This window comes from Microbispora sp. NPDC004025 (genome assembly GCF_053604425.1).
Window position 1 is genome coordinate 609778 of the sequence record NZ_JBSGHN010000001.1, and the last position, 50249, is coordinate 660026.

General features: G+C 72.6%; 41 protein-coding genes (1 of these 41 running past the window's edge). 23 read left to right on the forward strand and 18 right to left on the reverse strand.

The annotated features are described in order from the left end of the window. A protein-coding gene (locus ACWEQG_RS03030) for a PucR family transcriptional regulator (RefSeq protein WP_452281238.1) crosses the window boundary here: on the forward strand, positions 1 to 24 show its final stretch. 1500 nt of this gene lie to the left of the window's left edge; 24 of the gene's 1524 nt are visible here — the last part of the coding sequence; its start codon lies beyond the left edge, outside the window; its stop codon occupies positions 22 to 24. 32 nt (positions 25 to 56) lie between these two features. Here ACWEQG_RS03030 and ACWEQG_RS03035 read toward each other — a convergent pair whose 3' ends face one another. Both ACWEQG_RS03035 and ACWEQG_RS03040 read right to left on the reverse strand, forming a co-directional pair. After that, positions 57 to 2939: a BTAD domain-containing putative transcriptional regulator gene (locus tag ACWEQG_RS03035; RefSeq protein ID WP_452281240.1), complete on the reverse strand. Its 2883-nt coding sequence runs from the start codon at positions 2937 to 2939 to the stop codon at positions 57 to 59. Between the two features lie 27 nt (positions 2940 to 2966). Next, on the reverse strand, positions 2967 to 5879 hold the full coding sequence (locus ACWEQG_RS03040; RefSeq protein WP_452281242.1) for a BTAD domain-containing putative transcriptional regulator: 2913 nt from the start codon (positions 5877 to 5879) through the stop codon (positions 2967 to 2969). A gap of 1338 nt (positions 5880 to 7217) precedes the next feature. On the opposite strand from ACWEQG_RS03040, the gene ACWEQG_RS03045 reads away from it, so the two are divergent. The 3 genes from ACWEQG_RS03045 to ACWEQG_RS03055 all read left to right on the forward strand — a co-directional run bounded on the left by ACWEQG_RS03045 (position 7218) and on the right by ACWEQG_RS03055 (position 11252). Then, positions 7218 to 8510 carry a helix-turn-helix domain-containing protein gene (locus ACWEQG_RS03045; RefSeq protein WP_452281244.1) on the forward strand — a complete coding sequence of 431 codons (1293 nt, stop codon included), beginning with the start codon at positions 7218 to 7220 and terminating at the stop codon, positions 8508 to 8510. Positions 8511 to 8694: 184 nt separating this feature from the next. Further along, a complete protein-coding gene (locus ACWEQG_RS03050) occupies positions 8695 to 9261 on the forward strand; it encodes a copper resistance CopC family protein (RefSeq protein ID WP_452281246.1) in 567 nt (188 codons plus the stop codon). Beyond that, positions 9258 to 11252 carry a cytochrome c oxidase assembly protein gene (locus ACWEQG_RS03055; RefSeq protein WP_452281248.1) on the forward strand — a complete coding sequence of 665 codons (1995 nt, stop codon included), beginning with the start codon at positions 9258 to 9260 and terminating at the stop codon, positions 11250 to 11252. The genes ACWEQG_RS03050 and ACWEQG_RS03055 overlap by 4 nt, the downstream gene beginning before the upstream one ends. 93 nt (positions 11253 to 11345) lie before the next feature. On the opposite strand, the gene map is transcribed toward ACWEQG_RS03055, so the two are convergent. Further along, on the reverse strand, positions 11346 to 12194 hold the full coding sequence (map, locus tag ACWEQG_RS03060) for a type I methionyl aminopeptidase (RefSeq protein WP_452281250.1): 849 nt from the start codon (positions 12192 to 12194) through the stop codon (positions 11346 to 11348). A gap of 43 nt (positions 12195 to 12237) precedes the next feature. Between map and ACWEQG_RS03065 the strand changes: the two genes are divergently transcribed. Then, positions 12238 to 12414 carry a hypothetical protein gene (locus ACWEQG_RS03065; protein ID WP_363471022.1) on the forward strand — a complete coding sequence of 59 codons (177 nt, stop codon included), beginning with the start codon at positions 12238 to 12240 and terminating at the stop codon, positions 12412 to 12414. A 114-nt stretch (positions 12415 to 12528) separates the two neighbouring features. Here the strand turns inward: ACWEQG_RS03065 and ACWEQG_RS03070 are convergent, their stop codons facing one another. Beyond that, on the reverse strand, positions 12529 to 12810 hold the full coding sequence (locus ACWEQG_RS03070) for a CBU_0592 family membrane protein (RefSeq protein WP_452281252.1): 282 nt from the start codon (positions 12808 to 12810) through the stop codon (positions 12529 to 12531). A 104-nt stretch (positions 12811 to 12914) separates the two neighbouring features. Here ACWEQG_RS03070 and ACWEQG_RS03075 point away from each other — a divergent pair, with 104 nt between their 5' ends. After that, a complete protein-coding gene (locus ACWEQG_RS03075; protein ID WP_452281254.1) occupies positions 12915 to 13874 on the forward strand; it encodes a LysR family transcriptional regulator in 960 nt (319 codons plus the stop codon). Between the two features lie 49 nt (positions 13875 to 13923). Here ACWEQG_RS03075 and ACWEQG_RS03080 read toward each other — a convergent pair whose 3' ends face one another. After that, complete coding sequence (locus ACWEQG_RS03080; RefSeq protein WP_363471031.1) at positions 13924 to 14502, reverse strand: hypothetical protein; 579 nt, start codon at positions 14500 to 14502, stop codon at positions 13924 to 13926. A 131-nt stretch (positions 14503 to 14633) separates the two neighbouring features. Between ACWEQG_RS03080 and ACWEQG_RS03085 the strand changes: the two genes are divergently transcribed. After that, positions 14634 to 15782, forward strand: a complete 1149-nt coding sequence (locus ACWEQG_RS03085; RefSeq protein WP_452281256.1) for a lipase family protein — start codon at positions 14634 to 14636, stop codon at positions 15780 to 15782. A 74-nt stretch (positions 15783 to 15856) separates the two neighbouring features. Here the strand turns inward: ACWEQG_RS03085 and ACWEQG_RS03090 are convergent, their stop codons facing one another. Continuing rightward, the gene (locus ACWEQG_RS03090; RefSeq protein WP_452281258.1) at positions 15857 to 16531 is read right to left on the reverse strand and encodes a response regulator; all 675 of its coding nucleotides are present in this window, start codon (positions 16529 to 16531) and stop codon (positions 15857 to 15859) included. Next, positions 16528 to 17313, reverse strand: coding sequence for a sensor histidine kinase (locus ACWEQG_RS03095; protein ID WP_452281260.1), 786 nt, complete (start codon positions 17311 to 17313; stop codon positions 16528 to 16530). Before ACWEQG_RS03095 ends, ACWEQG_RS03090 begins: the two co-directional genes overlap by 4 nt. Positions 17314 to 17513: 200 nt before the next feature. On the opposite strand from ACWEQG_RS03095, the gene ACWEQG_RS03100 reads away from it, so the two are divergent. From ACWEQG_RS03100 to npdG, 4 genes are all read left to right on the forward strand, one after another. Then, positions 17514 to 18218 (forward strand): ABC transporter ATP-binding protein, encoded by a 705-nt coding sequence (locus tag ACWEQG_RS03100; protein WP_452281262.1) that lies wholly within the window; start codon positions 17514 to 17516, stop codon positions 18216 to 18218. Next, positions 18215 to 18979 (forward strand): ABC transporter permease, encoded by a 765-nt coding sequence (locus ACWEQG_RS03105; RefSeq protein WP_452281264.1) that lies wholly within the window; start codon positions 18215 to 18217, stop codon positions 18977 to 18979. Before ACWEQG_RS03100 ends, ACWEQG_RS03105 begins: the two co-directional genes overlap by 4 nt. Continuing rightward, positions 18976 to 19746, forward strand: a complete 771-nt coding sequence (locus tag ACWEQG_RS03110; RefSeq protein ID WP_452281266.1) for a hypothetical protein — start codon at positions 18976 to 18978, stop codon at positions 19744 to 19746. The genes ACWEQG_RS03105 and ACWEQG_RS03110 overlap by 4 nt, the downstream gene beginning before the upstream one ends. 114 nt (positions 19747 to 19860) lie before the next feature. Beyond that, positions 19861 to 20532, forward strand: a complete 672-nt coding sequence (gene npdG, locus ACWEQG_RS03115) for an NADPH-dependent F420 reductase (protein ID WP_452281268.1) — start codon at positions 19861 to 19863, stop codon at positions 20530 to 20532. Between the two features lie 3 nt (positions 20533 to 20535). On the opposite strand, the gene ACWEQG_RS03120 is transcribed toward npdG, so the two are convergent. Continuing rightward, complete coding sequence (locus ACWEQG_RS03120; protein ID WP_452281270.1) at positions 20536 to 21216, reverse strand: alpha/beta hydrolase; 681 nt, start codon at positions 21214 to 21216, stop codon at positions 20536 to 20538. Between the two features lie 113 nt (positions 21217 to 21329). On the opposite strand from ACWEQG_RS03120, the gene ACWEQG_RS03125 reads away from it, so the two are divergent. Further along, on the forward strand, positions 21330 to 22508 hold the full coding sequence (locus ACWEQG_RS03125; RefSeq protein WP_452281272.1) for a trans-sulfuration enzyme family protein: 1179 nt from the start codon (positions 21330 to 21332) through the stop codon (positions 22506 to 22508). Positions 22509 to 22563: 55 nt separating this feature from the next. On the opposite strand, the gene panB is transcribed toward ACWEQG_RS03125, so the two are convergent. Continuing rightward, on the reverse strand, positions 22564 to 23409 hold the full coding sequence (gene panB, locus ACWEQG_RS03130) for a 3-methyl-2-oxobutanoate hydroxymethyltransferase (protein WP_363471059.1): 846 nt from the start codon (positions 23407 to 23409) through the stop codon (positions 22564 to 22566). A 200-nt stretch (positions 23410 to 23609) separates the two neighbouring features. On the opposite strand from panB, the gene ACWEQG_RS03135 reads away from it, so the two are divergent. From ACWEQG_RS03135 to ACWEQG_RS03145, 3 genes are all read left to right on the forward strand, one after another. Further along, the gene (locus ACWEQG_RS03135; RefSeq protein WP_452281274.1) at positions 23610 to 24929 is read left to right on the forward strand and encodes an MFS transporter; all 1320 of its coding nucleotides are present in this window, start codon (positions 23610 to 23612) and stop codon (positions 24927 to 24929) included. A 331-nt stretch (positions 24930 to 25260) separates the two neighbouring features. After that, positions 25261 to 26823 carry an MFS transporter gene (locus ACWEQG_RS03140; RefSeq protein ID WP_452281276.1) on the forward strand — a complete coding sequence of 521 codons (1563 nt, stop codon included), beginning with the start codon at positions 25261 to 25263 and terminating at the stop codon, positions 26821 to 26823. Between the two features lie 7 nt (positions 26824 to 26830). Continuing rightward, a complete protein-coding gene (locus ACWEQG_RS03145) occupies positions 26831 to 27460 on the forward strand; it encodes a TetR/AcrR family transcriptional regulator (protein WP_452281278.1) in 630 nt (209 codons plus the stop codon). Between the two features lie 127 nt (positions 27461 to 27587). On the opposite strand, the gene ACWEQG_RS03150 is transcribed toward ACWEQG_RS03145, so the two are convergent. The 4 genes from ACWEQG_RS03150 to ACWEQG_RS03165 form a co-directional block, all read right to left on the reverse strand. Next, a complete protein-coding gene (locus tag ACWEQG_RS03150; protein WP_452281280.1) occupies positions 27588 to 29336 on the reverse strand; it encodes an NAD+ synthase in 1749 nt (582 codons plus the stop codon). A gap of 50 nt (positions 29337 to 29386) precedes the next feature. After that, on the reverse strand, positions 29387 to 30877 hold the full coding sequence (locus ACWEQG_RS03155; protein WP_452281282.1) for a BTAD domain-containing putative transcriptional regulator: 1491 nt from the start codon (positions 30875 to 30877) through the stop codon (positions 29387 to 29389). A gap of 202 nt (positions 30878 to 31079) precedes the next feature. Beyond that, on the reverse strand, positions 31080 to 33104 hold the full coding sequence (locus ACWEQG_RS03160) for a sensor histidine kinase (RefSeq protein WP_452281284.1): 2025 nt from the start codon (positions 33102 to 33104) through the stop codon (positions 31080 to 31082). Between the two features lie 51 nt (positions 33105 to 33155). Continuing rightward, positions 33156 to 34361 carry an MDR family MFS transporter gene (locus ACWEQG_RS03165; RefSeq protein ID WP_452281286.1) on the reverse strand — a complete coding sequence of 402 codons (1206 nt, stop codon included), beginning with the start codon at positions 34359 to 34361 and terminating at the stop codon, positions 33156 to 33158. Between the two features lie 74 nt (positions 34362 to 34435). Here ACWEQG_RS03165 and ACWEQG_RS03170 point away from each other — a divergent pair, with 74 nt between their 5' ends. Beyond that, positions 34436 to 35398, forward strand: coding sequence for a DUF5937 family protein (locus ACWEQG_RS03170; protein WP_452281288.1), 963 nt, complete (start codon positions 34436 to 34438; stop codon positions 35396 to 35398). Here the strand turns inward: ACWEQG_RS03170 and ACWEQG_RS03175 are convergent, their stop codons facing one another. Continuing rightward, positions 35399 to 37654: a histidine kinase gene (locus ACWEQG_RS03175; protein ID WP_452281289.1), complete on the reverse strand. Its 2256-nt coding sequence runs from the start codon at positions 37652 to 37654 to the stop codon at positions 35399 to 35401. A 255-nt stretch (positions 37655 to 37909) separates the two neighbouring features. Here ACWEQG_RS03175 and glnA point away from each other — a divergent pair, with 255 nt between their 5' ends. Then, the gene (gene glnA, locus ACWEQG_RS03180) at positions 37910 to 39271 is read left to right on the forward strand and encodes a type I glutamate--ammonia ligase (RefSeq protein ID WP_346225872.1); all 1362 of its coding nucleotides are present in this window, start codon (positions 37910 to 37912) and stop codon (positions 39269 to 39271) included. A 157-nt stretch (positions 39272 to 39428) separates the two neighbouring features. Then, positions 39429 to 40211 carry a hypothetical protein gene (locus tag ACWEQG_RS03185; RefSeq protein WP_363474120.1) on the forward strand — a complete coding sequence of 261 codons (783 nt, stop codon included), beginning with the start codon at positions 39429 to 39431 and terminating at the stop codon, positions 40209 to 40211. A gap of 137 nt (positions 40212 to 40348) precedes the next feature. Here ACWEQG_RS03185 and ACWEQG_RS03190 read toward each other — a convergent pair whose 3' ends face one another. Then, on the reverse strand, positions 40349 to 41206 hold the full coding sequence (locus ACWEQG_RS03190; RefSeq protein WP_452281291.1) for an alpha/beta hydrolase: 858 nt from the start codon (positions 41204 to 41206) through the stop codon (positions 40349 to 40351). Between the two features lie 69 nt (positions 41207 to 41275). Here ACWEQG_RS03190 and ACWEQG_RS03195 point away from each other — a divergent pair, with 69 nt between their 5' ends. Beyond that, positions 41276 to 41977: a type 1 glutamine amidotransferase gene (locus tag ACWEQG_RS03195; protein WP_452281293.1), complete on the forward strand. Its 702-nt coding sequence runs from the start codon at positions 41276 to 41278 to the stop codon at positions 41975 to 41977. A gap of 265 nt (positions 41978 to 42242) precedes the next feature. After that, positions 42243 to 45245, forward strand: a complete 3003-nt coding sequence (locus ACWEQG_RS03200; RefSeq protein ID WP_452281295.1) for a bifunctional [glutamine synthetase] adenylyltransferase/[glutamine synthetase]-adenylyl-L-tyrosine phosphorylase — start codon at positions 42243 to 42245, stop codon at positions 45243 to 45245. Between the two features lie 18 nt (positions 45246 to 45263). Here ACWEQG_RS03200 and ACWEQG_RS03205 read toward each other — a convergent pair whose 3' ends face one another. Beyond that, complete coding sequence (locus ACWEQG_RS03205; protein WP_452281297.1) at positions 45264 to 46076, reverse strand: SAM-dependent methyltransferase; 813 nt, start codon at positions 46074 to 46076, stop codon at positions 45264 to 45266. A 132-nt stretch (positions 46077 to 46208) separates the two neighbouring features. Here ACWEQG_RS03205 and ACWEQG_RS03210 point away from each other — a divergent pair, with 132 nt between their 5' ends. Next, on the forward strand, positions 46209 to 47513 hold the full coding sequence (locus ACWEQG_RS03210) for a hypothetical protein (RefSeq protein ID WP_452281299.1): 1305 nt from the start codon (positions 46209 to 46211) through the stop codon (positions 47511 to 47513). Between the two features lie 24 nt (positions 47514 to 47537). Here ACWEQG_RS03210 and ACWEQG_RS03215 read toward each other — a convergent pair whose 3' ends face one another. Both ACWEQG_RS03215 and ACWEQG_RS03220 read right to left on the reverse strand, forming a co-directional pair. Beyond that, a complete protein-coding gene (locus ACWEQG_RS03215; RefSeq protein WP_452281301.1) occupies positions 47538 to 48008 on the reverse strand; it encodes a YybH family protein in 471 nt (156 codons plus the stop codon). Positions 48009 to 48133: 125 nt separating this feature from the next. Then, positions 48134 to 48904 carry a hypothetical protein gene (locus tag ACWEQG_RS03220; protein WP_452281303.1) on the reverse strand — a complete coding sequence of 257 codons (771 nt, stop codon included), beginning with the start codon at positions 48902 to 48904 and terminating at the stop codon, positions 48134 to 48136. Positions 48905 to 49147: 243 nt separating this feature from the next. Between ACWEQG_RS03220 and ACWEQG_RS03225 the strand changes: the two genes are divergently transcribed. After that, entirely contained in the window at positions 49148 to 49579 is a 432-nt protein-coding gene (locus ACWEQG_RS03225; RefSeq protein ID WP_452281305.1) for an N-acetyltransferase family protein, read from the forward strand. Between the two features lie 98 nt (positions 49580 to 49677). After that, positions 49678 to 50175 (forward strand): hemerythrin domain-containing protein, encoded by a 498-nt coding sequence (locus ACWEQG_RS03230; protein WP_452281307.1) that lies wholly within the window; start codon positions 49678 to 49680, stop codon positions 50173 to 50175. The last annotated feature ends 74 nt before the right edge of the window (positions 50176 to 50249 follow it).

Consider the following 50249-nt stretch of genomic DNA (forward strand, 5'->3'; position numbering starts at 1 on the left):
TTCCTCGCCCTCCGCGCCGGCTAGCCACTCCCGCCCCGGCACGCCGTCCGCAGCGGTCAGCTGTCCGCTGCGGCGTGGTCGCCGTCGAGCAGGGCCAGCTCCTCGCGCGCGAAGCCCATCGTGTAGGCGGCGCCGTACTTCTCCGCCACGGCGAGGGCCTCCATCAGGTACTCGCGGGCCTTGTCGAAGGCGCCTTTGAGCCGCTCGGCGCGCCCCAAGGGGGCCAGGCACCGCAGCTCCATGACGCGGTAATGTTTCTGCCTGCTCAGCGTGAGAGCCTTCCGATAGACGATCGCCGCGGACCAGGGGTCGTTCTGCTTCTCGTGCACCTCGGCCAGGCCGAGCAGCGCCTCTCCCGTGTGCATGTGGTCCCCCGCCTGTTTCGCGAGCCCACCGAGCTCGCGCCACGTCGCCCTGGCCTCCGCCACATGGCCGAGACCGAGCTGCGCCGCGCCGATGCCCGTGAGAGCATGCCGTTCGCCCACCGCGGCCCCGATCTTCCTGGCGATGCGAAGCTGCTCCCGTGCCGACGCCAGGGCCTCTTCGTACCGGTGCAGTGCGTTGAGCACCACGCAGAGGTTGCCCAGGGCCCTCATGCGCGCGAAGGAATCCCCGGCGGTGCGGCGGAGTTCCACCTCGGCACGCTGGTGGACGAGCGCTTCCTCGTTGCGTCCCGCCGGGCCCAGCCCCATGGCGATGTATCCGTGCGCGAGGGCCGAGATCTCCGGGTCCGCGAGGCGCTCACCCACTTCGAGTGCCTGACGGCCGAGGGGCAGGATGTCGTTGCGGTGTCCGATGAAGGTGAAGGGCCATTGACAGGAGAAGCCGAGATGGGCGCCGGAGCGCGCGAGGGAGGGATTGCGCGACACCGTCGCCTGGGCCGCCAAGGCGAGGACGTTGGGGCGTTCACGCTCCAGCCACGCGGACGCGTCCGCGCCGTCGGTCAGAGCGAACGGCTCACGCTCGGCGAACTCGTGCGGGGGATGCACCCGATGCGGGTCGATCAGTTTCATCGTCAGGCGCGCGGTCGTGCCGTACAGGCCGAGCACGCGGTCGAGCGCGTCGTCGCGGTCACGCTCGCTCAGGTGCCGCTCGGCCAGTTCCATCGCGAAGAGCCGCACCAGGTCATGGAGGCGGAACCGGCCCTGCTCACCGGGTTCGGCCAGATTCGCCCGCACCAGGCGGGCCACGGCTCGCTCCGCCGCGTCCCGCGGCATGTCGAGAAGGGCCGCCACGACCTCGGGCGTGGCGTCCGGCGTGCGCAGGACGCCCAGATGGCACAGGGCCGCGGCCGCCAGCCGGTCGAGCTCGTGCCCGCTCTGCGCCAGCACATCGTGACTGAGCTGGAGGCTGGCGCGCACGGCGAGGTCGCCCGACTCCAGCTCGTGCAGCGTCCGCCGTTCGTCCCGCAGGCGCGAGATGAGGTCGGACACAGGCGTGTAGCGGCTCTCCGACAGGCGCGCCGCCGCGAGGCGGAGGGCGAGGGGCAGCCCGCCGCACAGGTCCACGAGCTCGGCGGCGGCGGCCGGGTCGGCGGCGACCCGCTCGGCGCCGATCAGTTTCGCCAGCATGGCGACCGACTCCGACCTCTGCATCCTGCCGAGGACGAGCTGCGCACAGTCGTCGGCCACGGCGAACGACTCCCGGCTCGTGACGAGCAGGGCGTTCCCGGCCGGCAGGCCCAGCAGAGGGCGGACCTGTTCCGGGCCGGACGCGTCGTCCAGCACGATCAGCGTGTGCCGGCCCACCAGGCGGTCCCTGAGCATGGTCGCGGCCTCGTCCGCATCGGACGGGACCGCCTCCGGGTGCACGCCGAGACTCCGCAGCAGCCTCCCGAGCAGGTCGAGGGGATTGAGCCGCCCGACTCCCGGCGTCGCCCCGAGCAGGTTCAGGTACAGCTGGCCGTCCGGATAGTGGTCGCTCACCGTGTGGGCGGCGCGTACGGCGAGGGTCGACTTGCCCGCTCCCGCGGTGCCGGTGACGGCCACCACCGCCTGCGGATCGCTCCCGTCCCAGGGCGCGAGAAGCGCGCGCAGGCGCACCACCGTGTCCGTCCGCCCCACGAAGACCTGCGGCTCGCGCGGGAGCTGACGCGGCCGGACGACCTCCGGGGGAGCGGCGGCAGGCGCAGGGCACGGCGACGCCCCGAGAGAGGGGTCCGCGCGCAGCATGAGCTCGTACGCCCGCCGCAGGGACTCGCCCGGATCGACGCCGAGGCGTTCGGCGAGCAGACGCCTGGCGTCGTGGAAGACCTCCAGCGCCTCTGCCTGCCGTCCGCAGCGGTAGAGCGCGAGCATCTGCAGCTCCCGGGCCCGCTCCCGCAGCGGGGCCTGCGCGGTCAGCCCGACGAGCGCGTCGAGCGACTCCTGGCACCGGCCCAGCCGCAGCAGCGCGTCGGCCTGGTCCTCCCGCGCCGTCAGGCGCATGCCCTCCAGCCGGGCCCGCTCTGCCTCGCAGAAGGGGCCGGGAAGGCCGCCGAGAGCGGTGCCCGCCCACAGTCCCAGCGCGGCCTCCAGTTCGCGCAGCCAGGCGCCGAGGTCCTCCTTGGCCTGGTAGCGGCGAGCCTCCGCGAGGCGCTGCTCGAACTCCTCGGCGTCGGTCCGGCACGCGTCCCGTGCCAGGCTGTAGCCGCTCGCGGACTGCGTGAGCAGCCTGAACGGCCCACGCCTGCCTTCATCCGGTTCGAGTAGCCGTCTCAGCCCGGCCACGTAGGTGTAGACGCTCTGCTGGGCCGTCTTCGGAGCGGCGCCACCCCACAGGTCGTCGATGAGCTGCTCCTTCGGGACGATCCGCCCGGCCCTGGCGGCGAGCGCGCACAGGGCGGCCCGCTGCAGCGGCGGTCCCAGGCTCACCTGCCGGTCCTCCAGCGACGCGGTCACCGGTCCGAGGATCCGGAGGCGGAGACCGGCCTGCCGCGCACCGAACCCTTCGATCGCCATGGGCGTCCCTCCTTTCGCGGGGTGGCGTCAGCGGATCAACGTGAGGTCGACCGGAAGGGGCCGGGTGGAGCCCGAGCCGGGGAAGGCCGCGCGGATCGCCCGCAGTTCGGCCTCCGCCTCGCGACGGAGACCCTCGTTGCCGGACGCCTGCGCGACCGGCAGGGCCCTGCGGGCGCAGGCCAGGGCCTGCTCCGGCTCGCCGAGGAGGCGGTGGGCTCTGGCGAGCAGGGTGAGGAACCGGCACTCGTAGAACCGGTGGCCGATCTCGAGCGCGCATCGCACGCCGCGCTCCAAACCGGTCTTCGCGCTGAGCGGGTCACCGCAGTCCAGATACAGCCTGGAGAGCACCATCAGAGCCGCGGCCTCGTGGTAACGGTCTCGTGCGGCATGGGCGAGGGCGAGAGCCTCTTCGAGCAGTCTCAGCGCCTCGGTCACGTCGCCCAGGTAGTAGCAGGCCTCTCCGCCGGTCAGGAGCGAATGACGTTCGCCGACGTCGGAACCGATCTCCCTGGCGATCGCCCGCTGCCTGTCGGTGCACTCGCGCGCCTCGGCGAACTGCTTGAGCTGCGCGTGAGTGACGGCCAGGTTGCCCAGCGCGCGCATCTCGCCGAACCGGTCCCCCAGCACGCGTCTCAGCTCCAGCTCGGCCCGCTGGTGCGGCATGGCCTCGGTGGGCCGGTCGTGCTGCACCAGGGCGAAGGAGAGCTGACCGTGCGCCAGGGACATCATCTCCTGGTCGCCGGTCCGCTCGGCCACGGCCAGCGCCTGCCTGCTCAGGTGGAGATGCTCGCGGCGGTGCGCGCCCCTCGACAGCTGCCAGTACAGGGCGAACCCGACGTGGACTCCCATGCGCGCGATCTCTTCGTCCTCGCTCACCAGCGCCTGCGACGCGGCCGCCACCACGTTCGCCAGCTCGTCCTCCAGCCAGTTCCTGGCCTCGGCGGGAGAGGTGAGCGCGAGAGGGCGCTGCGGCACGTCGGGCCAGGGGAGCTGCACACGGTGCGGGTCCAGCACGGAGCTGGCCCGCCGTGCCGTCGTGCCGTAGAACCCGAGCGCTCGCATGAGGGCGTCCTTGCGGGCCTCGGGCGCGAGGCGGGCGTCCGCCAGCTCGATCGTGTAGAGACGTACGAGGTCGTGCATGCGGAACCGGCCGGTGCCGGCGGCCTCCAGCAGATGCGCGCGCACGAGGCGGTCGAGCGCGCGCTCCGCGGCGTCGGCGGGTTCGTCCACCAGCGCGGCCACGACGTCGGCCGTCACGTTCGCCACGGGGAGAAGGCCGAGGTGGCACAGGACCCGGGCCGCCGGCCGGTCGAGGACGGCATCGCCCCGGACGAGGCTCTCGTAGCTGAGTTCGAGGCTGGAACGCACGGCGGTCTGGCCCGCCTCCAGTTCGTGCAGTGTCCGCCGCCGGTCCTCGAGCCGGTCGACCAGCTCCGTGGGCGTCCACTGCGGCCGGTCCACGAGCCGTGCGGCGGCCAGGCGGAGAGCCAGCGGCAGCCCGCAGCACAGGTCGGCCAGCCGGCCCGCCGCCGGGTCGGCCGCGATCCGCTCGGCCCCCACGAGCCTCGCGAGTACGGTGACGGCCTCCGACCGCAGCATGCCGCCGAGGACGAGCTGGACGCAGTCGTCGGTCACCGCGAACGACTCCCGGCTCGTGATCAGCACGCTGGTGCCGACCGGCAGCCCCAGGAGAGCGCGTACCTGCTCGGGCCCCGCCGCGTCGTCGAGCAGGATGAGGGTCCTGCGGCCCTCCAACCGGTCGCGCAGCACGGCGGCGGCCTCGTCCACATCGGCGGGTACGGCCTCGCCGGGCAGTCCCAGGGCGCGCAGGAGCCTGCCGAGCACGTCGATCGGCTTGAGCCGCTCCACGCCCGGAGTCGCCCCCAGGAGATTCACATAGAGCTGGCCGTCCGGGAACGCGTCGACGGCGGCGTGGGCGGCATGGACCGCCAGGGCGGACTTTCCCGCCCCCGGGGCGCCGGTGATGGCGACCACCGCCTGCGGATGCGCGCCGTCCCAGGGGGCGAGCAGCGATCGCAGGCGGACCATCTCCTCGGCCCGGCCGACGAAGCAGTTCACCGCGCGGGGCAACTGGCGCGGAGGGCGGGGGGACCGGGCATCGGGACCGGCCGTCCTCTCTCCGGCCGGTGCGGGCGAGGGACCCGCCTGCCTGAGCGAGGGGTCGGCCCGCAGGATCAGCTCGTACCGTTCCCGCAGCGTCTCGCCGGGATCGACCCCGAGCCGCTCCGCCAGGAGCCGCTTGACGTCCATGTACGTGTGCAGGGCGTCCGCCTGCCTGCCGCACCGGTAGAGCGCGAGCATGAGCAGATCACGGGCGCGCTCCCGCAGGGGAGCCTCGCCGACCAGCTCGGTCAGGGCGGCCGCCGCCTCCTGGTGCAGGTTCAGGCGCAGCAGCGCGTCGGCCCGATCCTCCCGCGCCGACAGGCGCAACCCCTCGAGGCGGGCCCGCTCCGCCTCGGCGAACGGACCCGGGACGCCGCACAGGGCGGGGCCCGACCAGGACCTTACGGCGGCGTCCAGCGCGCGGAGGCGGTCACGCGGGTCGCCGTCGCCGTCCAGCCGGCGGGCCTCGGCCAGACAGCGTTCGAACTCCTCGACGTCCACCTCGACCGGTCCGCGGGCCAGGACGTAGCCGCCCGACCGGGACAGCAGGACCGAGTGGGAACCCCGATGGCCCCCCTTCGGCTCCAGGGCCCGCCGCAGCCCGGCGACATAGGTGTAAACGCCCTGTTCGGCGGTGTTCGGCGGGCGCTCCCCCCAGAGCCCTCCGATGAGGGCCTCCTTGGTCACGACCTGTCCGATCTGCGCGGCGAGCACGCACAGGGCCGCGCGCTGCAGCGGAGGCCCGAGGTCGACGCCCCGTCCGTCGCGCCACGCGGCCAGGGGCCCGAGCATCCGCAGGCGGCAGGGTGAGTACACGGACGTTTTACGCTCATTCGCGCTATCCATACGTCTGAACTCCACCTGGTAACGGCGTAGATGCAATCTGTGGATCACCGCGATCGGGTGAAATGCCACTGTCGCGCCCGGTACACGCCATGAGTCGCCGCCGCACTCGTCGGCACTACACCCTCGCGGTTCCCCCAAAACTGCGGCTTCGCGATGTCATCCCCGTGTTCGCCGGTCATCGGGCACGCCGTCGGGCCCGTTCCGGCAGAGCATCAAATATGCCATCCCCCGTCTAGATATTGTCTAGACGCTTCGGATAATCCGCCGGTTCCAGTTGGGCCAGAATTCCCTACTCGTCGGTAAGCCCGCCTGTCGCATCCTTTGACCTGCCCGGATGTCCTGAGGGTTACGGATGGCGGTGCGGGGAGGCCCGATGTCATGGTGGAGGCGGCGCCGGCGAACGCCGTCCCGCCGGAGACCGCCGGAGATCGCAGTCGCCGAGCCGCGTGCCGCCCGCGTGCCCGGATCCGGGCGCTGACCTGCCTTGTTCCGGACCGGCCGGTCGTTGGCCCCTACCCGCCGGTCGCGGGACGGACGCCGCCGGTCGTGCGGACACGAGCGCGGGCGGAGGGCTCCGCGCGGGCGCCCTGTGAGGGCCGGCGTGCGGTGATGCTTTCCCGGGGATCGCGGACCGCCTGCCGGGGGCCGTCGAAGATTGGGCCGGCGGCCGCATCCACTGTTCTCGTGAAGGCAGGCGCGGGAGAGGCCGGGCACGCGCCCGGCATCACGTCCTCTGCGCGATCCGGGCGCGTCCTGGCGGCCATCCGCGCTCGTTCGCGCGGCTTTCACAAGGCAGCCGCACAGGGGAATCACGGTGGCCGATAAAAGTCAACGTATTCCTGCTGACCGGCGTCCGCCTGAATCGAACGTTTGAAATCGCAGCCGTCGAGCGAATTTCCTCCGAAACGGGAAAGGTGCCGATGTCGTCACGGGATTCGACTTCGGGGGCCGCCCTTGTCGGAAATTCTGACCCGGACTGTGAGCGGAGCCTGTCAAGAACGCCGGCCCGGTTCCCCGCTGATCAATCGTCCGCCGCCGGGCGGCCGGGTGGACAGTGGTTCCCCGGCGGCAGGGTCGTCCGCCGGGGACGGCCCGTCCCGCTTAAGCAGCAGCTACGTGGTTCAGCAGCAGCCGTTGTCGAACGCGTATCGCTGCAGAGGAGACGGGGCGGCACTGTTGGCCGTAGCATTGCCACCAACGGTCACAAGGGCCAAAATCAGGGCGGTAAGTAGATACGAGGTTGGGCGGCGCACGGTGGATCTCCCATCAACTCGGACTGCCAGGCCTACAATATTTCAGGAGTTGCCAATGGCCGCGCAAGATCTGGTCGGACAGCGCATCAAGGCGATACGGCGGCAGCGCGGGCTCTCGCAAGCGCAGTTGGCGCATCCTGAACTTTCCGACAGTTACGTATCACTCATCGAGAGCGGCAAGAGGACGCCGACGCCGGCCGTTCTCGAACTGCTCGCGCAGAAGCTCGACTGCTCGCTCACCTACCTCGTCAACGGCGTGACGGCCGAGCAGATGGAAGACCTGGAGGTCGGTCTCAGCTTCGCGCGGATGGCGCTCGAGAACGGCGAGGTCGCCGAGGCCCGCCGCAGGTACGCCGAACTGCTCGCGGACAACAACCTGCTGGGTCTCACCGCGCTCCGGGTGGAGGCCCGCTACGGGTTCGCCCTGGCCCTGGAGGCGTGCGGCGAGCTCGGCGAGGCGATCTCGGTCCTCAACGAGCTCAACGGCTCCGAGGCGGAGGCGATGCCGCAGGAGCGCAAGATCGCCGTGGCGCTGGCGCTGTGCAGGTGCCACCGTGAGCGGGGTGACTTCTCCGCCGCCGTGCACGTGGGTGAGCAGACGCTCGCCGCCTTCGCGCGCAGCGGCTGGACCGACGAACTGGTCGAGCTCGGCGCCACCCTCCTGCTGGCGTACATGGTGCGCGGGGACATGCTGCGGGCGGGCCACTTCGCGAACGAACTGCTGGCGGCCGCCGAGACCCTCGGCACGTCCCGGGCGACGGTGGCGTCGTCCTGGAACGCGGCGCAGGTGCTGGAGAAGACCGGCAGGGGCGAGGAGGGCATGACGCTCCTCGAACGAGCGCTCGCCTTCCAGTCCGAGAACGGCGAACCCCGCAACCTCGCGCGGCTGCGTCAGGCCTACGCCTCCATGATGCTGCGGGTGCGTCCCGAGGAGGCGGAGCGGGCACGGGAGCTGCTCCTGCGGGCACAGCGCGAGCACGAGGCCTCCGCCACCAGCGCCTTCGACCGGGCGCGGACCGCCTGCGTCCTCGCCTGGGCGGAGATCGTCCTCGACCGCCCGGACACGGCCGTCGACCACCTCAGGGACGCGCTGTCGCACGTTCAGCACACCAAGAGCGGCCTGCTGGCCGGCGCCAACCTCCTGCTCGGCCAGGCATACTTCCTGCTCCACCAGGACGGAGACGCCGCCGCGGCGCTCGATCTGGTCACCGGCTGGCTGGAGGACGCGCCGCGGACTCTGAAGGCCGCCGAGGAATGGATGAACGTGGCGGAGATGCGGCGGCGCATCGGCGACGACGCGCAGAGCGTGGCGGCCTATCAGCGCGCCCTCGCCTGCGCCGGGCTGTAGGCGCGATCGCGCCCGCTCGTACCGGAGCCGGGGGAGGCGCCGCCGGGCCGCCTCCCCGCGGGCTCGGGGATGACCCTGTTCTCCCGAGCCCCACGGCCGCCGGGGTTCCCCTCAGTCCGTGATCGTGCTGTACCGGTGGTCTGGGGTACGGACCGAAGCCCCGCGTCGGTAGCCTGGGGGTGTCATGAAGAGACCCTTCCTCGCCGCCTTCGCCGCGTTCCTGACGGCTCTCCTGCTGTGTGCCGCGCCGGTCCTGCCGGCCCAGGCGCACACCTCGCTCAAGAGTAGCGACCCGCAGAAGAACGCCCAGGTCAAGACCTTGCAGAAGGTCACGCTCGAATTCGCGGACTCCGTTCAGTTCCCGGTCGTGGTCGTCCGCGGCGAGGACGGCAAGCGCTACGAGAACGGCTCGCCGGCCGTGGAGGGGCCCAAGGTCACCCAGGCGGTGACCGAGCCCGTGCCCCCCGGCCGCTACACGATCGCCTGGCGGGTGGTCTCGCCCGACGGCCACCCGCTGGAGGGCGAGATCCCGTTCACCGTGATCGGCGACCAGTCGCTCGGCACGGCGACCTCGGCCGCCGCTCCCGGGGAGACCGCCTCCGCGGCGGCGCCCTCCTCGGCCGCGACGGCGCAGGCCACCGAGGCCGGGAGCGCCGGGCGGACGGGTGTGCCCGGCTGGATCTGGGCGGTGATCTTCGGGATCGCCGGAGTCGGCATAGGGATGTTCCTGAGCCTGCGGAAGAAGCCGTGAGCAGGGCGGTGCGCCTGACCGCCGCCGCGCTCTGCGCGGCCGTCGGCGCACTCGTGATCGCCATGGTGCTCGGCGGCGCCGCGACGCCGCGGATCATTCCCGGCCTGCCCGACGAGGGCACCCTCACCCGCTGGATGCTGCCGCTGTCGAAGCTCGCGATGGACGTCTCCGGCGTCCTGACCGTCGGGCTGCTGGCCGCGGCCGCGGCGTTCCTGCCCGGCGACAAGGGCCTGCTCGGCAAGACCGCGCAGAGCTACGTCAAGGGCGCGTCGTGGTCCGCGCTGGCCTGGGCCGTCGCCGCCGCGGTGGCGCTGGTCTTCAGCCTGTCGGAGACGCTCGGCATGCCGGTGGGGGAGGTCCTCGCCGGCAACGAGCTCACCAGCTACGCCAGCCAGGTGCCGCAGGGCATCGCGCTGACCCTGGTCGTGCTGTTCGCCGTCGCCATCGCGTTGTTCGCCCGTGGTGCGATCACCGCCGGCACCGCCGCCGGGCTGCTGGTCTTCGCGCTCGCGACGCTCCTGCCGCCCGCGCTCACCGGGCACTCCTCCTCCTCGCCCAACCACGGGCTGGCCACCACTTCGGTGGCCATGCACCTGCTCTTCCTGGCGCTGTGGGTGGGCGGCCTCGGGGTGATCTGCATCCACGCGCTGCGCGGGCAGCCCCTCCTGGACGTCGCCGCCGCGCGCTTCTCCCGCATGGCTCTGTGGTGCTTCGCCGGGGTCGGCGTCTCCGGCCTCGCCGCCGCCGCCTCGCGCCTCACCTCGGTCGGCGAGCTGTTCACCTCGAACTACGGCCTGCTCCTGCTGGCCAAGATCGTCGCGTTCGCCGTGCTCGGGTTCTTCGGCTGGCGCCACCGCGGCCGTACGCTGCCGCGGCTGTCGGCGGGGGAGCCGCACGCCTTCCTCCGCCTCGCCCTCGGCGAGGTCGTGCTGATGGGGGCGACGATCGGCCTCGCCGTGGCGCTGTCCCGGACCGCCCCGCCGCCCGTCGACACCCCGGTCGACCGTGCGTTCGAGCTGCTCGGCTACCTCGTCCCGCCGCCGATCTCGCTCGGCAACCTGGTGACGCTGTGGTGGTTCGACCTGTTCTTCGCCGTACTCGCCGCCGTCATGGCCGGTCTGTACGGCGCGGGGCTCGTCCGGCTGACCCGCCGGGGCGACCGGTGGCCCGTGGGCCGCACGGTCAGCTGGTATCTCGGCGTGGTCATCCTCGTGCTCAGCACGCAGACCGGTGTGGCGCGCTACGCGCCGGTGCTGTTCAGCGTGCACATGACCGAGCACATGGTCCTGTCCATGCTGGTCCCGATCTTCCTGGTGCTCGGCGCGCCGGTGACGCTGGCGCTGCGAGCGCTCAAGCCCGCCGTCCGCCGGGGCGACCGGGGACCACGCGAGTGGATCACGGTGATCCTGCACAGCAGGGTCGTGAAGTTCGTCAGCCATCCCGCGATCGCGACGGCGATCTTCGTGGTGTCGACGTTCGCCCTGTACTTCACCCCGCTGTTCGCCGCCGCTATGGAGGAACACCTCGGTCACATCGCGATGACCGTGCACTTCCTGCTCAGCGGCTCCCTGTTCTTCTGGGTGATCATCGGGGTGGACCCCGCGCCGCACAAGCTGCCCCACTACGGGCGGCTGCTGCTGCTCATGGTGACCATGCCGTTCCACGCGTTCTTCGGGATCGCCCTGATGAGCATGGGCACGGTGCTCGCGTCGTCCTACTACGAACAGCTCGGGCGCACCTGGGGCGCCTCCTCGCTGGCCGACCAGCAGTCCGGCGGCGCGATCGCCTGGGCGTTCGGGGAGATCCCCACGCTGATCGTGCTGCTCGCGCTCGGCTTCCAGTGGTGGCGCGACGACGAGCGCGTCGCGCGCCGGACCGACCGCCGCGCCGACGCCGCCGCGGCCAAGTCCGGCGGCACCGGGGACGCGGAGCTGGACGCCTACAACGACTATCTGGCGAAGCTGAACAAGCGGGACACGGCCGCGGAGTAGGCGCGGCCGGCTCTGCCGGCGGGATCGGTGCCGGATGAGCGCATGGCGCCACGCCGGAACCGGCGAGACGCCGCCGCGCCGTCTTCGGCCCGGCTACGGCAGGGTCAGGATCTCGTGCCCCGTCTCGGTCACCACGATGGTGTGCTCGAACTGCGCGGTCCGCTTGCGGTCCTTGGTCACCGCGGTCCACTTGTCCGGCCAGATGTCGTAGTCGATCGTGCCGAGCGTGAGCATGGGCTCGATGGTGAACGTCATCCCCGGCACCAGGGTGACCGACAGCGAGGGATCGTCGTAGTGGGGGACGATGAGCCCGGAGTGGAACGAGGCCCCGATGCCGTGGCCGGTGAAGTCGCGGACGACGCCGTAGCCGAAGCGCTTGGCGTACGCCTCGATGACCCGGCCGACGATGTTGAGCTGGCGGCCCGGCGCGACCGCTTTGATCGCCCGCATCATCGCCTCGCGGGTCCGCTCGACCAGCAGGCGGGACTCCTCGTCGACCTCCCCGACCAGGAAGGTGGCGTCGGTGTCGCCGTGCACGCCGCCGATGAAGGCGGTGATGTCCACGTTGACGATGTCACCGTCGCGCAGCACGGTGTCGTCCGGGATCCCGTGGCAGATCACCTCGTTGATCGACGTGCACAGCGACTTCGGGTAGCCGCGGTAGCCGAGCGTCGAGGGGTAGGCGTCGTGGTCGCAGAGGAACTCGTGGCCGATCCGGTCGAGCTCGTCGGTCGTCACGCCGGGGGCGACGTGCTTGCCGACCTCCTCCAGCGCCTGCGCGGCGATCCGGCCCGCGATCCGCATCTTCTCGATGGTCTCGGGGGTTTTGACGTCGCTGTCGCCCTTCTTGGGCTCGGCCTTCCCCACGTACTCGGGGCGGGGGATGTGGGCGGGAACCTTACGGGTGGGCGAGATCCGCCCGGGGCGGAGCAGCGTGGTCATGCGGCCAAGTCTAGTTGCGCGTCAAGGGGGCACGATTAAGGTCGTGAGCGATCAATGGTGGTTCTGCCTGAAGCACATGACCGTCGAGCCCGAGAAGGGCTGCCCGAACAAGGACCGGCTCGGCCCCTACGACTCCCGCGACGCCGCCGCCCAGGCCCTGCAGACGGCGGCCGAGCGCAACCGGCGCTGGAGCGAGCAGGACAAGGACTGGGACGACTGATCCCCTGACCCCTCCTCGGACCGGCGCTCCCGCCGTCTTCTCCCCGGCTCCGATCCGTCCTGTCTCCCCGGACCGGGCCGGGGACGCGCGCCGCCCGCGAGGCGTGACCGGCGTTCAGCCGATCGCGGCCGTGCCCGTGGATCGGCGTGCCGCCGCGCGGCGGGCGACGAAGCGGCCCAGCGTCCACACGCCGATGCCGCTCCACACCAGGTTGAGGATCGCCGAGGGCCAGGCGGAGTGGTACGCGCTGTTGACCATCAAGGTGACCGCCCCGCCGAAGTTGAGCAGCTGGTAGGGCAGGCCGTCCCCGGACATCCTGCCGGACGACACCATCGCGTACGCGAGCAGGAGGACGACGGCGCCCGCGGTGCCGATGATCGTGATGAACGTGGACATCAGGACGGCTCGCCGTCCACGGAAGCGGTCATGGTGCGATGATCCCGCCCCTGCAGAGTGAAGAGCAAGTGAAGGATTCTTAATCCACACATAAGATCCGCTGTATGGATATCGACCCGCGGCGGCTGCGGATCCTGCACGAGGTCTCCCGCAGGGGCGGCGTCATGAAGGCCGCCCAGGCGCTGCACCTCACGCCCTCCGCCGTCTCCCAGCAGCTCGCCCAGCTGGAACGGGAGGTCGGTCTCGCGCTGTTCGACCGGTCGCAGCGCAGGGTCACGCTGACTCCCGCCGGCCGGGTGCTGGCGGCGTACGCCGAGCGCATCGAGGAGCAGCTCACCGAGGCGAGGCAGGAGCTCAACCGTTTCGCCGAGCGGCTGTCCGGGCCGGTCACGATCGCGGCGTTCCCGACCGTGATCCGGCATCTGCTCGTCCCCGCCCTGCGTGAGCTGGCCGTACGGCACCCGCGGATCACCCCCGTGATCCACGAGCTGTTCGGGCCGGGCGCGGTGCAGGAGCTGCGCCTCGGCGGCGTGGACCTGGTGGTGACGGAACGGGACATGAGCCGGCCCGCCGCCTCCCTGCAGTCGATGTCCCGGCACCGCCTCCACGACGACGAGTACCGCATCGTCGCCCCGCCGTCGTGGGACCGGGTGCCCGCCACCGTCGCCGACCTCGTCGACCTGCCGTGGGTCGCCGGCGTGCCCGACCAGGCGTGCGGGCAGGCGCTCGAACGGCTCGCCCAGCTCCACGGGTTCGTCCCGCGCCGCGTGCACCTGATCGCGGAGTTCCCGCCCGTGCTCGGGCTGGTCTCCGCGGGGCACGGCGTGGCGATCGTGCCGTCGCTGGCGCTGCTCGACGTGCCGCCGGGCGAGGTGGTCGTCACCGGCATCCGCGGCGTGGGCAGCCGCAGGATCGAGGCGCTGACCAGGGTGAGCCGTACGGCGTCGGGGGAGCCCGACCCCATGCAGGCCGTGGTGATCGAGGTGCTGCGCGAGGCGGCCGAGGCGGTGGACCGGCGGGTGAGCGAGCTCAGCCGTGTCCCGCTCGATCCGCCCACGTCCTGACACGCCGCCGGACGCCGTGCGCGTCAGTCGCTCACCTCAGTCGCTCACCTCAGTCGCTCACCTGGGGGCCGGTGATCCGGTCGGCCAGGCGGGCGAGGCGCTCCCGCAGGCCGAGCCGCCGCACCTCCCCGGCGGCGCTGCTCACCAGGTGCTGCGCCGCGTCGAAGCTCAGGACGGACTCCCCGGCCGGTACGGCGATCGCGTCGTGGGCCAGCGACTCCAGCTCGGGGTCGCCGCCGTCGACGGCGAGGATCGTGGCGCCGCTGCGGCGGGCGTCGTCCACCCGCTCCAGCAGGGGCACGGGCGCCGTCTGCTCGGCGACCACGAAGAGCGTCTCGCCCCTGCCGGTGCCGCGCAGCCGCTCCATCCCGACCCGCAGGTGGGCGGGCGCGCCGGGCGGCGGCGCCCAGCGGACGAGCGTGGGGGAGAGCTGGGCGAGCCCCGACAGCCGGGCCTCGTCGGCGAGATGGGCGGTGACGTGCCACGGCTCGTCCTCGGGGGTGCCGACGACGAGGAGCCCCCCGGCCGACCGGGTGGCCCGCAGGGCCAGGCCGAGCTCCCGGGTGCGTTCGACCCATCCGGTGGAGGCGAGCACTTCGCGCAGCAGGTTCACCGATGCGGCGTCCATGACCGCCATGGTGCCTGACACAAGCGCGTGAAGTCCCGCCAATTGGGTCCTTGACACACCGTTACCGCCAGGTAACGATCAGCCCACGGCGCCGATTTTGGAATCTGATCCAACAGCCGGAAGGCGGCTCTATGAACCTTCGCGTTCGTGCCACCCTGTCCATGATCGGGGCTCTCCTCCTGCTGCCCGCACTCACCGGCACCGCACGCGCGACCTCCGCCGGGGACGTCGTCGAAGCCGGCCGCACGACCGTCTATCTCCTGCCCGGCAAACTGCTGGAGGTGCCGGTCAAGGCATGGCATCTCCGCTACCGCTCCACGTCCGCCACCGGGGAGCCGAACGTCGTCTCGGGCACCCTGCTCGTCCCCGACGCCCCGTATCCGCTCGGCAAGCGGCCCATCGCCGGATACGCCGTGGGGACGCACGGCATGGGCGACCGGTGCGCGCCGTCGGCCGCCATGGCGAACGGCACCGAGGCCGAACTCGCCATCGTGAGCCTGATGCTGCTCAAGGGCTGGGCCGTCGCGATGACCGACTACGAGGGTCTCGGCACGCCGGGCGACCACACGTACATGGCGGGGCTGTCCCAGGGACACGCCGTGCTCGACTCCATCAGGGCGGCGGCGCGGGTGCCGGACGCGAACCTGTCCGCCACCGCCCCCGTCGTGGTCATGGGCTACTCGCAGGGCGGGGCGTCGGCGGCCTGGGCCGCCCAGCTGCAGCCGTCGTACGCACCCGAACTGCGGCTCAAGGGCGTCGCGGCGGGCGGAGTCCCCGCCGACCTGCGGGCGGTGGCCGACCACCTGGACGGCACGGGCGACTTCGGGCTCGCCGCGGCGGCCGGCATCGGGCTGGACGCCGCCTATCCGGAGCTGAACCTCGAGAGCTACCTGACCCCCGAGGGCGCGGCCCTGTTCGGGGACGCACGCGACGACTGCGTGAGCGACCTGCGCGCCAGGTTCGACGGGCGGCGCCTGGCGGACTTCACCACCGCCGACGTCATGAACCTGCCGGACTGGCGGGCCCGCCTCGCCGAGAACCGCCTCGGCGCGTCCGCGCCGCGGGTGCCGCTGTTCCTCTACCACGCCAAGGGTGACGAGATCATCCCGTACGAGGTGGGCCGGACCCTGCGCAAGGAGTACTGCGCGCGGGGCGTGAACGTCCTGTGGACCGGGCTGCCGGCCGGCAGCCACGTGCTCGGCGCGGTCGAGGGCGGCCCGCTGGCGGTCGCCTGGCTCGCCACCCGCGTCGCCGGTCTCCCCGCCATCCCCAGCTGCTGAGCGTCTGGCAGAGCCGCCGCCGGCGGTCCCCGCGGACGCGGGACCGCCGGCCGGCAGCCGGTCGTACGCGCGCTTCAGCGGGTCGAGCGGACGAGGTCGCCCTCGTAGGCCGCGATGACGAGGTGCGCGCGATCCCGTGCCTGGAGTTTGCTCAGCAGGTTGCCGATGTGGGTCTTGACGGTCTTGATCGAGATCGTGAGTCGCGCGGCGATCTCGCCGTTGGAGAGCCCGCGAGCGACCAGGGTGAGAACCTCGGTCTCCCGTTCGGTGAGAGCGTCCAGGCGCGCGTGCCGCGCGCGTGGTGGCTGGGCGACGTAGGCCTCGATCATGCGTGCGAGGACCTGCGGGGCGAACAGCGATTCACCCCGGTGAGTCCGGCGGATCGCGTCGAGGAGCGTGTCGGGGTGGGCGTCCTTGAGGAGGAAGCCGCCGGCGCCGGCGTCGAGAGCGGCGCGGACATACTCGTCGAGCTCGAACATCGTGAGCACGATGACCTTCACGGATCCGGAACCCGCGCCGGCCATGACGCGGCGGGTTGCCGCGATCCCATCGGTACCCGGCATCCGGATGTCCATGAGCACCACGTCGGGACGCAGTTCGGCACTCAGCCTGACGACCTCCTCGCCGGTGCCCGCCTCGCCGACCACCGCCATGTCGTGGTTGGCGTCGATGACGGCGGCGAGGCTGTGGCGCAGCAGGGGCTGGTCGTCGGCGATGACGACGCGAATCGGAGTTCCGCGGTCATTCATGACAGCCGGGCCTCGGGAATGCGGGCGGTGACGCGGAAGCCGTTCCCGGCGTGCCGGGCTTCGAAGGTCCCGCCGATCGCGGTGACGCGTTCCCGCAGCCCCTCGATTCCGTGCCCGGCTCCCGCGTGCGGGGTCCATCCGTCCACCGGGCCTTCGTCCAGGACGCTCGTGACGATCCAGTCGCCGTCGCGACGGACGGACACGGTCGCGCTGGTCGGCCCGGCGTGCCGGGCGGTGTTCGTGAGGGCTTCGCGCACGACGGAACAGACCGCGAGTTGCGCCCCGGGGCTGATGTCGTCGATCCCGCCGAGCCTGAGAGTGACGGCCGGGCCCGCCCTCCGGGCATCCTCGATGATGGCCGGCAGGTCCTGGAGGGAGTCCGCGGGCCGCAGGGGTGCGGCCACAGCGGTCGAGTCACGGAGCACGTTGAGCATGCGGCGTAGCTCCGTCGTGGTCTGCCGCCCGATGCGCTCGATGTCCGACAGGGCCGCGGAGGGGTCGTCGGCCACGCCGGGATAACACGCCGCGCTCGCCCTGACGGTAATCAGGCCGAGACCGTGGGAGACGATGTCGTGCAGCTCGCGCGCGATCCGGAGTCGTTCCGCCTGCGCCGCGCATTCGCCGGCCCACGCGGTGAGCCGCGCTTCGTACGCGATCCGCTGCCGGCGCGCGCTCGACACCGCCCGCACGGTGACCGCCAGCGCCAGCGCGGCGATGACGACGGGGAGGACGACCGCGGCGAGACCTCCGCGGCTGACAGTGAGAAGAGCGAGCAACAGCACGAAGTGAACGGCGACGGCCAGTGGCCAGACTCGCCGTCCGCGTCTCGGAAGTGCTTGGTCGGCCCCCATGGTCCAAATCTAAGGACTCTCCTCGACCGGCACATCGGACCAGGGTCCGAGAGGTCCAGGGCCGAGCCGCGAGAACGAGTCCGGTCTCCGGCCCGATGACCGGAGATGACGCTCCGCGTACACCTGTGGACATGATTACGATCGACCGCCTCGTCAAGCGGCGCGGTTCCCGGCAGATCCTCAGCGGCATCAGCTTCCGGGCCCGCCCCGGAAGGGTGACGGGGTTCCTCGGCCCGAACGGCGCGGGCAAGAGCTCCACATTGCGCATTCTGCTAGGCCTGGACCGGGCGACATCCGGCACGGCGCTCATCGATTCCGTTCCGTTCGCGAAGCTTCGTGACCCGCTGTCCGTGGTCGGGGCCGTGCTGGACGGCTCCGGGGCGCACCGGGCGCGGACGGGCCGGGCGCACCTGCGCTGGGTGGCCCGCTCGGCGGGACTGCCGCGTGCCCGTGTCGACGAGGTGCTCGAGGTCGTGGGCCTGACGAACGCCGCGTCGAAGCGGGTCGGCGGCTACTCCCTGGGCATGGGGCGCCGGCTCGGGCTGGCGACGGCGCTGCTCGGCGATCCGGAGATCCTGGTCCTGGACGAGCCGGTGAACGGGCTGGATCCGGACGGCATCCGGTGGATCAGGACCTTCCTGCGTGAACGCGCCGCGTCCGGCCGGACCGTGCTGCTGTCCAGCCACCTGATGGGGGAGCTCGCGGAGACGGTGGACGACGTCGTGATCATCAACGAGGGCAGGGTCGTGGCGGACGGCACCCTCGGCGAGGTCACCGGCTCCCACCGCACCCTCGAGGACGCGTTCTTCGCCATCACCACCGGTGGTGCGCCGTGAAGGCGCTCGCGGCGGAGGCCTCGAAGCTCGCCTCCCTGCCGGCGGTGTGGATCGCGACGGCGGCCGGGGTGCTCGTGCCGGGCGTGGTCGCCGCGATCACCGCCTCCTCGGCCCGCGGCGCGATCGACCGGGGCGTCGCGGTGGTCGCCGCGATCGACACCGGCTACCAGGAGCTGGCCTTCGGGGTGGTCGGGGTGATCGTTCTCGGCGTCGCCGGGGTCGGCAGCGAGTACGTCACCGAGAGCGCGGAGTCCGGAGACGGGCGTCAGATCACCACCAGCCTGACCGCCGTCCCCTCCCGCCTCCGATTCCTCGTCGCGAAAATGTCCGCGATCGCGATCGGCGCCGCCATGCTCGCGATCATCGCGGCGGGGAGCACCATGGGCGTCGTCCGCGTGGTGCTCGGCGAGCACGCTCCGGCATGGGGAGCGGACGACGTTCCGCGGCTGGCCGGCGTGGTCTGCTACTGGACGTACACCGCGCTCCTCGCCGCCGGGATCACCGTGCTCACCCGCCACGGGGTCGTTCCGCTCACGGTGCTCGTCGCGAACACCTCGGTCGTCTCCGTCACCTACCTGCTGACGAAGATCACGCCGCTGGCGAACTACCTGCCCGACATGGCCGGGATCCGCATGTTCATCCGGGACCTCGCCGGCAGCACCGCAGAGATCGGTCCGCTGACCGGAGGCCTGGTGATGACCGCCTGGGTGACGGCGCTGCTCGTGATCGCCGCGATCTCGTTCGCGCGGAGGGACGCGTGACCGTTCCCGGGACGGCGACGCGCACCCGCGGCCGGGAAGCGGTCCAGGCGCTCGCGGCGGAGGTGTCGAAGCTCGTGTCGCTTCCGGCGACCTGGCTCACGCTCGGCGGCGCTCTCGCGGCGAACCCGGTCCTCGCGATCGCGTACACGGTCGCCGGCCTCCGGGGCTCGGCCGGCACCCCGAGCGTCCCCGACCTCGGACTGGCTCCGATCGGCTACACGCAGGCCGGCTTCGTCGTCCTCGGCGTCCTCGCCGCCTGTTCCGAGTACACCGGCGGGCAGATTCGCACCACGCTGACCGCGATGCCCCGCCGGGCCCTCCAGCTCACCGCCAAGCACATCGCGTTGGCGATCGTCGTGCTGCCCGCCGGGGTGATCACGGCCGCGTCCGGGGTGGTCCTCGCGGCCGTCGTGCTCGGCGACACGGCCGCGCCCGTGACCGCGGGCCGTGCCGCGGGGGCGCTGAGCGGGGCGGCCGTGTACCTCGCGCTGACGACGCTGATCAGCGCGGCCGTCGGCGCCCTCGTGCGCCGGACGCTCGCGGCGGCCGTCGTCCTGCTGGGGTATCTCTTCATCGCCGGACCGATCCTGCGCGACCACGTCTTCGCGGGGAGATACCTTCCGGACAGCGCCGGATTCGCCATGTGGCTCCCACCGGCCGGCGACGGGGGCGCGGTGACACCGGTGCACGGCGCGGTGCTCCTCACGGCCTGGACCGCCGTCCTGACCGCCGTCGCGGTGTCCGTGTATCGCCGCCGGGACGTGTGAGGCACCGAGCCGCCCGGCGGGGCCGCCCGTGGCCTCTCAGGTCCCGCGGATCGTGTCGCCGCGGATCGGGTCCCGGGCCGCTCCCGGGCGCGGTCTGCTGGCATGATCTGAGCCATGGCTGAGCACACCACCGTAGATCTCCCCGACGTCTCCGCGCTGACCATCGGCATCCTCGGCGGGACCGGCGACCAGGGCAAGGGACTGGCCCGCCGGTTCTCGCTGGCCGGGCACACCGTGCTGATCGGCTCGCGCAGCGCCGAGCGCGCCGAGGAGGCGGCGCGTGAGATCGGCGTACGCGGGGCCACCAACGCCGACGTGGCGGCCGAGGCGGACATCGTGATCGTCGCGGTGCCCTGGGAGGGGCACAAGGCCCTGCTGGAGTCCCTGCGCGAGCCGCTCACCGGCAAGATCGTGGTGGACTGCGTCAACCCGCTCGGCTTCGACAAGCGGGGGGCGTACGCGCTGCCGGTGGAGGAGGGGAGCGCGGCCCAGCAGGCGGCGGCGGTGCTGACCGGCAGCCGGGTCGTCGCGGCCTTCCACCACGTGTCGGCGGTGCTGCTGCTCAACCCCTCGGTGGCGGAGATCGACCTCGACGTGCTCGTGCTCGGCGACGACCGCGAGGCCACCGACGTCGTACGCGCGCTCGCCGGCCGCATCCCCGGCGCCCGCGGCGTCTACGCGGGCCGCCTGCGCAACGCCCAACAGGTCGAGGCGTTCACGGCGAACCTGATCTCGATCAACCGCCGCTACAAGGCCCACGCGGGCATCCGGGTCACCGACGTCTGAGCCTCACACGGCGGTGGCGACGAGCCAGTCGGCCACCGCCTCGGGGGCGACGAGCTGGTGCAGGTGCTCGCCGGGGATGCGGGCGACCGGCCAGCCACGCTCCCCGGCCTCGTGGGCGAGGGCGGCGTACGCGTCCGCGAACCACAGGTAGCCGCTCCTGAGGTGGTCCCATCGGGCCGGCACCGGGATCTCCTCCGAGTAGTACGCGAGGGGCAGCCGGGCCTGCTCGGCCACGACCACCTGCCGGACCACCGGGTCGGGCAGGAGCGCGGCGACGTCGTCCTCGGGCCACCAGTCGGTCCAGCGGGGCAGGACGCCCGCGTCGTCGGCGAGGCCGCGCAGGAAGGCGAGGTGCTCCGGCTCCGCGGCGCGGCAGACGCCCCTGCGCGGCGGCAGGGCGGCGTCGACGAACAGGCACGCGGCGACCTGTCCGGCGAGGGCCTGCGCGATCAGCGGCACGAACAGCCCCGCGTTGCTGTGCGCGACGACGGCGAGCGGCCCGTGCGGCGCGCTCGCCGCCACCTCGCTCACCACCCTCGGCCAGTACGGCGGCGGGCCCGCCGTCACGTCGGTCAGCGGGGGCACCACGGCGGTGTGCCCGCGCGCCCGGAGGGCCTCGGCGACCGGGGTCCAGGTCGAGGGGCCGACGGAGGGACTGTGCACGAGGAGGAAGCTGACATCCACCTCCTCATCCTCACCGGGCGCGGCGGAGACGGAACCCTCCTCCGCTCGACGCGTAACCGATGGCTGGCCGGCCAATCTGACAAGAGCGGCTTTTCTGGGTCATTCTGGACGGCATGGACTCCCTGCATCCGGAAACGCGCGTCGTCCACCTGCCCCGGCCCACGCCGGAGGGCAGCAGGCCGATCGCCATGCCGATCTACCAGACCTCGGGGTTCGTCTTCGACGACCCGGCCGTCTTCGCCGACGGCATGGGGCGGCCCGACGGGGCGTACGTGTACGGCCGGCTCTCCAATCCCACCGTCCGCGCCATGGAGGAGGCGGTCGCCGGGCTGGAGGGCGGCGTGGCCGCCGTGGCCACCGGCTCGGGCATGGGCGCGATCAACGCCGTGCTCCTCGGCCTGCTGAAGTCGGGCGACCACGTGATCGCCCAGTCGGCGCTGTACGGCGCCACCGCGCAGGCGCTGAACAGCCTCGCGGAGCGCTTCGGCGTCGAGGTCACCCACGTGCCGCAGGACGACCCGGCCGCCGTACGGGCAGCCGTGCGGCCCACGACGAAGCTGCTGTATCTGGAGACCATCGCCAATCCGATGACGCAGGTGGCCGACCTGCCGGGGATGTGCGCGGCGGCGCGCGAGGCCGGGATCCTCACCATGGTCGACAACACCTTCGCCTCGCCGGTCCTGTGCCGCCCGATCGAGCACGGCGCGGACATCGTGGTGCATTCGGTGACCAAGTATCTGTCCGGGCACACCGACGTCGTCGGCGGGATCGCCGTGTTCGCCTCGGAGGACCTGCACCGCACGGTGTGGTCGTACGCGGTGGAGCTCGGCGCGACGGCCGACCCGTTCGCCGCCTGGCTGACCCTGCGGGGGATGCAGACCCTGCCGCTGCGGATGGAGCGCCACTGCGCCAACGCCCGCGTGCTCGCGACGCGGCTCGCCGGGCACCCGGCCGTGGCCGCCGTCCACTGGCCGGGCCTGGCCTCCCACCCGTCGCACGAGCTGGCCGCCAAACTCCTGCCCGACTTCGGCGGCGTGTTCTCCTTCGATCTGGCGGGAGGGCGCACGGCGGGCGAGGCGTTCATGCGCAACGTCCGGCTCGCGCTGCTCGCGCCCTCTCTCGGCGGTGTGGAGACGCTGATCCTCCACCCGGCCACGACGTCGCACCGTACGGTGAGCGCCGCGGGCCTGGCCGCCGCGGGCATCGGCGAGGGGACGGTCCGGGTGGCGGTGGGCATCGAGCACGCCGAGGACCTGTGGGCCGACTTCGCCCAGGCGCTCGACGCGATCTGAGGCGCCCTCGCGCGAAGGGCGGCCACGGCGGGTGCCGCGGCCGCCCGGCGGGGCGTCAGCGGTAGCTGTGCTCGGGCCTGGGGAAGGCGCCGGAGACGACCTCGTCGGCGTACGCGCGGATCGCCCGGTCCATCTCCCCGGCCAGGTCGAAGTACTTCTTCACGAACTTCGCGGGCTGCGGGGTCAGGCCCATCAGGTCCTGCCAGACGAGGACCTGCGCGTCGGTGTCGGGCCCGGCCCCGATCCCGATCGTGGGAATGCTCAGCGACGTGGTGACCCGCTGGGCGAGGTCGGCGGGGACGCACTCCAGCACGACGGCGAAGGCGCCCGCGTGCTCCAGCGCCTTGGCGTCGGCCATGAGCTCGTCACCCGCCTGGCCGCGGCCCTGCACCCGGTAGCCGCCGAAGGCGTTGACCGACTGCGGGGTCAGGCCGAGGTGGGCCATGACCGGGATTCCGGCCGAGACGAGCAGCTCCACCTGCGGGAGGACCCGGTGGCCGCCCTCCAGCTTGATGGCATGCGCGCCGGCCTCCTTCATGAAGCGGGCCGCGGTCTCCAGCGCCTGCTGGGGTGAGGCCTGGTAGGAGCCGAACGGCAGGTCGGCCACGACCATCGCCCGCGACGAGCCGCGTACGACCGCGGCGGTGAGCGGGATGAGGTCGTCGACCGTGACGGGCAGCGTCGAGTCGTAGCCGTAGACGACCATGGCGGCCGAGTCGCCCACGAGCATCACGGGGATGCCCGCCTCGTCGAACACCTTGGCGGTCATGGCGTCGTACGCCGTCACCATCGGCCACTTCTCGTGGCGCTCCTTGGCGGCCGCGATGTCGCGGACGGTGACCCTGCGCCCCGCGGCGCCGCCGTAGAGGGCGGGTGCGGACACAACGGAAACAGAGGACATGGCTACCTCCAGGCCTCGTGGCGCCCCTGTGGCGTCCCCGGACAGTCAGATCATTGCATGTCGACATGGCTTGGAACACCCCGAGTGGGCGGGGTAATCCGCGCATGCGACTCCTGCGGCAAATGGGGCAAATGGGGCGACCCGGCGACGGAGATGTCGGAGGCACCCGGCACAATGCCGTGCGGAGGTAAGGAACCACAATGGCTTTTGATCGTTACCGGCGGGTGCTCGCCCTGCCGGGCGTGCGGGCGTTGCTGCTGGTCGGCATGATCGCGAGAATCCCCCTGACCGGCACCGGAATGACGCTGACCCTGCACGTGGTGAACAGCCAGCATCTGGGTTTCCTCCAGGCGGGCCTGGTCGGCACCGCCTCCATGGCGGGCGCCGCGGTCGGCTCACCGCTCGTCGGCCGCTTCGTCGACCGCCGTGGGCTGCGCCCGGTGATGGCCGTGACGACCGTCGTGCAGCTGTGCGTGTGGTGCGCCGCGCCCGCGATGCCGTACGCCGTGCTGCTGCCGGGCGCGCTGATCGGAGGGCTGTTCAGTCAGCCCGTGTTCGGGGCCATCCGGCAGTGCGTGGCCGCGATGGTGCCCGTGGAGAACCACCAGACCGGCTTCGCCCTCGACTCGATGGGCGTGGAGTTGTCGTACATGGTCGGGCCCGCCCTCGCCGTCGCGAGCGTGACCGCGTTCGGCAGCACCGCGACGATGTACGGCGTGGCCGCCGGTCTGGTGGGCTCGGGAGTGGCGCTGTACCTGCTCAACCCGCCCACGCGGTCGGCCGAGGAGGACGCGGGCCACACGATCGCCGTCCCCCGGCGGCAGTGGCTGCGGCCCGGCCTGCTCGCCTTGCTCTGCCTGGTGTCCGGGCTGACCTTCGTGCTCACCACGACCGAGCTGAGCGTCGTGGCGATGCTCAAGGCCGGCGGCGCGACCGCCTGGACGGGCCTGGTCATCGCGCTGTGGTGCGCGTTCTCGCTCGTCGGCGGATTCGTGTACGGCGGGCTGTCCCGGGGGCTGTCGCCCGTGGTGCTCGCGGGCGGTCTGTGCGTGCTGACCGCGCCCGTGGGCCTGGTCGGCGGGGGCTGGGGCTGGCTCTGCCTGGCGCTGGTGCCGGCCGGGCTGCTGTGCGCCCCGGCGCTGTCGTCCACCGTGGACGCCGTCAACCGGCGCGTCCCGGCGGCGGCGCGGGGCGAGGCGATGGGCCTGCACGGCACGTCGCTGACGATCGGGGGAGCCCTGGCCGGGCCCCTCGCCGGCGGGCTCCTCGACGCCCACGGCCCCGCCTGGGCCTTCGCCGTGGCCGGGGCGGTCGGCCTCGCCTTGGCCCTGCTCGCCGGGCTCGTATGGCGGCAGGCTCCGGCCACCGCCGAGCCGGAAGCGGCCGCCCCCGCACCCGTGCCCGCGACGCCCGTGCCCGCGACGCCCGTGCCCGCGACGCCCGTGCCCGCGACGCCCGTGCCCGCGACGCCCGTGCCCGCCGCGCCCGCGCGGCCTGCCCCCGCTCCTGCCGGGGAGTAGAACGGGTCCTCACCCGCCGGGGTCACCCATGGGCGCCGCAGGCGGCGAGATGGGGCGCGCCTCGAACCGGGAATAGAACCGGTCCCCGCACGGATGTACAGGGGGTGCGCGCCGCGCCGCGGTGTCCCCGCGGTGCCGTTGACCGGGTGCGTGACCTTGTGCGGTTGTCTGTGGCCCGAGCGCGCGAGTCCGGCCGGAGCCGTCTGCTCCCCGATGGACCAGCGGGCACGGCGGCACCACCAGGATTATGAAACGAACCCGTTGCGTATCGGAATGGCTAGCGCTACGCTTGCGTTGCGAAACTCGATCGTATCGAAATCATGGGGGATTTGTGGAAGCACACAACGGTCACCCACGCCGATGGCAGGTCCTCGGCGTGATGGTGTTCAGCCTGCTGGCAGTCGTCCTCGACAACACCATCCTCAACGTGGCGATCAAGACGATCGCCGATCCCGTTCACGGCCTGGGCGCGACGCAGAGCGAGCTCGAATGGGCGATGAACTCCTACACGCTGGTGTTCGCCGGCCTGCTGTTCACCTTCGGGGTGCTGGGTGACCGCTACGGGCGTAAGCGGATGCTCATGACCGGCATGGTCCTGTTCGGGCTGGCCTCCCTCGCCAGCGCCTACGCCCAGGACCCGATGCAGCTCATCGCGGCGAGGGCGCTGATGGGCCTCGGCGGCGCCGCCATCATGCCGGCGACGCTGGCGATCATCTCGAACGTCTTCCCGATCCACGAGCGGGGCAAGGCGATCGGCATCTGGGCCGGCGGCGTCGGCATCGCCGTGGCGATCGGCCCGATCACGGGGGGTGTGCTGCTCGAGCACTTCTGGTGGGGTTCGGTCTTCCTCGTAAACGTGCCCATCGTGCTCGTCGGCCTCGCGCTGATCGCCACGATCGTGCCCGACTCCAAGGACCCGAACAAGGCAGGCCTCGACCCGGTCGGCGTGCTGCTGTCCATCCTCGGCCTGATCAGCCTCGTCTACGGCATCGTCCGCATCAGCGACCTCGGCACCGTCGCCGACGTCTCGGTCATCGTGCCGACGCTGCTGGGCCTGGCGATCCTCGCCGCGTTCGTCTGGTACGAGAGCAGGATCGACCACCCCGCCTTCGACGTGCGCAACTTCCGCAACGCCGGCTTCTCCACCGCGATCGCCGCCGTCGGCCTCGTGTTCTTCGCGGCCATGGGCGTGATGTTCTTCCTGGCCTTCTACTGGCAGATCGTCCGGGGCTACTCGCCGCTGCAGTCGGGGGCGCTCGTGCTGCCGTTCGCGGCCGCGCAGCTGATCTTCGCGCCGCAGAGCGCGCGAATGGTGCAGAAGTACGGCGCGCGGGCCGTCGGCACGGTCGCGATGCTCGTCATCACGCTGGCCCTCGCGGCGTACGCCCTGGTGGAGGTGGACACGCCGATCTGGATCCTGCTGGTCCTCGGCTTCGTCCAGGGTGCGGCGATGGCCAACATCATGCCCCCGGCGACCACGGCCATCATGAACGCGCTGCCGCGGGAGAAGGCCGGTGTGGGCTCCTCGATGAGCAACGTCGTCCGGCAGGTCGGCGGCACGCTGGGCATCGCCATCCTCGGCGCGGTCCTGTCCGCCAGCTACCGCAGCGACATGGAGGACAAGGTCACCGCCCTGCCGGAGCAGCTCCGCCACGTCGTGACCGAGTCCATCTCCGGAGCGGCCGGCGTCGCGGGCAACCTGGGCGCGCGGGGTGCGAGCCTGCTCGACGCCGCGAACGCCGCGTTCGTCACCGGCGTCCACTGGGCGGCCCTCGGATCGGCCTTCGTCGCCCTCATCGGCACCCTCGTGGTGGCCCGCTGGATGCCGGGCAAGGCTTCGGTCGACGCCGTGGTCCCCACAGCTGAGACCGAAAAGGAGACGGCGGTAGTGTGAACTCGCCATGAAGACGCAGCAGACGGCTGAAGGGGTGGCCCGCCCGGCGGGCCGCCCGCGCAGCGAGAAGGCGGATCGGTCGATCATCGAGGCCACTCTCGAACTGCTCGGTGAGGGCATTGGGGTTTCGGAGCTGTCCATCGAGTCGATCGCCGGCCGCGCCGGTGTCGGGAAGACCACGATCTACCGCCGGTGGTCCAACAAGGAGGACCTGGTGGTGGACGCCCTGGCGACGCTCAAGCCGCCGATCCCGCTGCCGCAGGGCGGAACCGTGCGAGACGACCTGGTGACCTACCTCCGGGTGATCCAGGAGGAGTCCCGCCACCATCGCACCCGCTGCATCATGAACATCGCCATGAGCGACTCCGAGCGGCATCCCCGGCTGGCGGAGCGGTTCCGCGAGCTGGCCGTGGAGCCGCGCCGGGCGGTCGTGGCGGCCGTCCTGCGCCGTGGCATGGAGACCGGTGAACTGCGCGCGGACCTCGACGTCGACATGGCGCTGGCGCTGCTCAGCGGGGCCATGATCTGGTCCACGAAGTGGTCCCACTCCGGCGACCCCCAGGCGGACCTGCCCGAGCGGATCGTCGACGAGGCGCTCAAGGGCTTCCGCCCCCGCCCCTCCACCCCCGAGCCCTGACCGGGCGCCTCACCCGTCGGCGGGCATCCGCCGACGACGCCCTGACGTGACACCGTGACCGGTGCCGGACGCCTGCCCGGCACCGGTCACGGCGTTCGCGGCCCGGGCCCGGCGTCGCGGGCACTCCCTAGAGCCGCTCGCGCCAGCGGGTCGTGATGGGCAGGCGGCGGTCGCGGCCGAAGTTCTTCGGGGTGATCTTGGGGCCCGGCGGGTACTGGCGGCGCTTGTACTCGGCGAGGTCCACCAGCCGGATGATCTTCGTGACCAGCTCGGGGTCGTGGCCGGCGGCGACCAGCTCGTCCCGGCCCATGTCCCGCTCGACGTAGTCGCGCAGCAGCCGGTCGAGCACGTCGTACTGCGGGAGGGAGTCGGTGTCGCGCTGGTCGGGCCGCAGCTCCGCGCTCGGCTCCTTGGTGATGGAGTTCTCCGGGATCGGGGGCTGCCCGGGCTGGGCGTTGCGCCACTCCGCGAGCTTCCAGACCACGCTCTTCAGGACGTCCTTGATGGGGGCGAACCCGCCCGCCGAGTCGCCGTACAACGTGGAGTAGCCGGTCGCCAGCTCGCTCTTGTTGCCGGTGGTCAGCACCAGGTGGCCGTGCTCGTTCGACAGGCTCATCAGCAGCATGCCGCGCACGCGGGCCTGCAGGTTCTCGGCCGCCAGGCCGTGCAGCTCGATCTCCTTCTCGAACGCCGAGACGATGTCGGCGATCGGGACTACCTGCGCGTCGACCCCCTGGCGGCGCACCAGCTCCTCCGCGTCGGTGATGGAGTGGTCCGAGGAGTAGCGCGAGGGCATGAGCACCACATGGACCCGCTCGGGCCCGACGGCGTCGGCGGCGATCGTGGCGACGAGGGCGGAGTCGATGCCGCCGGACAGGCCGAGGATGACCGACCGGAAGCCGTTCTTGCGCACGTAGTCGCGCACGCCGAGCACGAGCGCCTGGTAGATCTCCGCCAGGTCGTCCAGCCGCTCGGCGACGACCGGCGCCTCCGGCTCGTACGGCTCGACGGGCGCGGCCGACAGCAGCACCCGCTCGACCGTGATGACCGTGCCGTCGTGCGCGTCGTGGCGGGACTCGCCGAGCTCGCCCGTGCCCTCCGGGAGCTCCAGATCGGTGACGAACAGGTCCTCCTCGAACTGCGGCGCGCGGGCGACCAGTTCCCCGGAGGCGTCCACGACGAGAGAGTCGCCGTCGAAGACCAGCTCGTCCTGGCCGCCGACCATGTTCACGTACGCGAGCGCGCAGCCCGCCTCGCGGGCCCGCCGCGCGCACAGCTCCAGCCGCACGTCGTCCTTGTTCGTCTCGTACGGCGAGCCGTTGGGGACGACGAGCAGCCCGGCGCCGGCCTCGGCGACCACGGAGACGGGACCGCCGTCCTGCCACAGGTCCTCGCACACGGCCACGGCGACGTCCACGCCGTGCAGGCGGAAGATCGGCAGGCGGTCGCCGCGCACGAAGTAGCGGTACTCGTCGAACACTCCGTAGTTCGGCAGGTGGTGCTTGGCCGACTTCGTCACCACCCGGCCCTCGTGAAGCAGGGCGACCGCGTCGAGCGGTGCGCCCTTGGGCTGGCCGACGCGCGGGGCGAGGTCGGCGCGGTCGAGATAGCCCACCACGACGGGGATGTCCCCGAGGCCCTCGCCGGCCAGGCGCGCGGCCGCCTTCGACAGCGCCGTGATCGACGCCTCCACGAACGAGGACCGTAGCACCAGGTCCTCGGCGGGGTAGCCGGTCAGGAACATCTCGGGGAAGACCACGAGGTGCGCGCCACGGGCGGCGGCCCTGCGGGTCCACTCGACGAGCATGTCGGCGTTGCCGGCGATGTCACCGACGACCGGATTGGTCTGGGCGAGAGCGATGCGCAGTTGAGCCACGGTCCCACCCTAAGGTGTCCGATTATTTGTCGTCAAAGCGACGATAAGGCTCAGGCGCCCGGCGACCCTGGGCTGACCAGCCCTCTTTCGTACGCCAGGACCACGAGCTGGGCGCGGTCGACCAGGCCTAGGCCGCGCAGCAGCGCCGTGACCTCGTCGGCGACCTCCTGTTCCGGCACGGCCAGCGTCATCGCGATCTGCCGGTTGGTGAAGCCCCGGGCGACGAGCTTGATCAGGTCGATGTCGGAGTCGGACAGGCCCTCCGGGGCCGCCGGGTCGCGCCGCCCGGCGAAGGCCGCGATGAGGTGCGTGGTGACCGCCGGGTCGAGCAGCGCGTCGCCCGCGACGGCGGCCCGGACCGCCGCGATGAGCTGCTCGGGGGCGGAGGTCTTCAGCACGAAGCCGCTCACGCCGGCCCGCAGGGCCGCGTAGAGGTTCTCGTCGGTGCCGAACGTGGTCATCATGATCACCTTCGGCGGCTCCTCCGCCGTGAGGATCCGCCGGGCCGCCGCCAGTCCGTCCAGCCGCGGCATCTGGATGTCCATGAGCACCACGTCGGGCCGTGCGGCCTGGACGAGCGAGATCGCCTGCTCGCCGTTCTCCGCCTCCCCGACGAGGTCGAGCCCCGGCTCGCTGTCGAGGATGACCTTGAGACCCGTGCGCACCAGCGCCTGGTCGTCGGCGATGACCACGCGCAGGGCCGCCGGGCCGGCGGACGCCCCCTCGGACGCGGCCGGGCCGGACGGCGCGGGCGCGGAGACCTCCACGACCTGCCCGCCGGCGGCCGGGGCGTCCAGATGTCCGGCCTGGACGAGGATGTCCTGCTCCAGCCGCTGCAGGGTGGGGCCGAGGTCGAGCCCGAGCTCGTCGCGCAGCGCCTCCCTGGCCCGCCGCAGCGCGCCGAGCGCGTCGCCCTGCCGTCCCGCGCGGTAGAGCGCGAGCGCGAGAAGCCGCCAGGCCTCCTCCCGCAACGGGTACGCCGAGGCGTGCGCCTCCAGGTCGGGGATCATCGGGCCGGTGCGGCCCAGCCGCAGCGCGGCGTCCGCGCGGCGCTCCACGGCGAGCAGGCGAAGCTCGTCCAGCCGCGTGGCCTCGGTCTGCGCCCACGTGAGCTCCTGGAACCCGGCCAGCGCCGGCCCGCGCCACAGGGAGAGGGCCGTCTCCATCCGCTCCAGCGTCGCGGCCGGGCCGTCGTGGTCGCTCTTGACCAGGTGCTCGAAGCGCCAGGAGTCCACGTCCTCGACCTTCGCCCGCAGCGCGTAACCGGGCGGGGCGGACACCAGGACGCCGGCCTCCTCGCGCGGCGCGCGGTGGGGTTCGAGGGCCCGCCGCAGACGGGAGACGTATCCCTGGATCGTGGACAGCGCCTGCGCGGGCGGGCCGCCCGGCCACAGCTCGTCGATCAGCACGCTCACCGGTACGGCGCGCCCTCCGGCCACGAGCAACCGGGCGAGCACGGCCTGCTGCCGCTGCCCGCCGAGGTCGAGCGTCTCGCCACCGGCAATCGCCTCGAACGGCCCAAGAGCACGAAAAGTCACCATCGCACGGTAAGCGTAAGGGCACCGAGAGCCCCGGGCGTGCCGGCCGCCTCTCGGTTGGGTCACGAGGCGGGGCGGCCGGGTCATGACCGCCCGTCGCGGAGCCGGCGCCGGTCGCGGCTCACGGCGCCCGCGGGCCGTGTCGGGACGCGCCCGGGGCCGTGGCGTGACCCGTCCGCGGCCTCGCCGAGGACGGTTCGCCGCGTCAGGCGACGAGGGGGAACCGGGCTTCGACGACGGTGCCGCCGGTCTCCGGCGCGGTGACCACGCAGCTTCCGCCCAGCTCGGCCGCGCGCTCGCGCATCGAGGACATGCCGACCCCCGCGCGCAGCCGGGCGGGCGGGCCGATGCCGTCGTCGGCGACCCGCACCCGCAGCTCGCCGCCGCCGTCTCCGGCCGGGGAGCGGGTGACGTCCACTCTGACCCGGGAGGCCCGGGCGTGGCGGCGCACGTTGTTCAGCGCCTCCTGCACGATGCGGTACACCGCGACCTCCACGGCGGCCGGCAGCCCGGTGACATCGCCCTCCACCCGCACCGAGACGTCCTCGACGCCGTCCGTCCCCGCGGGCAGGGTCTCCTCTGCCAGCGAACGTACGGCTCCCGCCAGCCCCAGGTCGTCGAGGGCCGGGGGGCGCAGGCCGTACACGAGCTCGCGGATGTCGCCGGCCACCGCGTCCATGCCGCTCCGCAGGTCGCGCAGCAGATCGTCGGCCCTGGCCGGGGACTTGGCCAGGCTGACCCTGGCCATGTTGATCGTCATCGCCATCGCCCCGAGCGTCTGGCCGAGCCCGTCGTGCAGGTCGCGGCGCAGCCGCCGCCGCTCCTCCTCGCGGGCGGCGAGGATGCGCTCGCGCGAGCGCTGGAGGTCGGCGGCCATCCGTACGGCGTGGGCGACGTCGGCCACGTAGGGCAGCAGCGTGCCGAGCACCCGCTCGTCGTGGGCGGCGGCGAACCGCCGGGCCCCCGGCGGGCCGAGGAGCAGCCGGCCCACCGGCTCGCCGTGCCAGACCAGCGGCACCTCGCGCGGCGACGGCCCCACATGGCCGCTCTCCACGTAGCGGGGCCTGCCGTCGGCGATCTCGACGGCGACCCCCTCCACGGCCAGGCCCTCGCGCACGACCGTCACCACCGACGCCAGCGCGTCGGCGGGGTCGGCCCGCCGCACCTCCTGCGTCAGCCGCTCGGCGAGCAGCGCGGGATCGCCCACCCTGCCGTACAGCGCGCGGTCGGCCACGCGCAGCAGGGCGCGGCGCAGCGGCTGGAAGAACCCGCCCGCGAACAGCGCCGCCGCGAGCCCGGCGACCTGGTGGTATCCGGAGACGACCAGGCTGGAGACCGCCCCCGCGCCGAAGTAGACGGCGCTGATCACGCCGAGGAGCCCGGCGGTGACGAAGGTCCGGCTGATCACCGTGTCGATGCCGTACAGCCGGTAGCGCAGCGCCGCGAACAGGATCGCGAACGGGATGAGCGCCGTCCACAGCGTGGCGGGCACCCACCACGATTCGCCCATGAGGTACATCGCGACGTACCCGGCGAAGGCGGTGAGGGGCCAGGCGATCTGCCGCCGCGTCACGGGGTCGGCGCGCCGCAGCCGCAGCACGAGCGAGGCGAACGCGGCGACCACGCAGACCCGGACCGTGTAGTCGAGAACCGTCCACGCCGCCGTGTAGTAGGGGACGAGGACCTTGACCTCCAGCGGGTTGTGGATCACCTCCGGCCAGGCGTACGCCGCGCGGGCGGGGTCGGGCCGCAGCAGGGCCAGGACGACCTCGGTGGTCGTGGCGGCGGCGCCCAGCACGGCCACCCAGAGCCAGCGGCGCGAGGGGAGCCGGCCGGTGGGCGAGCAGAGCGGGAGGAGGATCGCCAGCATGAGCCCCGCCGCCGCCCAGCACACGACGGCGGTCACGCGGCCCGCGTTGGCCGCCCCCATCTCGCCCTGCCAGGCCCAGTGGAAGGAGAGCGCGGTGAAGGCGACGTTCCCCGAGCCGAGCAGTCCGCCCACGCAGATCAGCCACGCGAGGCTGAGCCGGGGCCGCTGGGACACCAGGAAAGCCCCCGTGACGGGGAACGTGAGCGCGACGCCGAAGTCCGGCGTGAGCGGGGGCTTCGGCTGCCACTCCCCGGGGAGCCCGACCTGGACCAGCACTCCCAGGAGGGTCAGGAGCAGTGCCGCGGCCGCCATCGCCCAGGCCACCGCCCGCGCGGGAAAGGCTGGGGGGTTCTCGTCCATCCTGAGATGGATTATGTCCCGTCCCGTTCTTTCCTGACCAGGGAAGCGGACCTACGTCGCCGGTGCGGAGCGGCGGCGGACCGCGCGGCCGATGACGAGCTGGCCCGCGGCCGCGAGCAGGCCGAGGCCGCCGAACAGGGGCCACACCAGCCCGGGAGCGGCGTCCAGCAGCCGGGTGCCCACCAGGGGCGCGAGCAGGGCTCCGGCCGACCAGGACAGGCCGTACAGGCCCGAGTAGCGACCCCGCAGGTGGGGCGGGGCGAGCGCCGCGACGATCGCCCCCGGGATCCCGGCCGTGAGCACCTCGCCGAGCGTCCAGACGGCCACGGTCGCCGCGTGCCCGGCCGCCGACGACACCAGAGAGGTCAGCGCGAACCCGAGCCCGACGAGCGCGAACCCCGCCGCGAGCACCCTCGACGGGTCGAACCTGGCCAGCCACGCGTTGGTGAGCGGCTGGACCACCACGATCAGCAGGCCGTTGACCGCCATCGCCATGCCGTACGCGCTCGCGGGCAGCCCCTGCCCGGTCATGGCGAGCGGCAGCGTGGTGTAGCCCTGCAGGTAGACCAGCGAGTACGCCAGGTTGCCCAGCACGAAGACCAGCATGAGCCGATCGCGCAGCACGTCGGCGAACCGGCCGGGCAGCGCGTCCTCGCGGGCCGGGCGGGTCTCCGGGATCGCCCGCCACACGAGAAGGCCGAAGATCAGGCAGGTGACGGCGTCCACCCAGAACAGCACGGTGAAGCCCGAGTGGGCGAGCCAGCCGCCCGCCACCATGGCGACGGAGAAGCCGAGGTTGATGGCCCAGAACAGCAGCCCGAACGCCCGCGGCCGGTCCTCCGGCGGCACCAGGTCGGCGACGATCGCCTGCGAGGCCGGGCGGTAGGCGTCCACCACGACGCCCAGCACGAACATGCCCGCGACAAGCCCCGGCACGCTGGTGGTGTAGCCGAGCGCGACCATGGTGACGGCCGTGGCGACCATGCCGCCCGTCAGCGTGATCCGTCGCCCGAGGCGGTCGGCCAGCCATCCGGCGACCGGCTGTGACAGCAGGGACCCCACACCGAACATCATCATGACCAGCCCGGTGGTGGCGAGGGAGACGCCGCGCGCCTGGGTGAGGTAGATGCCGATGAACGGCTCCACCATCGTGCCGAGCCGATTGACGAACGTTCCGCCGAACAGCACCCAGAACGGCCGGGGCAGGCCGCCGACCTTCGACTGGATGAAGCCGGTCCTGCTGATCACAGTGGTCACGGGCGTCCACTCTTGGACACCGGGGTCGCGCCATGCCAATCTTTTAGCCCTGGCTGAAACATGGGGGGTCGATCGTGGCGGTGGAGTGGCGGTTCACGCCGGACGACGTGGCGCGGCTGCGCTTCGCGTTCTCCCCGATGTGGGAGCTGGTCGCCAGCCTCCGGGTGCTGCGCGCCCCGGGCCGCCACTCGCTGCACCTACCGTGGCTGCGGGCCGTACGGCCGCGCCTGCGCGAGGTGGATCTGACCGACCTGTTCGCGCTGGTCCCGGTGAGCGGCTACATGCCCGATTTCCTCACCCCGCCGCCCGACACGCCGTTCCCGGACTTCGCCGCCGAACTGGAGCGGGTGCGCGGCACACCGCCCGGCACGGCGTACGAGGAGGCGGCCTGGGTGCAGACGTCAGACCCCGCGACGCTGCGGCGGTTCACCGACGACCCGGCGCAGGGCGTGCGGCGGGTGGCCGACCGGCTGACGGAGTACTGGACGGTCGTGTTCGAGGAGTTCTGGCCCAGGATCCGCGCGCTGCTCGAGGCCGACGTCATGTGGCGGGCCCGCACGCTGGCGGCCGGGGGAGTGCGGGAGCTGTTCGCCGACCTGCACCCGGCCGTCGCCTGGCACGGAGACCGGCTCGTCACGGCCAAGAGCTGCGCCTACGACGGCGACCTCGGCGGGCACGGCCTCGTCCTCGTGCCGAGCGCCTTCGCCTGGCCGGACGTCTCGGTGATGTACGAGCCGTACCGGCCGATGCTGTGCTACCCGGCGCGGGGCGTCGGGACGCTGTGGTCGGACGGCACGCCCTGCACCCCCGAGGCGCTGTCCGCGCTCATCGGCCGCACCCGGGCGCAGGTGCTCACCGCGCTGGCCGAGCCCGGCTCGACCACCGGGCTCGCCCGGCGGCTCGGCCTCACGCCGGGCGCGGTCAGCCAGCACCTCGCCGTGCTGTCCGACGCGGGCCTGGTGATGCGGCGGCGGCTCGGCCGCGAGGTGCTCTACCGGCGGACCCCGGTCGGCGAGTCGCTCGCCGCGGTCTGCTGATCACTTCGGGTCCGGCAGGGCGGGTACGGCGGGCAGCCGGGCCGTGACCGTCGTCCCGCGGCCGTGTTCCGAGGTGACGGCGCAGGTGCCGCCCAGCTCGGCCGCCCGCTCGGCCATCGAGCTCGTCCCCACGCCCGACCTGCGGCCGGGCGGGAGCCCCACGCCGTCGTCGGCCACGGTCACCCGCAGCTCGCCGTTCCGGTGCAGGACCACCCGCACGCGCCGGGCCCGCGCGTGCTTGCGCACGTTCGTCAGCGCCTCCTGGACGATGCGGTAGGCCGCCACCTCCACGGCGGCGGGCAGTCCCGACATGTCCCCGGTCACCTCGACCTCGGCCACCGACTCCTCACCGGCCGCCAGCCCGGGACGCGCCTCCTCCGCCAGGGCCCGTACGGCTCCCGCCAGGCCGAGGTCGTCGAGGGCGGGGGGACGCAGGCCGTACACGAGCTGGCGGACGTCGGCGGTGACGTCGTTCATGCCTTCCCGCAGGTCCCGGAGCAGGGCGTCGGCCGTGTCCGGGGCCCGTTCCAGGGTGTGGCGCGCCATGTTGATCGCCATCGCCATCGAGGCCAGCGTCTGCCCGAGCCCGTCGTGCAGGTCGCGGCGCAGCCGCCGCCGCTCCTCCTCCCGCGCCGTAAGGATGCGCTCGCGAGAGCGCTGCAGCGCGGTGGTGAGCGACACCGTGTGGGCGGCGTCGGCGACGTACGGCGCGAGCACCGCGATCACGCGCTCGTCGTGGGCGGCGGGGAAGCGGCGCCCGCCCGGCGGGCCGATCAGCAGGCGGCCGACCGGCTCGCCGTGCCAGACCAGGGGTATCTCCCGTGCCACCGGCCCGGGCCGGCCGCTCGTCGTGACGTTCCCGTCGATCTCCACCGTGATGCCCGTGACCGACAGGCCCTCGCGCAGCACCTCCAGGGCGGCCAGCAGGGCGTGCGCGGGGTCGGCGTGCTGCAGCCGCCGCCGCAGCCCGGCGGCGAGCGCGAGCGGGTCGCCGCCCGTGCCGTACAGCGCGCGGTCGACGAGGCGCTGCAGCACGTTGCGGATGGGGTGGAAGAACGCCCCGGCGAACAGGGCCGCGGCCAGGCCGGCGAACCTGTCGACACCGGACAGGATCAGGCTGGAGCCCGCCCCGACGAGCACGTAGACGGCGGCCACGACGCCGACCAGGCCCGCGCCGACCAGGGTCCTGCTGATCAGCGTGTCGATCCCGTAAAGCCGGTAGCGCAGCACGGCGACCGCGATCGCGGCCGGCACCAGGGGGAGGGTGAGCGAGGCCGTCCACCAGACCGGAGGGCCGATCACCCAGGGGACCACCACCCCGGCGATGGCCACGAGCGGCCACAAAATCTGGCGGCGCTCGATCCCGTCCGCCCGGTTGAAGCGGACGACGAGCGAGGAGAACGCCAGCGCCATGCCCACCGCGACGACCGTGTGCAGCACCTGCCGGGTGCCCTGGTAGTACGGCGCGAAGACCGCGACCTCCAGCGCGTTGTGCCCGGTGCGCACGCTCGACGGGGCGATCAGCGAGCACAGCCAGTCGAGGGCGAGGGCGGTGGCGGTCACGCCCCCCGGCACGCACCACCGCTTGGACAGGATCCGCCCGGTGGGATACAGCAGCGGCAGCAGCACCCCGAGTGCGTACGTCGTGAGGTTCCACACGCCGTCGGCGAAGACCCAGAGCGGGTGGACCAGCGGATGACCGCCGTCCTGGACGAGCAGGGCGGCCAGGTTGGCGGCGAGGATGTTGGCGGCCGAGCCCAGACCGCCCAGGCACAGCAGCCAGCCGAGCAGCAGCCGGGGCCGCGAGATCACCAGCAGCGCCCCGAAGATGGGGAACGTGGTGCCCGCGATGTCCTCGGGCGCGAACGGCAGCGGGGTGAGGGGGGAGTCCGGCAGCTGGGCGGTCACCCAGATGTCGGCCAGTTCCAGGCAGATCGCCACGCCGGCGATCGCCACCGCGACGGTGGGCCCGAGCGTCCGCACCCGGCCCGGCCAGTCGAGCGCGCGCAGCCGCCGCAGCCGGTCGACGGCGCGCGGGTGCGCGGCGCCGCCCTCTGCGCCGGTCTCTGAGCCGCCCTCTGCGCGGGTCTTTGGGCCGGTCTCCGGCCCTCGGCCGGGCGCGGCGCCGCCCCGGGGAAGGGTCACGGCGCCGGGCGACCCGGGCGCCGCCTCCTCCGAGGGGCCGCCCCGGGGTTCCGCGGTGTCGAGCAGCGGTGGTGCCACGGACGGGGGCTCCTTCGGGTTCTGCACCGGCATGCCGGGACGGTAAGGCGCGCGGGTCGATGCCCGATCAACGCCGGATCAACAGCAACGACGCCCGGGCAACGGGTTTGGTTCGGTGTGATGTTCATCACGTCTCTCTCGTGCCCGTCCCCGGCGTCGCGGCAGTGCGGCACGGTCCCCGCCGTGGTGATCCGCAGGACGGCCGGCTCACACCTCCTCGTAACCCCTGTGAAACACTCACAAGGCAGACTGGTAGGCGACCAGACCTGTAACTCCGTGAGGTACGCCTTGGACCGCCAGCAGGAATTCGTCCTCCGCACGCTCGAAGAGCGAGACATCCGGTTCATCCGGCTGTGGTTCACCGACGTGCTCGGCTTCCTGAAGTCGGTGGCCATAGCGCCGGCCGAACTGGAGGGCGCCTTCGCCGAGGGCATCGGCTTCGACGGCTCGGCGATCGAGGGCTTCTCACGGGTCTACGAGTCGGACATGCTGGCCAAGCCCGACCCGTCGACGTTCCAGATACTGCCGTGGCGCAGTGAGTCGCCGGGCGCCGCCCGCATGTTCTGCGACATTCTGATGCCGGACGGCTCGCCGTCGCACGCCGACCCGCGCTTCGTGCTCAAGCGGACGCTCGCCAAGGCGGCCGACATGGGCTTCACGTTCTACACCCACCCCGAGGTGGAGTTCTTCCTGCTGCGCAACCGGCCGGAGAAGGGCGAGCGGCCCGAGCCCATCGACGAGGGCGGCTACTTCGACCACACGCCGCACAGCGCGGGCCACGACTTCCGCCGCAACGCGATCATGATGCTGGAGTCGATGGGCATCTCGGTGGAGTACAGCCACCACGAGGGCGCGCCGGGCCAGCAGGAGATCGACCTGCGCTACGCCGACGCGCTGACCACGGCCGACAACATCATGACGTTCCGGCTGGTGATGAAGGAGGTGGCGCTGGAGCAGGGCGTGTGGGCCTCGTTCATGCCCAAGCCGTTCACCGATTTCCCCGGGTCCGGCATGCACACGCACATGTCGCTGTTCGAGGGCGACCGCAACGCCTTCTACGAGCCCGGCGCCGACTACCAGCTCTCCAAGATCGGCCGGTCGTTCATCGGCGGCCTGCTCAGGCACGCCGCGGAGATCACCGCGGTCTGCAACCAGTGGGTCAACTCCTACAAGCGGCTGTGGGGCGGCGCGGAGGCCATCGCCGGCGCCGGCGGCGAGGCCCCCGCGTACATCTGCTGGGGGCACAACAACCGCTCCGCGCTCGTGCGCGTGCCCATGTACAAGCCGCACAAGGGCGGCTCCACCCGCATCGAGTTCCGGTCGGTCGACTCCTCCTGCAACCCGTACCTCGCCTTCGCCGTCATCCTGGCCGCCGGGCTCAAGGGCATCGAGGAGGGGTACGAGATGCCGCCGGGCGCCGAGGACGACGTGTGGGCGCTGACCAGCGCGGAGCGGCGGGCGCTCGGCATACAGCCGCTGCCCCAGTCGCTGGACGAGGCGATCACGGCCATGGAACGCAGCGAGCTGGTCGCCGAGACGCTGGGTGAGCACGTCTTCGACTACTTCCTGCGCAACAAGCGCGCGGAGTGGCAGGACTACCGCCGCCAGGTGACCGAGTACGAGCTCGGCCGCTACCTGCCCGTGCTGTGACGGAGGTCATCCGTCACCGCGGCGTTACAGACTGCAAATCTTCCTGACACTCGCCCTTGTTTAGCTGGTCCCTACATCGGAACAGTAAAACCGGCTCACTTGTTACGACTGTTACGGTGAGCCGTATCGAGGCGTGACTCAGGGAGGGCGTGGCCATATGACGGCGGCTGCGGGGCTGCAGACCGTTCTGACCGTACCGAAGCGTTTCCGGGGACCCGAGGGCACCGCCAACGGCGGATGGATCGCGGGCACCATCGCCGGCACGCTGACCGGGGGCGGTCACGACTGTCCGGTGGAGGTCACCCTCCGCAGACCGGTCCCGCTCGAGACCGCCCTGCCGGTCGAACACGTCGGCAACACCGTGGTTCTCAGCGAGGGCGACAGCCATCTCGTCGAGGCGATCCCCGTCGCCGAGACGCTGACGCCGCCGCCGTTCGTGCGGTTCACCGACGCGGCCCGCGCGGAGGCGGGCTTCCCGGGCAGGAACGGCCACGCCATCGCGGGCTGCTTCGCCTGCGGGCTGCGCGAGCCGGGCGACGGGCTGCGGATCTTCCCCGGCCCCGTGGAGGACCCGGCTGAGGGCGCGGTGGACGCCACGGGGGAGGGCGCCGAGCTCGTGGCCGCCGGCTGGCGAGTGCCGTTCAACGTGACCGACGAGCAGGGCGTGGTGCCCGACTCGATCGTCTGGGCGGCGCTGGACTGCGCCACCGGATGGGCCCACTACCGCAGCTTCCCGGACCGGCAGCCGATCCAGCCTCCGCTGCTCGGGCGGCTGACCGGACAGGTCTTCCGCCGGGTCTACCCGATGGGCAGGTATTCGGTCGTGGCCCGGGCCGAGGGCCGCGACGGCCGCAAGCTGTTCGGCACGAGCGCGGTCTACGAGGTGGACGGCACGCTCGTCGCCGCCGCCAGGGCCACCTGGATCCTGCCCCGCCAGTGATCCCGCGCAGTGATCCCACGCGGTGATCCCACGCGGTGATCTCGCGCAGTGATCCCACTCGGTGATCCCGCGCAGTGATCCCACTCGATGATCTCGCCCGGAGCGGCCGCGGGTGACCCGCGGCCGTCCTGCTGTTCTCATCCGGTGAGGCGGGCGGCCACCACCGCGGCGCAGCGGGGGTCGAACAGGATCGTGTAGTGGTTGCAGTCCGGCACGACCTCGTCGCGCAGGCCGGGCAGTTCCGCCGCCCACCGCGCGGTGAGGTCGTCCGGAAGCATCCCGACGTCCTGGTTGAGCAGGCCTCTCGGCGCGCGGAGCAGGAGCGGCGCCGGCTCGACGGCCTTCAGGGCCGTCATGATCGCCTCGTGCTCGGTGAGCAGCCAGCGGCCGTCCTGCCGTACGGCGTCCTCGCGGGCGCGTGAGCGGACGGCTCCGTCCGGCCCGGTGGCGTCGTAGCGGACGTACTCCTCGACGAGCGGGGACCAGTCCCGGGCGAGCGCGGGATGGGCGCGGAAGAAGTCGAGGTAGGCCTCCACGCTCGGGTAGGTCTGGGAGAGCCGGGCGATGGCCGGGCCGAGTGTCGCCTCCAGCACCTCGTCGGGGTCGGCGCCGTCCGGCAGCGGCAGGGGCAGGCCGCCGTCCACGAGCACCACCCGGGCGTAGCGCCGCCGCGCGCCGTGCAGGGCCGCGACGTAGGCGCCCATCGAGTGGCCGGTGAGCACGCTCGTGCCGTCCGCGCCGACGTGCTCCGCCACGCGTTCCAGGTCCTCGGCGTGCCGGTCCAGGCCGTACGGGCCGGGCAGGCCGGCGCTGTGGCCGCGCCCGCGCAGGTCCACGGCGACCAGCGACCAGCCGGGCGGCAGCGTCTCGGCCACGCCCCGCCACGCCATGAGGGAGGCGGTGATGCCGTGCGCCGCGATGATCAGGCGGGGACCGCCGCCGAACCGGGCGATCCGCAGCCGTCCGCCGGGGACGGCGACCTCGTCGATGCTCATGGTGGGGACTGTACGGTACGACCCTCTCAGGTATCGCCTGTCCCGATATGTGTCTTTAAGCTCTGCCCCATGGGTGAACGTCTGATCGTCATCGAGCACGAGGCCGACGCCGGTCTGGGCTTCTTCGCCGGCTGGCTGGAGGCCGCGGGTGCCGAGGTCGAGGTCGTCCGGCCGTACAAGGGAGAGCCGGTGCCCCGCCGTGCCCCCGCCGGGCTGCTGGTCCTCGGCGGCGCCGCGGCGGCCTGGGACGACGAGGGGTACGGCTGGCTCCCGGCGACCAGGGACCTGCTCGCGCGCGCCGTCGACGAGGGCGTGCCGACGCTCGGCGTCTGCCTCGGCGCCCAGCTCATGACGATGGCCTGCGGCGGCACGGTCGAGCGCGGCGCCGCGGGCCTGGAGATCGGGCTGGGGGAGATCGAGCCGCTGCCCGAAGCCGCCGCCGACCCGCTGCTGTCCGCGCTGTCCGGTGGCCGGGTCAGGGCCGTCCAGTATCACTACGACGCCATGACCGCTCTGCCCGAGGGCGCCGTACGGCTGGCCACCGGCACGATGTACCCCAACCAGGCGTACCGGCTCGGCGACCGCGCCTGGGCCGTGCAGTTCCATCCCGAGGCCACGCCCGGGATCTTCGCCTCCTGGACCGTCGGCGGCGAGCTGCCGCCGGAGCGGGCCGCGGAGCTGAACGCGCAGGTCGAGGCGGCCGAGGGCGAGCTGAGACGCACCTGGAGGCCGCTCGCCGAGGCGTTCGCGGCCCTGCTCACGCGGTCCTGACCTCCCTTTCCCGCCGACGTGCGGGTGCGCGGGTGCGCGGCCAAAACGCGTGATGGGATGATTACGCAGAGAAACCGCTAAGGACGCGCACAACCCTGAGGGTTACCGTGTGCGCTGAGCCCGGCACGCGCCGGGCCGGACGGCCAAGATCGGCTCCCCGGAGGGACCGATCTCTGCGAGGAGGCTTCCATCCCATGTGTACCGTTACTGGGAAGGTTTGTCTCGGGGGGCCGACGTGATCGACGTCGGGGTGGAGGAAGGAACGGTGAACGCCGCGCCTCGGATACAGACGACGGCAGGGCGCCTGGCGGCGCTCGGATTCGCCGACGGCGCGCGGGCCGAGAGGCTGCTCGACGAGCTCGGTCCCGAGGCGGTCGGCGACTTCGCGCTGCTCGACGATCTCGTGCGGGCCGCCGACCCGGATCTGGCGCTCACCACGCTGAGCCGCGTGGTCGAGCGGGACCCGAGCGTGCTCGGGGCGTTCCGCGCGGACCCGGACCTGCGCCGCAGACTGCTCGGCGTGTTCGGGCTCAGCGCGGCGCTCGGCGAGCACGTCGTACGGCACCCGGAGTGCCTGGCCTCGACGCGGTGGACCCGGTGGCCCGCGACCGGCGAGCTGCGTGAGGAGATGCTGCTCGCGGTCGGCGCGGACCCGGACGACGCCGAGCCGGTGGCCACGGGCGTGACCGGGGGAGGCGCGGCCGCCGAGCCGGGCCCGGCGATGGACGCGCTGCGCGTCGCCTACCGCGGCCGCCTGCTGCACCTGGCCACGCGGGACGTGACCGGCGAGTGCACGCTCGCCGAGGTCGCCGCCGCGCTGGCCGACCTGGCCTCGGCCGCGCTGGAGGCCGCGCTCGCCGTCGCCAGGGCCGAGGTGGCCGACGCGGGCGACGTACGGCTGGCCGTGATCGGCATGGGCAAGTGCGGCGCCCGCGAGCTGAACTACATCTCCGACGTCGACGTCGTCTTCGTGGCCGAGCCCAAGGAGGGCGTGGACGAGACCAAGGCGCTGCAGACCGCCACGCGCCTGGCGCAGGGCATGATGCGGGCCTGCTCGGCGAGCACCCCTGAGGGCGCGCTGTGGGAGGTGGACGCCAACCTGCGCCCCGAGGGCAAGATGGGCCCGCTCGTGCGCAGCATGGAGAGCCACCTCGCCTACTACCGGCGGTGGGCCAAGACGTGGGAGTTCCAGGCGCTGCTCAAGGCACGCCCGGTCGCCGGCGACCTAGAGCTCGGCCAGCAGTACGTCGCCGCGGTCAACGAGCTGGTGTGGCAGGCCGCGGCCCGGCCCAAGTTCGTCGAGGACGTGCAGTCCATGCGCCGCCGCGTGGAGGCGCACGTGCCCGCGGGCGAGGCCGACCGGCAGATCAAGCTCGGGCCGGGCGGGCTGCGGGACATCGAGTTCGCCGTGCAGCTCCTCCAGCTCGTGCACGGCCGGTCCGACCCGCTGCTGCGCCGCCGGGCCACGCTGTCGGCCCTCGCGGCGCTCTCCAGAGGCGGCTACGTCGGCCGCGACGACGCCAAGTCGCTCGCCGAGGCCTACACCTTCCTGCGCCAGGTCGAGCACATGCTCCAGCTCCACCGGCTGCGCCGCACCCACGTGGTGCCGTCGGACACCGCCGACCTGCGGCGGCTCGGCCGGGGGCTGGGCATGACGACCGACCCGGTGGGGGAGTTCACCACCACCTGGCGGCGGCACGCGCTGGAGGTGCGGCGGCTCCACGAGAAGCTGTTCTACCGGCCGCTGCTGCAGGCCGTCGCCCGGCTGCCGGAGACCGAGGCCCGCCTGTCCACGGCCGCGGCCACCGCAAGGCTGGAGGCGCTCGGATACGCCGACCCCGGGGGCGCGCTGCGCCACATCGCCGCGCTCACCAGCGGCGTCTCCCGCCGGGCGGCCATCCAGCGGACGCTGCTGCCGGTCATGCTCGGCTGGTTCGCCGACGCTCCCGACCCCGACGCCGGCCTGCTCGGCTTCCGCCAGGTGAGCGACAAGCTCGGCACCACGCCCTGGTACCTGCGGCTGCTGCGCGACGAGACCGCCGTGGCCGAGCGGCTCGCCCACCTGCTCGGCACCAGCCGCTACGTCACCGGGCTGCTGCTGCACGCGCCCGAGGCCGTCGCGATGCTGGGCTCGCCCGCCGAGCTGGCCGTACGGCCCGCCGCGACGCTCGCCGCGGAGGCCGCCGCCGCGGTGGGCCGCCACGCGGAGAGCGCCGAGAACGCCGTCGCCGCCGTCCGGGCCCTGCGCCGCAGGGAACTGCTCCGTACGGCCTGCGCCGACCTGTCCGGGCTGATCGACATCGAGGAGGTCGGCCAGGCGCTCTCGTCCCTCAACGACGTCACGATCCAGGCGGCGCTGGACACGGCGATCAACAAGGTCACGCTGGAGCGGCGGGCCACGTTCCCGACCCGGATCGCGGTGATCGCCATGGGCCGCCTGGGCGGCCTGGAGAGTTCCTACGCCAGCGACGCCGACGTCATGTTCGTGCACGCGCCGCTGCCCGGGGTGGCCGAGCGGGACGCGACCGACGCCGCGCACGCGGTCGCCGAGGAGACGCGCAGACTGCTCGCGCTGCCCGCCCCCGACCCGCCGCTGCAGATCGACGCGAGCCTGCGGCCGGAGGGACGGCAGGGGCCGCTCGTCCGGACGATCGCCTCCTACCGGGCCTACTACGACCGCTGGGCCTCGCACTGGGAGGCCCAGGCGCTGCTGCGGGCCCGGTTCTGCGCGGGCGACGCCGAGCTCGGCCACGAGTTCGTCGCGCTCGTCGAGCCGCTGCGCTACCCGGCCGAGGGCATCTCCGCCGACGCCGTACGCGAGATCCGCAAGCTCAAGGCGCGGATGGAGGCCGAGCGGCTGCCGCGCGGAGCCGACCCTGCCCTGCACACCAAGCTCGGCAGGGGCGGGCTGAGCGACGTGGAGTGGGTGGCCCAGCTGATCCAGCTGCGGCACGCGGGAGCCGTACCGGCGCTGCGCACCACGCGCACCCTGGACGCGCTGCGCGCGGCGGCGGGGGAGGGCCTGCTCGACCCGGCCGACGAGGCGGTGCTGGCGGAGGCATGGCTGTTCGCCTCGCGGATCCGCGACGCCCTCATGCTGGTGCGCGGGCGGGCGGCCGACAGCATCCCCACCCCGGTCAAGGAACGGGTGCTGCTCGCGCGGGCCCTCGGCTATCCCCCGGAGGGCACCGAGGACTTCATCGAGGACTACCGGCGCGCCACCCGGCGGGCCAGGACCGTGGTCGAGCGCGTCTTCTACGAGGACTGAGCGCGAGGCGTGGGCCGGTCAGAGCTTCCGGCCCACGCCGCCGTACGCGCCGTGCACGTGGTCGGCCGGGAGAGGGACGTCGTCCGGGGCCGGACGCCACTCGCCGAGCGCGGCCAGGTCGGGTTCCACGAGCTCGAAGCCCTCGAAGAACCGGCTGATCTCGGCGCCGGTCCGCAGGATGAGCGGTACGGACCCGGCGTTGTACGCCTCGGCGAAGGCCCTCAGGCTCTCGGGGGCGAAGTCGCCGGTGACGTGGGAGACGGCGAGGTAGCTGCCGGGCACGAGCGCGTCGGTGTAGCGCTTGACGACGCCGAACGGGTCGTCCTCGTCCTTGATGTACATCAGCGTGCCCACGATCACCAGGCCGATCGGCCGGTTGAAGTCGAGCGTCGCCAGCGTGTCCGGGTGCTTGAGTACGGCGTCCGGGTCACGGAGGTCAGCCTCGACGTAGGCGGTCCTGCCCTCCGGCGCGCTGCGCAGCAGCGCGCGGGCGTGGACCATCACGATGGGATCGTTGTCGACGTAGACGACCCTGGCCGCCGGATTCACGGCTTGGGCGACCTCGTGGGTGTTGCCCTGGGTCGGGATGCCGGTGCCGATGTCCAGAAACTGGGTGACGCCCTGCTCCGCGAGGAATCGCACGGCCCGGTAGAGGAAGGCGCGGTTGTCCCGGACACCCTGGACGACCCCGGGGGAAGCGGATTTGACCGCTTCCGCGACCTCGCGGTCGGCCGCGAAGTTGTCCTTGCCGCCTAGCCAGTAGTCGTACACCCGGGCGGGATGCGGCACCGAGGTGTTGAGCTTCGGGGGAGGGGACGTCTCGTCGGCCATTGCCGTACTCCAAAGGGACGTGGTTTTATCTGATCTTACTCATTTGCCCAATCGCGCCCGGGCCGTTTGATCAAGATCGAGGGTCGCGGAAGGCATTGCCCCTGCAGCGGGCACGTTGTATCAACGGTGCGGGTGATCTCTTTGATCTCGTATTACGCCGATCTGGCCATCGGGCTGGTCCTGGCCTTCCTGCTGCTGTCGCTTCTCGTCAGCGGCATCAACGAGGGCATCGTCAGGCTGCTCGGAATCCGCAGCAAGTTCCTGTGGGCGTACCTGCGCGACACCCTCGACGGCGCGGAGACGGCGGACGGGGCCTCCCGGCTCGACCGCGTCCTCGACGTGCTGAAGAGGTTCGGGCGCAGGGCGAGGCAGCCGCTGACACAGGCGGCCTCGCCGGAGGAGGGCCGCTCGCGCCTGCCCGCCAGCGTCATGGGGGTGTTCGCGCGGCTGCCGTTCGGCCGGGACCCGCGGCCCGCCTTCAGCCGCCAGCCGCCGCCCGTGGAGAGCCCGCCGCTGGCCGCCGCCGCCGGTTCGGTGGCCGCCGAGCAGATGGCGGCGGACCCGGCCCCGATCGACGAGCGGGTGGACGAGCGGGTGGACCCCGCGCATCCGGCGGAGCAGGCCGACCCCGTGGAGACCGCCGTCCTCGCCGCGGACGCACCGGCCGTGCTGCCGCCAGGCCAGGGCAAGTCGATGGCCGAGCTGCTCCACGAGCGCCTGCAGGAAATCGACCACGCCAAGCGCGGACGGACGAGCATCGCCGACATCCCGCCCGCGCGCTTCGCCGTCGCCGTCCTGGAGATCGCCACCGAACACGGCGGCGTGGAGACTCTCATGCGGGATCTCGACGCGCTCAAGAGCCCCTTCTCCCGGCCGCTCAAGGCCGTGTGGGACAGGGCGAGCCACGACCTGGAGGCGTTCCGGCGGGGCGTGGAGGACTGGTTCGACGGCGAGATGGAGCGGCTCAGCGTGCTCTACCGCCGCTACGTCCGCTGGGTCCTCGTCGCGCTCGGCCTCGTCGTGACGCTGGTGTTCAGCATGGACTCCCTGGAGTACGGCAAGAGCCTGCTGCGCGACAACGCCTACCGCAGCGCGGTGACCGCGTTCGGCCAGTCCGGCCCGCAGGCGCTGGAACCCCTGCGCGAGCAGTGCGAGCCGGGCCAGGACCCCTACGTGTGCGTCACCGACGTGCTGAGCACTCCGGCGTTCGTGAAGATCTTCACGCACGCCCCGGTGAGCGTCACGATGGACGCCTCCGGCGGCCCGGCCTGGGCCTGGCGCGGCGGGGACTGGTGGGGGCGTCTCACGTCGCCGGGCCACTGGCCGGGCTTCCTCGTCACCCTGGTGGCCCTGCTGTTCGGCGCGCCGTTCTGGTGGGACATCCTGCGCCGCGTGAGCGGCCTTCGCGCCAGGACCTCCGGCTCGACCCCCTCCTGACGGTCACCGGCGGCGCCGTCCGCGTCAGGGCTCGAGGTCGGTCACTCCCCGGCCGCTCGCCATGTCGAGAGGCACGGAGACCTGGTCGTGCGCGATCAACCAGTCGCCGTCGGTCTTCCGGAAGCAGAACGTGCCCCGGACCCACATGCCGCTCGTCGCCGTCCCGTTCCTCAGCGTGCCGCTGAGCCGGCCGAAGCAGTGGCCGAACGCCACGTCATCGCCCACGGTGAGGGTCAGGTCGCGAACCTCGTAGTCCACCTCCTGGAAGAGCGCGAACACCTTCGCCCAGTTCTTCAACTTCGCGTCTGTCCCCACGTGCTGCAGTGGCGGCTCGACGTCGAAGGACACGACGTCCGGCGCGTAGAGCCGCCTCAGGCCTTCGAGATCCCCGGCGCGGATCCCTTCGACGACCCTGCCGATCTGCCGCCTGATCGTGGCTTCGTCTTCCTCGCGTCGCGTGGGCATCGCCACCCGTCCCTTCGATTCGGTGTGCAAGTCCGGCTTCTCACCGGTACGACCGGACAGCACCGCGAAATGTCAGGTGACTACGGGCCGACGATCGAGCCGGACCGGCTGACCGGGCCCGCTGTCGTCCCGGTCAGCCGGTGCATCAGACCGGGTCACGCCACCTTGGAGGACGGGGCGGTCCATGTGTTGCAGGAGCCGGGGTCGCCGGACTTGAACCCGGCGTCGGCCCAGTAGGTGATCGACTTCCTGCTTCCGCCGTCCTTGCCCGCCCAGCCGCGCAGGTAGAAGAGCAGGTCGTCCCAGTCCTCCGAGCCGCGGTGGAGGGACTTCCAGACGCTGCGGATGAAGGCTCCGCCGAAGCAGTGGCCCTGCAGGTTGTAGCGCCGGTTCTGCTCGGCGAGCTCGGCCTTGTTCCGGGAGTCGAGGTTCACCCAGGCTCGGTAGATGCCGGCGGCGTTCTGCACGTGCTCTCCGTAGAACGTCGCCACCAGGTTGAACAGATAGAGATCCTCCGGCTCCTCCAGGAGGTCCTTGGAAAGCACGATCAGAAGCGTGCGAGACCCTTCACAGTAGAAGGCGTCGAAATCGTCCTTGCGCCACTTCAGCCCGCAGAACTTCGCCGGCGCTTCGTCGGTCACGGTGAGCTTCATCCGGGACTGCTTCAGCCCCGCCTTGCGCAACTGGGCGGTCCAGGAACGGTCGACGCACCTGAGCACACCGGCCAGATAGCTCTTGGCCGACGCCACGTCGTTCTTCTTCACCGGTCTTTCCCGGCAGGAGGTGGTCGGCAAAGGACCCGCGCTGTACAGGCGGTTGGCGGTGAGGGTCCTGTTCTTGACGGGGTGGGCGGCGGCCGGGGAGGAGACGGCCGGGACGAGCCCCAGCGTCACCGAACCGGCGAGCGCGATCATGGCGAGTTTCACGGACGACGAGGTTAAACCAGAACAAAGTACGCGCAAAGTCTTTTAGCAATAACGATTCGCCTTTGTGTGCGGCGCGGAGCAATATGGAGCCCCCGTTCGCCCGGCCGTGCCGCGAGGCGCATTACCGGTGCCGGTGCCGAGTGGTTAGGAGAGTGCATCATCATCAGACACGCCGAACCGGCGGACGCCGGGGCGATCGCCGCCGTCCACGTGCGGTCGTGGCAGGCCGCCTACCCGGGACTGATGCCCCAGGCCCATCTCGACGGCCTCACCCCGGCCATGCGCCTGCCGGTGTGGGAGCGGCTGCTGGAGGAGTCCCCGCGGCGTACGGAGATCCTCGTGGCGGAGGTGGACGGCTCCGTCGCCGGATTCGCCGCGTTCGGCCCCGGCCGGGACGACGACGTCGACCCCGCCTCGGTGGCGGAGGTCTCGGCGATCTACCTGGTGCCCGAGGCGTGGGGCGCCGGGGTCGGCGGGCGGCTCATGTCCGCCGTGCTGGACGGCCTCGCCGCCGCCGGGTACGAGCAGGCCACCCTCTGGGTCGTCGAGGGGAACGCCCGAGCCCGGCGGTTCTACGAGCGCGGCGGCTGGCGCCCCGACGGAGCCGTGCAGCGGGACGAGTCGGACGGATTCCCGCTGACCGAGGTCCGCTACCGCCGGTCCCCGCACCGTTGACGCGTCGGACGGCCGGGTGATAGACCCTCTGCCAGCGTCGCGGTGCACCCGGCAAGGAGACCGCCGAGGGCATGGAGGCGCCGGTACAAGGGACGACCTTGACGACATCGCATGGACGCCTGAAGGCGTTCGGCAACCAGCTGATCGACGTACACATCTGGCTCCGCGAGGAGCTCGCGGAGCTGCGCGAGGACATCGACGCCCACCTCGCCGGAGGCGCCCGCCCCCGCGAGCTGCGGGCCCACTGCCTCGCCTTCTGCTCCGCGCTGAACCGCCACCACACCGGTGAGGACGACGGTGCGTTCCCCGAGCTCGCCCGGCGGTACCCGGAGTTGCGGCCGGTGCTGGAGGAACTGCGCCGCGACCACCGCCTGGTGGAGGACTGCCTGCGGCGGCTGCAGGACCTCGCCGGGCGTCTGGACCAGGCGGCCGACCCCGTGGAGGTCCGCCGCGAGCTGGACAGCCTGGCCGCGCTGATGGAGACGCACTTCGTCTACGAGGAGAAGCGGATCGTCGCGGCGCTCAACGCGCTGGACGTGCCGGGCTGGGACCGCTCCCGGCCCGAGTTCCTGCGCACCGACGAGACGGGGCGCTGACCGGCGCGCGGGGCGGGGCGGGGGGGGGCGCCCCCCCCCCCCCCCCCGGGGCCCCCCCCGGGGGGGGGCACGGG

Coding starts and splice junctions, on each gene's coding strand:
- ACWEQG_RS03035 (WP_452281240.1), bottom strand. CDS start 2,939: ATGGCGATCGAAGGGTTCGGTGCGCGGCAGGCCGGTCTCCGCCTCCGG.
- ACWEQG_RS03045 (WP_452281244.1), top strand. CDS start 7,218: ATGGCCGCGCAAGATCTGGTCGGACAGCGCATCAAGGCGATACGGCGG.
- ACWEQG_RS03050 (WP_452281246.1), top strand. CDS start 8,695: ATGAAGAGACCCTTCCTCGCCGCCTTCGCCGCGTTCCTGACGGCTCTC.
- map (WP_452281250.1), bottom strand. CDS start 12,194: ATGACCACGCTGCTCCGCCCCGGGCGGATCTCGCCCACCCGTAAGGTT.
- ACWEQG_RS03070 (WP_452281252.1), bottom strand. CDS start 12,810: ATGTCCACGTTCATCACGATCATCGGCACCGCGGGCGCCGTCGTCCTC.
- ACWEQG_RS03075 (WP_452281254.1), top strand. CDS start 12,915: ATGGATATCGACCCGCGGCGGCTGCGGATCCTGCACGAGGTCTCCCGC.
- ACWEQG_RS03080 (WP_363471031.1), bottom strand. CDS start 14,502: ATGGACGCCGCATCGGTGAACCTGCTGCGCGAAGTGCTCGCCTCCACC.
- ACWEQG_RS03085 (WP_452281256.1), top strand. CDS start 14,634: ATGAACCTTCGCGTTCGTGCCACCCTGTCCATGATCGGGGCTCTCCTC.
- ACWEQG_RS03090 (WP_452281258.1), bottom strand. CDS start 16,531: ATGAATGACCGCGGAACTCCGATTCGCGTCGTCATCGCCGACGACCAG.
- ACWEQG_RS03100 (WP_452281262.1), top strand. CDS start 17,514: ATGATTACGATCGACCGCCTCGTCAAGCGGCGCGGTTCCCGGCAGATC.
- npdG (WP_452281268.1), top strand. CDS start 19,861: ATGGCTGAGCACACCACCGTAGATCTCCCCGACGTCTCCGCGCTGACC.
- ACWEQG_RS03125 (WP_452281272.1), top strand. CDS start 21,330: ATGGACTCCCTGCATCCGGAAACGCGCGTCGTCCACCTGCCCCGGCCC.
- panB (WP_363471059.1), bottom strand. CDS start 23,409: ATGTCCTCTGTTTCCGTTGTGTCCGCACCCGCCCTCTACGGCGGCGCC.
- ACWEQG_RS03135 (WP_452281274.1), top strand. CDS start 23,610: ATGGCTTTTGATCGTTACCGGCGGGTGCTCGCCCTGCCGGGCGTGCGG.
- ACWEQG_RS03145 (WP_452281278.1), top strand. CDS start 26,831: ATGAAGACGCAGCAGACGGCTGAAGGGGTGGCCCGCCCGGCGGGCCGC.
- ACWEQG_RS03155 (WP_452281282.1), bottom strand. CDS start 30,877: ATGGTGACTTTTCGTGCTCTTGGGCCGTTCGAGGCGATTGCCGGTGGC.
- ACWEQG_RS03160 (WP_452281284.1), bottom strand. CDS start 33,104: ATGGACGAGAACCCCCCAGCCTTTCCCGCGCGGGCGGTGGCCTGGGCG.
- ACWEQG_RS03175 (WP_452281289.1), bottom strand. CDS start 37,654: ATGCCGGTGCAGAACCCGAAGGAGCCCCCGTCCGTGGCACCACCGCTG.
- ACWEQG_RS03185 (WP_363474120.1), top strand. CDS start 39,429: ATGACGGCGGCTGCGGGGCTGCAGACCGTTCTGACCGTACCGAAGCGT.
- ACWEQG_RS03190 (WP_452281291.1), bottom strand. CDS start 41,206: ATGAGCATCGACGAGGTCGCCGTCCCCGGCGGACGGCTGCGGATCGCC.
- ACWEQG_RS03195 (WP_452281293.1), top strand. CDS start 41,276: ATGGGTGAACGTCTGATCGTCATCGAGCACGAGGCCGACGCCGGTCTG.
- ACWEQG_RS03205 (WP_452281297.1), bottom strand. CDS start 46,076: ATGGCCGACGAGACGTCCCCTCCCCCGAAGCTCAACACCTCGGTGCCG.
- ACWEQG_RS03225 (WP_452281305.1), top strand. CDS start 49,148: ATGCCCCAGGCCCATCTCGACGGCCTCACCCCGGCCATGCGCCTGCCG.